This is a genomic window from Anaerolineales bacterium (assembly GCA_016928575.1).
Classification (GTDB): Bacteria; Chloroflexota; Anaerolineae; order Anaerolineales; family RBG-16-64-43; genus JAFGKK01.
Genome location: JAFGKK010000066.1, coordinates 1 through 57525 on the forward strand (window position 1 = coordinate 1; position 57525 = coordinate 57525).

Consider the following 57525-nt stretch of genomic DNA (forward strand, 5'->3'; position numbering starts at 1 on the left):
GGGGGAAGGGGCCAGGGGATAGGGGTGAGGATGGAAAAGAGCAGGATTTCATTTCAGTATTACTGAGGCTGAGCAGATACGATTTTTATTGCCATAAGGCAAGCCTCATTGTGGAGTTGGATGGTCCCGTTCATCGTGAAAATCCGGAAAAAGATAGAGAAAGAGACCTCATTCTCAAAGCAAACGGCTTTCGAATTCTACGATTTTGGAATGAGGAGGTATTTGACAATATAGACTCCATTGTGGAGAGAATTTCGATGAGTTAGTTTCCGACCTAACCCTACCACCCCCTGCCCCCTCCTCCCCTTCCCTTAAGGGAAGGGGAGGAGGGGGCAGGGGGTGGAGAGGTTAGGTCAGTGACGGAAACCATCGACAGGGGAGGAGGGGGCAGGGGGGAGAGGTTAGGTCGGGTGGATGTATAATTTTTTAAAGAGACTTTAATGGCCGAAACCCCAGCATTTTATTAACATCCTCGAAAACCTGGCTAAGGGGCGTTGCCCGGCCTGCGAACTCGTGCGCCGGAAGCCGATGCACTACATCGACCATGCCCTGTACGAACTCGTCACCGATCCGAACGCGCAGAATTTATTCGCCGAAACCGGCGGCTACTGCCTGCGGCACGCGGAGATGCTGCTGCGGATTCCCTGGGGATTGGCGCTCGGCGTGGCCATCCTTTACAACCGGCTGATCGAGGACGCGGCCGAGGCGCTGAAAGCGGGCGGGGGCGCAGGCCCCGCCAGAGGAGGCGTCCTCTTCCGCAATCCCTTCTCGCGCAAAGCGCGCTCCGGAACCCTCTCGAAAAACGAGAATCCGGACTGCCTGGCCTGCCAGGTGGAACGGGAGACAGAAGAGGCGGTGCTGCGGACTCTTGTGGATACGCTGCGCGCCGGCGACGAGCGGATGCTCGAGTTGGTGGAGGGAAATGAGGTTTTCTGCCTGTATCACTTGGAGAGGGCGCTCGCGCTGGAATGGGATGAAAACACCCGTGCGGTTCTGCGCCGCCACGGCCTGCGGCGGTCGGAAACGCTCCTGTGGGAGTTGAAGGAGTTCATCCGCAAGTGCGATTACCGCTTCTCCCGCGAGCAGATGGGCGCCGAGGGCGACAGCTGGATGCGGGCGGCGGCCTGGGTGACGGGGGTGAGTTTGGGGAAGGACGACCGCGCGGCCGCGCCGGGCGAGTTGAAACGCAAACTGCGCGGGGATTGCGGGCTGGGGGAATAAATCCACGGAGGGCACGGAAACGCACGGATGGATATCGTTTTTTTTCCGTGCCCCTCCGTGTTCTGCGTGGATGTTTTTTTTCAGGAGGGGGGCGGGGCGGAGGGCTGCGCGGCGATTCAGCCGTTCTCATCATCGACTATGCCGTAGAAATCGGTCCAAACCGGCCGTCGCTTGACGAAACGACGAAACCGCCTATAATTCGCCCGGCATGGAAAATCACCCGCGAAGATTTCCTCAGAGCGCCCGAATGGGGATCGTACCCCGCGCGGGCGTTTTCTTTTTCCGTTCCTCAGAAGAGAGCCTCGCGGCTCTCTTTTTTCATGCTCGGGGAGGACGGCGATGCTGATCAGCCTTCCGGGATTGATCGATCCGCATGTCCACATGCGCGAGCCGGGCCAGACCCATAAGGAAGATTGGCGCAGCGGCACGGCCGCCGCGCTGGCCGGCGGGTTCACCTGTGTGCTGGCGATGCCGAACACCCATCCGCCGGTGGTCGACCTGGTTTCTTTGGATGAAGCGGAAACGGCCGCGCGGAAAAAGTCGCTGTGCGACTACGGCTTGTTCCTCGGCGCCGGAAGCCGCAACGGGAAGACCGCCGCGGAGTTGGCTCCCAAAACCGCCGGGCTGAAAATGTACCTCGACCTCACCTTCGGCGCGCTGCAGCTAAAAACCCAAACCGCGGTAAACTCCCACATGGCCAACTGGCCCGCCGATAAACCGATCGTCGTCCATGCCGAAGGCCGGAAAATCGCCATGGCGATTCAGATCGCGGCCCGGCTGAATCGCGGCCTGCACATCGCGCACGTCAGCCGCAAATCGGAAATCCTCCTGATCAAGGCCGCCAAGGAAAAAGGGGTGAAGGTCACCTGCGAAGCCACTCCCCATCACCTCCTGCTGACCAAGGAAGACCTCCCGCGGATCGGGGCCGGTCGCGGGGAGGTGCGGCCCCGGCTGGCTGCCAAAGCCGATCAGCAGGCGCTTTGGGAAAACCTGGCGGTGATCGATTGCTTCGCAACCGATCACGCCCCCCATACCCTGGACGAAAAGGACGGGAAGAATCCGCCGCCGGGATTTCCCGGCTTGGAGACCGCGCTGGCGCTGCTGCTGACCGCCGTCCACGAGGGACGCTTGACGGTCGAGGATGTGCTCCAGCGCATGCACGACAATCCGCGGCGGATCTTTTCCATCCCCGAGCAATTGATGACGATGATCCAGGTCGACCTCGAAGCGCGGTGGACGATCCGCGGGGAGTACCTGAAAACCCGATGCGCTTGGACTCCCTTCGAGGGATGGAACGTCCGCGGCCGGGTGATGCGGGTTGATCTCCGCGGGGTAACCGCCTACGACGCGCCGGACGTCACCGTCGAACCCGGGTTTGGGAGGAACATATCCGGCGGGCTTGCACCCGACCCGGTGAAACCCATTCCGTTGGATTTATAGAACAGGCCCGGCGCCGACCGCACGGCGGAATCGCGCGAAAAGAAAGGAAGCAGCCATGTCCACGTATGTTCCCCCGACCCAGCGTCGCGAAAAGAGCCCGCACCTTCCCTTCGGCGACATGCGCCAGACGCCGTTCTATGGCAAAGACATCATCTCCGTGGCCCAGTTCGACCGGAGCGGGTTGGAGTACGTGTTCGGCGTGGCCGAGGAGATGCGCTCGATGGTCGAGCATGTCGGCACGTTCGACCTGCTCAAGGGCAAGATCCTGGCCAACCTGTTCTACGAACCCTCGACCCGAACCTCCTCCTCCTTCATGGCGGCGATGCAGCGGCTGGGCGGAAGCGTGATCCCGATCAATGAGGTGCGCTACTCCTCGGTGGCGAAGGGCGAATCCCTGCCGGATACGGTGCGCACGCTGGAATCCTACGCCGACGTGATCGTCATCCGCCATCCGGAGGTGGGATCCGCGGCGATCGCGGCGCAATACTCGCGCAAGCCGGTGATCAACGCCGGCGACGGCGTGGGCGAACATCCCACCCAAGCCCTGCTCGACCTGTTCACCATCCGCGAGGAGCTCGGCCGGACCGACGGGCTGACGGTGACGATGCTGGGAGACCTGAAATACGGGCGCACCGTCCATTCGCTCTCGCGCCTGCTGTCACAATTCAAGACCAAGGTGCATTGCGTGTCGCCCGGGATCCTGCGCATGCCCTCCGAGCTGGTGGCCGAGCTGAAGGCGCGGGGGGTTCCGGTCCAGGAGCATGCCGCTTTGGAAACGATCCTCCCGGAGACCGACGTGCTATACGTAACCCGCGTGCAGAAGGAGCGGTTTGAGGATCCGGCCGCCTACGAATCGGTTAAAAGCGCCTTCGTGATTTCGCCCGAGACTCTGGTAAAGGCCAAAGACCACATGATTGTCATGCACCCGCTGCCGCGCGTCGGCGAGATCGCCATGGAGCTCGACGAGGACCCGCGGGCGGCCTACTTCCGCCAGATGGAATACGGACTCTACACCCGCATGGCGCTCCTGGCGATGGTGCTGGGGAAGGCCTAAGGGCCGACGATGGACTATGAACAATGGACCTTGGCCGTGGATTCCGCCGGCGCCATTCTTGCGCTTGTGGGGGATGAAAAGCCAAAATGCATGGCCTCGGACTTTTGTTTTCGGGCATATTTAGGCAAGTGAACCATCGGCGATGGTCCAAGGTCCATGGTCTATGGTCCTTGGTCCCGCAGGAGATAAATCCACACGATGATGAATTTCTCAAGCTTGCTTGACCGACGCGCCAAAGCCGTACAATCCCTGCTCTGCGTCGGATTGGATCCGCATCCGAATCTGCTGGCGGCGCCGAACGCGGCCGCGGCCAAGGATTTCTGCCTGCGGATCGTCCGCGAGACGGCGGACCTGGCGCTGGCGTTCAAGCCCAACATCGCTTTCTTCGAGGCTTTCGGTGCGGAGGGGTACACGGCGCTGGTGGACGTGGTCGGTGCGTGCCGCGCGCAGGGCGTTCCGGTGATCCTCGATGCCAAGCGCGGCGACATCGGCGACACCTCGAAGGCCTACGCGCGGATGGCGTTCGAAACGCTCGGGGTCGACGCGGTCACGGTCAATCCGTACCTGGGCGGCGACTCAGTTGCGCCGTTTCTCGAGCGGGAGGAGCGCGGCGCGATCGTCCTGTGCCGCACCTCCAATCCGGGCGCGGCGGATCTTCAACTGCGGCGGCTGGACGGCGTGCCCCTCTTCGAGCGGGTGGTCGAACTGGCGCAAGCGTGGAACAAACGCGGGAACGTTGGCTTGGTGGCGGGAGCGACGGATCCGGTGGCGATCGCGCGCGTGCGGACTCTCGCCCCGGACCTGTGGCTGCTGGTTCCGGGCGTCGGCGCGCAAGGCGGCGATTTGGAAGCTTCGCTGGAAGCCGGATTGCGCGCCGACGGGCTGGGGATGCTGATCAACGTCTCGCGTTCGCTGGCCAAAGCCGCCAGCCCGCGGACCGAAGCCGAAGCCCTGGTGGCGGCCATGCGCGAGGCGATGCAGGCCGACCGCGCGGCGAAGGGCGGCCCCTCCCCGGCCCACCGCGAGGTCGCCGAGATCCTCAGCGCCTCGGGCTGCGTCAAATTCGGAAACTTCACGCTCAAATCCGGCAAGCAATCGCCGATCTACCTCGACCTGCGGCAGCTGGTTTCGCATCCGGATCTGCTGGCGCGCGCGGCGGCGGGCTACGTTCCGCTGCTCAAGACCCTCGCGTTCGACCGCATCGCCGGCCTGCCCTACGCCGCATTGCCGATCGCGGCCGCGATCAGCCTGCAGGCCGGCTGGCCGATGATCTACCCGCGCAAGGAAGCCAAGGACTATGGGACGAAGGCGCAGATCGAAGGCGAACACAAGCCGGGCGAGCGGATCGCGATGGTCGATGACGTGATCACCACCGGCGGAGCCAAGCTCGAGGCGCTCGAGAAGCTGCGCGGCGCGGGTCTGGTGGTCGAGGATCTGGTCGTGCTGGTCGACCGCGAATCCGGCGGCGCGGAAAGCCTGACCGCGGCCGGCTTGCGTCTACATTCCGCCGCCCGCCTGCGCGACCTGCTGCCGATCTGGCAGGCGCAGGGGAAACTCACGGCGGAGCAGGTAGGGCAGGTGCTGGAAGGTAAGTAGGGTGGGTTGACGGCAAATTGCTTTCATACGCCGAATGGTTATTGCCGGCCGTCAACCCACCCTACAAGATCCCGTTGGCCTTGCTTTTTTCTCAAAAAGAATAGGTTTTCCGTAGGGTGGGTTGACGGCGGGATTGTCTTCTTGCGCCGAATGGTTATAGTCGGCCGTCAACCCACCCTACTCTCCTGCGTCGAGCGACAGATCAATCCCGCCCCAATCAAGATCGAGAATTCCCAATGCGACGTAGCGATGGAAACTGGACCAAGGCCAATCCTTTACCTGGTTGACCAAACCGTGTTTGACGGGATTGAAATGGATGTATGCCACATGATTGGTAAAGTCGTATTGGTCACGGATGGCATGTTCCCAAAACCGACGCTGCCAGATTGCTGCCTCACCCTTCTTGATTCTGGAGGGATTTCTTTCGCCTCCGATGCCGGTAGTTAACCCGAACTCGCGGGAAAACCGACGCTTAATTTCCTTCCATCGCGTGGAGAAATCCGCATCCCCTTCCGGAAGCCTCCAGATGCAGTGCAAGTGATCCGGTAACAGTACGAATGCTTCCACATGGAATGGCCGACGTTTCTTTGTTTCCTCCCATGCAACCCACAACATTTCGCGCGCCTTTGGACCACTCCATAAAGGTTTTCGATCATAGGCGACAACCGTGAAGAAGTACACTCCGCCCGAAAGATAAAACCGTCGATATTCTGGCATGGGTATTCTCCCCCTTTGTGAAAAAAGATGGATCTTAAAGTTCGTCAACCCGCCCTACAGCATCGCATTGGCCTTGCGGTTTTTTTATCTGAAAGAATTTGATTTCCGTAGGGTGGGTTGACGGCGGGATTGTATTCTTGCGCGAATGGTTTTGCCGACCGTCAACCCACCCTACAGCACCTCGTCGGCTTGGCGGGATTGTATTCTTACGCCGAATGGTTTTGCCGACCGTCAACCCACCCTACAGCACCTCGTCGGCTTTGTGGGATGATTTTATCGGCCGTCAATCCACCCGACGGTATTATGAAACCGCCTTCCCGATGATTTCGGAAATGGATCCGATTCCCTTCCGCTTCATATACGCCAACAATCCCTTGGCCACATCCGCGAACACCCCCGGCGCGCGGAACATCGCCGTCCCAATCCCGACGCAGGTTGCCCCGGCCAGGATCAGCTCAAGCGCTTCCCCGGCGTTCGTCACGCCGCCCAGCCCGATGATGGCGACGTTGTGTTTCTTACAACAGGCGGTGTAGCACCTATAGACCGCGTACACCGCGACGGGGTGGATCCCGATCCCGCTCAAGCCGCCGATCCGGTTGGCGAGGGTGGGCTTCTGCCGTTCGACGTCGATCGCCATTCCGCGCAGGGTGTTGATGATGCACAGCGCGTTCGCTCCGCCGTCGATCGCCGCTTGGGCGGTAGCGGCGATGTCGGTGACGTTGGGCGTCAGTTTGACGATCAGGGTCTTCCCGGGAACCGCTTTTTTCACCTTGGCGACGAGTTCCTCCAGCACAGAGGCGTCGGAGCCGAATTCGATCCCGCCCTTTTCGACGTTCGGACAGGAGACGTTGAGCTCGATCGCGTGGACTTCCTCGCGCGCGTTCAGGATCTCCGCGCACTGGACGTATTCGGAGGTTTCCGATCCCGCCACGCTGGCGATCACCGGCACCTCGAGCGCGCGCAGCTTGGGGAGTTCTTCGGCGGCGAAGGCCGCAATCCCGGGATTCTGCAGTCCGATCGCGTTGAGCATTCCGGCCCGCGTTTCGGCGATCCGCGGCTCAGGGTTTCCCGCCCGCGGATGGAGGGTGACGGTTTTGGTAACCGCCGCACTCATCCACGGCGCGCAGCCGGCCAGCCGCTCGTAATCCAGCCCGTAAATTCCCGAGGCGGAAACCAGGGGGGTCCCCAGACGCAGCCCGCCGAGTGTGACGTCTAATCCTTCCATTGAATATCCCTCGCTTGGAATACCGGCCCCTCGCGGCAGACCCGCTGTTTGAGAACCTGGCCGTCCGCCTGCCGCACCGCCACAGTGCAGGAATAGCAGGCGCCGATCCCGCAGGCCATGCGCTCCTCGAGCGACACCTCGCAGGGCAGGGAATGGCGCGCGGCGATCTGCGCCACGGCCTTCAGCATGCCCGCCGGCCCGCAGGCATAGAGCCGCACGCCCGCGCGCGGCACGCACCCCTCGCGGATCCCGCGCTCGAGCATCTCGGTCACCAGCCCCCGTTCGCCGACTGAGCCGTCGTCCGTGCAGACGGTGAGCACCCGGGCGCCGATCCGGCGAAATTCTTCCTCGACCGCTTCCAGAATCCCGATGCCCGGACACTCCTGCCCGCCGCCGCGGGTGACGGCGAGGTTCAGCATCCCCTTTTCAACCGCGCCGAGGTAGACCAACACTTCCTTCCCGCAGAACCTCAACCGTTCCGCCAGCGCGGCCAGCGGCGCGATCCCGATCCCGCCGGCGGCGATCACCGCCGTGGGTTCCTCGCCGATGCGGAAGCCTTTGCCGCACGGGCCGATGGCCTTGAGGACCGTTCCCCGGCGGATCCGGCTGAGTCGTTCGGTCCCTTCGCCGACAACCCGGTAAAGGAACTCCAGCCGTGCGGGATGGGCTTCAAGGGCCAAGCGCAATTCTTCCGGGATGTCGCCCGATCCTTTCAGCGCGGCCGGATCGAAGGCGGGGTAGCGGGCGCGGTGGATGCTCAGCGGACGCCGCAGGGTGAGCGGATACGGGCGCTTCCCGCCGTCCGGATCGCATTCGATGTGGAAGAATTGTCCGGGTTGGTATTCAAGACGCGCGCCTTTCGGCAGTTCCAGGGTCAGCAAAAAATGCCGCTCGCAGATTTTCCGGTTGTAGACGACCGTCAACTGCCAATCCGCTTCGTTTGCGCCGGAGGCTTGCGCCTTCCCGGATTCATCCGCCGACGGTCGTTCCAGCGGAAACAGCTTCGCGGCAAGCGGCTTTCCCGGCTCGGGATGGCTGCGGCACCAAGATAGCAGCCCGCGCTCCAGATCGGGATACGAAACCGCGCCCCAGATCGAGGATTGGCCGTCCTCCTGAAGGGTGGCGAGTTGGATGTTTTCCGGCAAGAGGGCGAATTCCATCGACCCGCCGCGGGCGGTTTTCCAGATGACGCAAGCGGTTCCGGTGTTCCGTTTTCGGACGGCGCGGCCTAGAAGCCGGCCCCATTCTCCCAGAAGGCCGGCGGCGCGCGCTATCCGGCGGCGTTCGATCTCCGCCGGCCGCAGGCCGGCGCGGACCGCCTCCAGATCCTCCCCATCGAAGCCTTCGGCGGCGAGCAGCCGGACAGCCGATCGGCGCGCGGCGGCCGACTCCCCCGGATTTCCCGCCGCCAGCGATTCGGCATCCAGCACGGTCCGGCGCCACTTTGCGGGGATTTTTCCGCCGCCCGTCCTGAGTTTTCCCTTGCGGATGATGACCTTTCCGTGCCGCATTTCGGCGAAGCCCGAGACCGATTGCGCCAGAAGGTCGTCGATCGAATGCTTGGCGGCCGAGGAGATCTCCTCCCTTTCCAACCGGGGATAGAACGCATGTAATATTTTCCGGGCTGTGGTTTCGGGTCCGTGGACGCGGAAGCGGGCCCGTGCCGCAGCGGTTATTTTGTTTAGAAGGATTGCTTCCGGAATTGCCCCCGGCGGTTTCGGTTCGATTTTTTGCGCCTGCGCGTGGAGGATGTAGGCGGAAGATTCATGGCGCGGATCCGCCGCGTTCCGGTATTCAATCCGCTCGACCGGCAGACCGCTTTCTTCCATTTGATTCAAAAGCCCGTGCAGATCGGTTTTCCCTTTTTCCGGTACGAGGATCGACATTCTGCTGCCGGGCTTGGCCGCCCGGCGGATGCCGCGAAGCAGGGCGGCGCATTCCCCGCCGCGCTCTTCAGCCGGCAGGGCGGAGAGCGGGATCCTCAGCCAAGCGGCTTGGATCGCCGTTCGCAGGGATCCATTGCCGTCGCCCAAGGACGGCGCCGAGCTCACCACGCCGTCAACCGAGGACTCTGGTAATACTTCCGTCCAGGGTCCCGTCCCGACAAGGATCAAGATGTTGGCCCGTCCGGACGCCAACTCGGGGAAGGACCGTCCGAGGATTGCGTTTTTCAATATCCGGTTGGTTTCCTTTTTGGCATTATAAAATTCCAAAAAGCTGGCGTCGAAAGCCGGCCATGGATTTTCTTCAACTTCCGATTCCGCAGGATTTTGCCGGCCGGTTGCAGGCAGGGCCCGCGCGAACGCAGCCCGCAATCCGAACTGGGCGGAGTTGTCCGCCAGGTTCTCTATGGCCTGAAAAATCCTGGAAAGCGCCCCGGCCGAACGCCGGGTGATCATATCCTGTGGGTAGCGCAGGGTCCGGCCCGCTGCGTGTACGGGAAAGACCGGGTGCCAAAAAGGGATTTCCATGCCGGAGAATTCCGCCTCGGTCTCTCGATCGTCCGTGTCCGGTTTCTTCTCCAGCTTCTTGCCGCAATCGTTGCAGGAATACTCGATCCGCAATGCGTTCCCGTTTTTCAGATGGATTTTCCGGACGAAGCCGCGTGCGCCGCACTTAGGGCATGTGGTTGCATACAAAGCGGAAATTTCTTCCAGGCATGCTCGGCGGACATCCTCGAAGGCCCAGCGCAACAGCGGCAGGCTGGCGGGGCGGAGCAGGGCTTCCGCCAGGGAGGCGGTCACCGAATCCCGTTCGACGATGACTGCCCGGCGGCTGTTGCGAACGGCCTCGACCGCGGTTGCGCCGCAAATGCTGAAGGGATCCAGCAGAATGTCGTTTGGATTAGTCGTTTCCCGGATTAGGTCGGCGGCAAGGCTTGCGGGGAAGCGGGGGAAAAACGAGGAAAACGCCCGTTGCCGACCGGCGCAATTCGGCATCGGGAGTGCCTGCGCTGGAAGATGGGCGGGATCCGGTTTCACGATCCACTCCAAAGTGGCGGTCGGATGCGCATTAAAAAGGAATTATATCAGTATGCATTCCCGTGCATGGAACCCTTAGGGTTCCCAAGGGTGGCTAAGGGTTGCCGCCCGACCCTTAGGGTTCATAAGGGTTCCCAAGGGTTCCGATATGTTCTCTCCAATATGGAAATGTAGTTGGCGGACTTTCTTTCTTCGGGATGGAAGTGGTTTTTCCTGTAAAATTTGGCGTTATCCGGAGTGAACCATCTCTCTTTTGTAATTGTGGAGAAGTATTGTCCAAAAATATACTAATAGCGGTTTGCCCCTTGATAGCAGAAAAAAAACAGATAAAAGATACTATCACGATATATCGCGATATATAGCTAAAATTCGTGGAAAGATGATGCGTTGAGAAGTAATCGAAGGTCGTGGCGGGAAAGTCGATTTGGAAGGGGTGACTTTAAGTACGTCGTTCTGGATCTCCTGCGGGAAAAGCCCAACTACGGATATGAGATCATCCGCGCGCTGGAAGACCGATTCGGGGGACTCTATACCCCCAGCGCCGGGACGGTGTATCCGACCCTGCAGATGTTGGAGGAGATGGGGTACATCACGCCCTCTCAGGTTGAGGGGAGAAAGATTTATACGATCACACCCGGGGGAACCCGGTTTCTCGAGGAACAAAAGGAACAAGTGGACGACGTCCGCCGGCGCATGAACGGTTGGTGGGACCAGAGGGCTTCCTCGGAGGAGGTGCACGATATGGTGGGCAGAATGAAGGACATGTTGAAAACAGTAAAGCACAACCGGCGCCACGTAAATCCGGAAAAGCTGCGCAAGGTCCGGGAAGTCCTGGACCGCGCCCAGCGGGAAATCGAAGAATTGCTTCGCGAGTAAACCCTTTCCACCGCACACAACGGAATACCAGCAAAAACACCGATCCATGGGATACGGAGGATACCGTGATGTCTGCGATCGAAGTTCGGTAATTGAAAAAACGTACGGAACGGACCCGTGCCGTGGACGGGATCAGCTTTACCGTCGGGCGGGGGGAGATCTTCGGAATTCCGGAGCCCAACAGCGTCGGCAAGACGACCGCGACCGAAATCCTGGGTGACCTGCACCCGCCGGATTCGGGCGAGGTGCGGGTGCTCGGGCTGGATGTCGCGCGCGAGCCGCAAAAAATCAAGGAGCGCATCGGGGTCCAGCTGCAAACGACGGCGTTCTATCCGCGCCTGACGATGCGCGAGGTGCTCGATTTGTTCAACACGTTCTATCGCGGCGAAACCCGTGCCACCAATGATCTGATTGAGATGATGAACCTCGGTGAAAAGCGGAACACCCAGAGCAAGTACCTCTCAGGCGCCCAGCGCCAGCGGCTGTCGGTGGCTTTGGCCCTGGTCAACAAGTCTGAAATTCTGTTCCTCGACGAGCCGACGACCGGGCTGGATCCGCAGGCGCGCCGCAGCCTGTGGGAGGTGATCCGTGCGGCCAATCGCGAGGGCGCTACGGTGTTTCTCACCACGCACTATATGGACGAAGCCGAGGTCCTCTGCTTGCGGGTGGCGGTCGTCGACCGCGGGCGGATCATCGCGCTCGATACGCCCCAGAAACTGATCCGGTAATCCTTCTGCGAAACCGCGATCGAGTTCGATCAGAAGGACGCCAAGGCCCCGGAAGGCACCTTCCGTAACCTGAAAGGCGTCACCCGGTCCGCCATCCGCGAGAACGGGCACGTAACGATCTACACCGAAAACGCCGCCCTCACCCTCGGCGGACTGACCGACCTGGCGGAAGCCGGAACGATTCATTTCGACGATCCGCACCTGCGCCGTACCACTTTGGAAGACGTGTTTCTCAAACTAACGGGCAAAAGAATTCGGGAGTAAGCCATAAACACCTTCTTCACGCTCTATGTTTCCAATCTAAAGGAATTCAACCGCAACCGCTTTGCGATGTTCTGGACGATCGCTTTCCCGGTGTTCTTCATCCTGCTGTTCGGGGTCATCTTCAGCGGCGGCGGCGATTCCTCCTACAGAGTCGGTGTGGCCGATGAGGACCGAACCCGGATCGGTTCCGCGTTGGCGCAAGCCTTTGGGAAGGTCGAAATCCTGGGAGTGATCGAAGGCTCGCCGGACGACCTGCTGGAGAAACTCAAGCGCGGTGAGTTGAACGAGATCGTCGTCATCCCCGAGGGCGTCAGCGCCGCGGTGATGTTGGGCAAAACGGCCGACATCCGGGTGCACTACAATCCGTCGAACCAGGTCACCGCCCAGGTTCTGCTAACCGTCGTGGATAAAGTCCTCGGCGGCGTGGGGCAGGGGCTTGCCGGCCGGACGGCCTTGTTCGCGGTCCGGATGGAGACGATCACCGCCTCCTCGCTGCGGACGATTGATTTCCTCGTCCCCGGGATCCTGGCCACGGCGATCATGCGGCTGGGGATCTTCGCCACCACCCCGCCGCTGGCGCAGCTGCGCGAGCAGCAAGTCCTGCGCCGCCTTGGGGCGACGCCGTTCACTCGCACGATGCTTCTGGCGGCCCAGGTCGCTCCGCGGATCACTATCGGCTTGGCCCAGACCGGCCTGATCATCCTGGTCGGAATCCTGGTGTTCCAGGTCCGGATCGTCGGGAACCTGCTCTACCTCGCGGGCTTCGTGGTCCTCGGGGCGCTTTCCTTCGTCTGCCTGGGCTACTTCATGTCTACCTGGGGGAAGACCCAGGAAGGGATCAACGGCGCCAGCCAGTTCATCAATTTCCCGATGATGTTCCTCTCCGGGTTGTTCTTCCCGGTCGATTCGATGCCGCGCTGGATCCTTCCGGTGGTCGATGCGATGCCGCTCTCGTACCTTACGGACGGGTTCCGGCAAATCATGGTCGGGGGAACGCCGCTGCATCCGCTCGGGACCGACCTGCTGGTACTGATGGCCTGGCTGGTGATCTGCGCGGTCCTGGCGGTGAAATTCTTCCGCTAAGAGTAACCCTTGAGGACCCTTAGGGTTCCCAAGGGTTCCCCGGATTGGAGAACAAGATGAAGGCCTTGGTGATGTTTGACTCTGTTCATGGAAATACGGAACAAACCGCCCGCGCGGTCGCCGCTGTTCTAGGAAGGATGTTTTCCGTTCAGGCCGTGAGTGCCGAAAAGATGGCCAAGAAGGAACTGCGGGACGTGGATTTGCTCGTCGTCGGCGGGCCGACTCACCGCCATCGGAGGAGTCGGCGGCTGGCGGCGGTGTTCGCGTCCATGCCGCGCAAGGCGTTGCACGGGATCCAAGTGGCCGCGTTCGACACGCGCTACCGTATGCCGGCCTGGTTCGCCGGTTCCGCGGCGGGGGAGATCGGCCGTAAATTGCGGAAACTTGGCACACGGCTGATCCTTCCGCCGGAGAGCTTTTTCGTTGCGCGGGATATTCCTCCCAAGGGTAGCAAGCGCCGCCATAACCTGGAGCGGATGGAGCCGGGCGAACTCGAATGGGCGGGGGCGTGGGCGGCGGAAGTCGGGAAAGCGTCGGCTATCGTAAAAGCAGGCAACCCTTAGGGTTCGGAGAACCCTAAGGGTTCCGAAGGGTTGCCAAGGGTTCAGATAAACAGTTTCACATCCCCCCAGATCTCCTCCAGCGGGTGTTTAATCCCCCTGCACAGGTAGATCGGCCGGTTGTTTTCGTAGGGCATGCAGTACTCGCAGTGGGTCTGGCCGAGCCGCTCGACCGATTCAAAATTAGCCCGTAACTCCGCTTCCGTACCTGCCCCGTAGTACAGGATCACCTCTCCGGTGCATCCGCCCGGACCCCACAGGTAATAGGAATTGTGCCCGCTGATCACCGGCGGCAATCCGAGCGCCGGCCCGAAAAACTCCAGCGCCCCGGCCTCCCCGTAGTTATCGGCCAGGATGCAGGCCTTGACCTGATCCTCATCCGCCAGCCGGTTGTAGAACTCCGCAAACGTGCCCGCCAACTCGGCCCAGCCGAACTGGTCGGCGAGGTTTTGCGGTAGGACGCCGCTGTCGCCCGCCTCCGAATTGATATTGACGTACGGGCTTATCGCGGCTTGGTAGCGGATCTCCGCCTCGAGCGGCAGGAGCGGCATGGCGGCTGGGGCGAATAGCAAGCCGCCGAGTCCGATCGCGGCAAGCGCGGCCGGCCGGGCCCAGCCAAGGGACCGCCGGACAAAGAGCCGCTCCGCACGGTCCCCCCCCCGCCGCCAGCAGGACCGGGTAGAACGGCGCCAGAAAATAAATTTTTGCACCCTGGAGGGTGAAAACCGCCAGCAGGACCAAGTACATCCATCCCAGCGGGCGGAAGCGTTTCCCTTCCGGCAGGAAAAAGAGCACCAGGCCGGAGAGCCATACTGGAAGCGTGAAGGGGTGCATGATCACAATCTGTTGAAGCAGGTATTCGAACGGCCCCAGCGGCTTGAGTTTCAATCCGTAATTGCCCCAAAATTCGACGGTCGGCAGGCCGTGAACGACGTTCCAGACGACGTAAGGCGCAAAGCAGGCCAGCGCGATCCCGCCGCCGGCCCATAACTGCCAGCGCCGGAGGTGGGTCCGCGCCGTCGAAATCAGCAGGCCCACGGCGAGCGACAATCCCAGATACAGAAAGCTGATTTTGTCGTTCAGGGAGATTCCGGCCACCAGGCCTAAGCCCAGCCATAGCCGCGGATCATCCCCGCGGAGGATCCGTACGAGCAGGTACAGCGCCAGTACCCAGAAGAGCTGCTCAAAGGAATCCATGGTCAGCAGCGAATTGATGCCGAGGAAAACCGGCGCGGCGAAGGCGCACAACGCCGCGAGCGCCTGTGCGTATCTGCCCGCGCCGAACAGGCGCGCCATCCTGCCGGTAAGGAACACCACCCCCGCGCCGGCCAGCGCCGGGAGGAGCCGCAGGGCGGGCAGGAATGTGCCAAGCGAGACCCGCACCAGCGCGGCGATCAGCGCGATCAACGGCGGGAAATCCACGTAACCGAAATCCAGCCGCCGGCTGGCCGCCAGGTAGTACAGTTCGTCGCGGAAGTAGCCGTACTGGTTGCTGACCAGCATGTGCAACAAAAATTTTCCAGCGGCGATGTAAAGCAGAATGGCGGTATCGGAGGAAAACCACTCCTTGGAAGGCAGGCGAATTCGCATGGGCGTTTGTAGGGAGGACATCGAACCACCGGCCGTCACAGGTATATGCCCCTGTTCCTGTGGCGCGGGGGGTGTGCTTCCGGCGAAGAATTATTCCCACGGTGGATGTTTTTCAAGAGGACTCAGGCTTTTACCGTGTTCCGGTGCGCGCTCCCTCTCCTTTTTGGGTACATGAATTATAGGAGGATTTGGACAAAATCGGCCTGGAAAACTGGCATAAACCTTGCCTTATTGACAAATAGAACGCTTGTTCTATAATGAGAGCCATCTTTCTGGAGGTGGAGCCATGCAAACCGCACAAACCCAAAAACCATTTCGTCTCTCCGTCTCTTCGCTGATCCCCAACATCCGGCTGCCGGAGCGCGGAGTAATGTTTCTGTGCCTGATCCTCTGTGCGACCGTGCTTTTTGAAGCCTTCAATTTCAGCACCACCGAGCATGCGCTCGACGGAGTGATGGGCGGCTTGAGGTTCGTGGGAGTCTCCTGGTCGACGATCCTGGCCCTGGCCTTCTGCGGGATCGACTTCGCCGGGATCGCGCACCTGTTCTCGCCGCAGGAACGCCCGGCAAACGGGCGCCTGGAAGGGATCTACCTGCTGGCGGCTTGGCTGTTGGCGGGAATGATCAATGCCGCCACCACTTGGTGGGCGGTGACCGTCGCCTTGCTCGGCCAGCCATCCTTGGGCAACGAGATGATCGCGCGCGGGGATCTCCTCCTCTACGTGCCAATTCTCGTCGCTGGTGCGGTTTGGTTGATCCGGATCCTGTTGATCGGGACGCTGACACTCTCGAGCGGCGCGCGGACCGCGCAGATTCCCGCCGCCGCAGGGAAGCCCGCGCCCGTGCAGTTCTCGATTGCGCAGATACCCGGCGACGCGGCAACCGTGTCCGCGACGGCGGGCGGGAGGTTGTCTTCCCGGCAAGGGCAATTTTCCGGCGTGACGGGACATGTTCCGTCAAAGGTTCGTCCGTTCACCGGCGGAAGATCATAACCCTATCGAATCGCACGGCGCCCGCCCGCTTTTCCGGAAGGGAGGACGGGTGGAAAAGCGGGCTGGTCCTTTTTTTAGCAGTCCATTCCTTGCGGGAGATCGCGATAAAGATTCCGTTCTCATTGGGAGAAAACCATGCCGAGACCAAGCACCAAGAAGGATCTGCTTAAGGCCATGCAAGAGGAGCATCAAGCGCTGGAGAACGCGTTCGAGGGGTTATCTGAACGGCAATTGACTGCAGTCCACCGGACGACCAAGTGTTCAATCAAGGACATCATGGCCCACCTGACGGAGTGGGAGCAGATGGTCTTAAGATGGTACGAAACCGGGCGGTCAGGCGGAACCCCTGCCGTTCCGTCGGAAAAATTCAAATGGTCCCAATTGCCCGCGCTCAACAAGGAAATATTCGAGAGACACCATGCGCGTCCGTGGAAGGAGGTTCTAAAGAAGTTCCGCGCCTCCTACGCTGAAACCCGGAAGACGATCGAGGGTATCCGCGACGCGGACCTGTTCACCGTCGGGCGGTTCTCCTGGACCAAGTCCACCACGCTGGGGTCGTATTTTGTGTCGTGCACCAGCAGCCATTACGCCTGGGCCCGCAAAGAAATCCGGAAATGCTTGAAGTAGCGCGGGTGAGAAAATCCTGCGGAGCACGCAAGCCGCCAAAGGAGGAGATGACAAATCCATGAAGCCCGAGATCCTCGCCCGGTTTGCCCCTTTGGGAATTGCCATTCTGACGGTGATTGCTGTCGGCGGGCTGGCTGCCCGGCCGGGCGCCGCCGCCGCCATCGCGGCCGCACCTGTGAAGGAGTATTCCGCCCCCGTTTCTCCGATCGCCTCGTTTTTCATGCCCACAGTCCGCGCCTGGGAAGCCGATATCGCGCGCTGGGCGGAGGAATACGGATTAGATCCGAACTTGGCCGCAACCGTGATGCAGATCGAATCCTGCGGCGATCCCCGCGCCGTCTCCCCCTCCGGCGCGCAGGGCCTCTTCCAGGTGATGCCGTATCATTTCGAGGCGGGGGAAGATATGCGGAATCCGGAGACCAACGCCCGGCGGGGATTGGCGTACCTTACGCGAAGCCTTCTGCTCGCGCAGGGGGATGTGCGCCTAGCGCTCGCCGGGTACAACGGCGGCCACGGCGTGATCAGCTGGGACGAGGCGGATTGGCCTGAGGAAACCCGGAACTACGCCTATTGGGGAGGGGGGATTTATGCGGATGCGGCCGCTGGAGGCTCCGTCAGCCCGCGTTTGGAGGAATGGCTCGCCGCCGGGGGCACCTCGCTGTGCGATGCGGCTCTGTCGCGGCGCCGATGGGACAATTCATGATCGCCGTCGCCGCTGGGCGAGACTTAGTCGGAACGGGCGCTTGAACGCTCGTCGGTGGTCGACGATCGGATGTCGCTTTCCCCCAGCGGCAGCCAAACCGAGAACGTCGTCCCCTTTCCGGGCTCCGAGGCGACCTCGATCCGGCCGTCGTGGCCATGGGCGATCCACTGGGCGATCGACAGCCCGAGGCCGGAACCTCCATGCGGTCCGCGGCTACGGGATTTATCCACCCGGTAAAACCGGTCGAAGATGTGCGGCAATTCGTCGGCGGGGATCCCGGGGCCGTTATCGGATACGGTCATGTGCAGACAGTCCTCAAAGACGCGCAGGGACAGCACCACCCGGCCTCCGGCCTGCGTGTATTGCATTGCGTTCACCACAAGGTTGAGGAGCAGCTGCTTCAATCGGTCGCGGTCGCCCACGACCGAAGCCTGCTCCAGGTTTCCGAGGCACACCTCCACTTTCCCCTGGGCCAGACCGACCGCCTGTTCCATCACTTCCAGCAGGAGGGTGTCCATCTCCACCGGTTTCTTCACCAGCGGCAGGGTTCCCGCTTCGGCGCGGGAAAGCATCAGCAGGTCGCCGACCAGGCGGCTCATCCGGTCGACTTCGGATTGGACCGAATCCAGCGATTCGGCGTCGGGGCCCATCCGCCGGATCAGGTCAACGTTTCCGCGGATGGAGGTCAGCGGCGTCCGCAGTTCGTGGGATACATCCGCCAAGAAGCGGGATTGGGCGGAAAACAGGCCCTCCAGCCGTTCAAGCGTATCGTTGAAGGCCTGGATCAGCCGGCCGACTTCGCTCGAAGCGGGCGCCTTGAGCGGGATCCGGCGCGAAAGGTCGTCGGCATGGGTGATCTGGATTGCGGCGGCGGTCACGGTTTCCAGCGGCTGCAGCGCCCCGAGCGCGATCCAGTTACCGATCAGGATCGAAAGCAGCACGGCCGAAACCCCGCCGACCGACAGGACGACGAACAGGATCGAAAGCGTCCGGTCGACCATAGTCATCGGGGTGCCGATTTCCAACAGGCCGAGGTACTCCCCGTCGACCCAGATCGGCTGAGTGAAGACCCGCAGGTGAAGCCCGCGGATCATGGCGTCCGAGAAACGCGCCTCCTCCGGTGCGAGGGGCGTGTATTCCAGAGTCGCGGTGGCCGCCCCCAGATCGGGGCCGTACGAAAGCGGCGTGCCGATGACGGATCTGGGCAGGGCTTCGGGGTCGAGCGGCTCCATGACGCTTTGCATGTTGGGGGAATAGGACAGCAGCGCGCCCCGTGCGTTCCATACCTGGACGTAGGCGTTGGCGGAGGGGAACGGCAGGGGCGGAAGGGTCAGATACTTCAGGTCGTCGACGCTGCGGACGGCCATCGATTTGAGGATGTCGGCCGCCGATTCCTGCAACACTTGGTCGATTTGAATGGTGAGGGTGGAGCGCAGGATGACGTAGAGGCTGCCGCCGAACAGAAAGAGGATCGCCGCCAGGAGGGCGGAGTAGCCGAAGATCAGGCGGGCGCGCAGCGACATGCCGTATCCCCTTTCCCGGGGACTCAGCTTTCTTCCCGCAGCACGTAGCCCACCCCCCGGACGGTGAAGAGCAGGCGGCTTCTGGACTCGGCTTCCAACTTCTGGCGCAGGTAGCGGATGTAGACTTCGATGATGTTGCTCTCCCCTCCGAAATCGTATCCCCAAACCCGGTCGTAGATGGTCTCGCGGGTAAGCACCTGCCGCGGATGGCGCAGGAACAACTCCAGCAGATCGAATTCCTTGGAGGTTAGGTCGATCTTCGCCTCGCCCCGGAAAACCTGGCGGGTGCCGGTATCCAGCCGCAGGTCGGCGAACTGCAGGATTTCGGGTTCCCCGGGCCCCGCCCGGCGCAGAAGGGCGCGCACCCGCGCCAAAAGCTCGGCGAGCGCAAACGGCTTGACCATGTAATCGTCCGATCCCGCATCCAGGCCCTGGACCCGGTCCGAGACGGAATCGCGCGCTGTGAGGATGAGGATCGGCAACGAGGAGTGGACGGTCCGCAGGCGGCGGCAGACTTCCAGCCCGTCCATGCCGGGGAGCATCAGGTCGAGCACGACCAGGTCCGGCCGCGAATCGCGCGCCTTCGAAAGCGCGGAAGGACCGTCGGCGACCGTTTCCACTTCGTAGCCTTCGTAGGTGAGCCCGCGGCGCAGGAAGGAGGCGATCGGCTCTTCGTCTTCGACTACCAATATTTTCGGCGGCATCTTTATCCTTTGCCGTCCCTCCCCCGACGGGGAAACGCGGACGGTCCTCCGATATTATAGCGGCCTCAGCCGGCGGCCTGCGGGGCCTCGGCTTCCGGCGGCAGGATCTGCCCAACTTGGACCGGAAGCAGCACGAAAAACGTCGTGCCCAGGCCGATTTGGCTTTCCAGCCAGATCCGCCCCCCCATGGCTTCGGTGAGGGTTCGCACCACGGCCATCCCCACCCCGGTGTCGCCCAGGCCTTCGATCAACGGGCCTTCCGTCCGGTAAAGCCGGGTGAACACCCGCGGCTGATCCTCGGCGGCGATCCCCGGCCCGCTGTCTTTGACCGTGATCAGCAAGGCCAGCTGCTGGTTCTGGTCCGCCAGCGGGGTATGGGTGGTGACCACGACCTCCTTCTCCGGCGGCGTGATCAGCACGGCGTTCTGCACCAAGTGGTTGAGGATCTGCTGCATCGCGTCGCGGTCGACCTCGACCGGCGGCATCTCTTCGTCGATGTCCATCCGCAGGACGAGGTTCTTCTCGCGGACGGTCTCGCTCACCCCCGTGATCGCGCCGTCGATGATGCTGGCCACGTCCACCGGCTGCATCCGCGGGGCGGCGATTTTCTCCGGCAGCAACAGGAGTTGGAGCAGGTCCTCAAACAGCGCTTCGGTGCGGGTGATGCTGGCGCGGATGCGGTCCAGAAACTTGCGCTGCATGCCGCCGAGGATCCCGGCCGATTCGGAAAGCAGCAGGTCGGTGTAGCCCACCATTGAGGAAAACGGCTGGCGGATCTCCGAGATCAGGCCGGTGACCATGCCGGCATCGGCTCCGAACGTCAGCTTCTTCCCTTCCTCCGGCGGCGGGGGCGGCTGCAGCAGCGCCGACTGCAAATGAGCGTATTCGGTAAGCGTCTTGCGCAGTTCATTCTGCAGCCGGGTGACTTCCACCTGGAACTTCTTCTCGGATTCGGCCAGCGCGTTGCGCAAGCGGGCGGTTTCCACGCCGCCGGAGTCCTCCCCGGAGGCGGGGGCTGATCCCGTTGCGGCCTCGATCTGCTGGAGTTCATCCTGCAAGCGCCGGTTCTCGTCGCGCGCGGAATCCGCGGCCGCCGCGGATTCCTTGAACTGGGCGGCTTCGCGCTGGGCGGCGATCAGCTCGGAGCGGGTGGTTTCCAACTCCTCCTGCAGCCGCGCGATCCATCCGTCCTTTTGCTGGATCGCCAGCATCCACTGCCTTTCCGCATCGGTCCCGGCGGCGGGGAGCGGGACTGCCGCGGCCGCCGCATCCTGACTCTGCACCAACGACGCCAAACCCTCGGCGCGTTCGCGTTCCTTGCGCCATTCCTGCTCCGCCTGTTCCAAGCGGGTTTCCAGATTCATCCGTTCCGCCTGCAGGCCTTCACTTTCCCCCTGCAAGCGCGCGGCCTCCTGCCGGGCTTCATCCAGCCCCTGCTCGAGGACGTTGCGGCTGTGCATCTGTTGAAGCGATGCACTGCAGGCCTGGGCGAACGCCTGGGCGGCGGCTTCGTCCTCCTCGCGCCATTCTTCGCCGGAAAAGCACGCCAACAGCAGGATCCCCATCGCGGCTTCGTCGCCGAGCGGCAGCGGAGCATAGAGCGCGGCTCCGGTTTGCGGCAGTTGAGCCTCCCGGGCGATTCCCGGGAGCGAATTCTCCGCTTCTTCTTTTCCCAAACGCATCGTTTGGCGGCCGGAAACGGCAAAATGAAGCTGGGGGATGGCGTCGGAGGTGAGGATAAAAGCGGGAAGGGTCTGCGAATTCACGCCGTCGTACCCGGAAATGAATTCCACGCCGTCCCCGTTCTCGCTGGAAGCGACGAAATACGCGGCTTCCGCCCGCATGGCGCTGCAGAGCCAGGCCGTGATGGCTTGCGGAAGATCCTGCGGCGAGATGGTCAGGAGCAGATCCGAGAGGGCGGGGGCGGATTCCGAGCCGGCCAGGCGGATTTGGCGGGCCGGACTGCCGCCGATCGCGACGGACGCGCCGGCCGCGGCTGAATATCCGAGTCGCATCGCCGCCAGGGGGTAGGCCAGCAGATCGCACAGCCGGGCAAGCCCCGGTAAATTCGTGGAGGCGTCGCCGAGGGCCATTTGCAGGGTCACGCCGGAGAGGAACAGCAGCAGCGCGGCGAACGACAGTCCCCAGCCGCCCGGCCGGCGAACCATCAGGAGCGCGAGCGCGACGCCAAGATGAATCCAGCGGGTGACGTCCCAGATAAAGGACAGCAGGTGACCGTTGAACGCTCCGCCGATCGGGTATAGATAGAGGTACGCACCGGTCCCGCCGGCGGCGAGCAGGATCAGCGCCAGCCAAACGGCGGTCAGGATGTCTGCGGATTTGTGGCGGCGCGGGAAAAGGAAAAACCAAGCCAGCCCGCTGAAGCTCATCAGTTCAAGCGCCCGGCCGACGTCGGCCAGCGCGACTTGGAGGGACGGCGCGTTCCACAGGGGGCCAAGCAGATCCGCGGCCAACCCCGCGCCCTGCAGCAGCAGCAACCCAAACGAAAGCAAGAGGCCGCGGCCCCATTCCCGGCGCGGCTTTTTCGCCAGGAACAAAGCCGCCGAGAGCAGGGTGATCAGCAGGATGGATCCGCGGTACACAAGGATGCCCGGCGGACTGATGAAGAAGGCTTCGATATCACGAATGGGAAATGCCATGGAAAGGATCCCTTTCTTGGGGATCACGCACTCCTTCCGCACCGGCGGGAATGCGGCTGCGCCGCGGCTTGGGCTTCCAAGGGGGATGCCGTCCGGATTCCGGCGCCGCCGGTCCGGCCGCGCGTCATTCCTGTGCGGAGGCCTCGTGCCTCGTCCGCAGAGACCACAATCCTTCGAAGGCCAGGCTGCGCACGAAGCTTTCGTTGTCGCTTAGGCCCATGCAAAGGTCCGGGATGAATTCGGGGTCTCCCAGGTGGGCGAGGGTTTCCACCGCGGCCGCGCGCTGGCGCGGCTCGCCCTCGCGGAGCGCCCGCTGCAGCATTGCCAGTGCCGGAAGGCCGGGCGCCAAGCCGGTTTTGCGCTCCGCCGCAAACGCCACCAGCCACGGCAGGCTGGCGGGCTGGGGGATCACGGCCAGGGGATTGTCGGCTTCGCCATGAAGCTTCTCCACCGCCTGCGCGGCCGCCGATTTCACCGCCCACTGCCCGTCTTCGATTTGCACCCGTTCGAGGATTTCCAGGGCCCAGGGCTGTCCGGAGCGCGACAAGCCGAACACCGCCGCCCGGCGGACAAGCAATTCCGCGTCCTGGATCGCCTCGCGTAAAATCCCATGGCCTTCGATCGGATCGAGCGCGAGCGCCTCGGCGACGGCGCGGCGCAGGTCGTCCTCGCCCTGCAGCAGAACCTGGCCGAGCGTGTCGATCGCCGCGTGGGTGGCGATGTGGCCGAGGGCCAGCGCTCCCGCCCAGCGCAATTCCCGGGAATCGGATTCCAACTGTTTGGCGAGCAATTCCACCGCGCTTTGGTCCGCCATCGCGCCCAGGCCGAGCGCGGCCAGGATCTGCGCCTCGCGGTCGGAATCCTCCGTCGAGAGGATCTGCCGGAACAGCTGGGTGGCCGAGGTGTCGCGGCTGTTGAGGAAAGCGCACAGCGCCCGCGCCCGCAGCGGGAACGGCTGGCTGGCGGTGCGCACGGTTTTCATCAGCCGGCGGAACACTTCCACCCGCCATCCGGCGGTGGGCGGGGCGTCCCGCAGCCAGGAAGCGACTTTCAGCAGTTTCCACCCGTCTTCCACAATCGGGGGCATCGAACCGGAGCCGGAGGATCCATCCGCTTCTTCCTTGCGGATGATCGGGCTCAACCGGGCGGACACCAGCGTCGCCACGTCGGTGGTGGCGGCCACCGCCTGCGTCGTCAGGTCCGACAGCGGGGATTTGGCCTCGGCGAAGAATGCCGAAAGGTTGCCTTCCCCGGCCGCGGCTCGCGCCGCGAATCGCGCGGCGATGACCAGGTGGCCGAAGGTGACCCGCCCGGAGGGCCGGCGCCGCAGGATTCCGCGGGCGATCATGGCGTCGAAGAAATCCTCCACCGGGGGCAGGGACTGCTCGGAGTGGGGCCAAGCCAGCGCCAATGCGGTTTCCACTTGCTTGCGGGTCGGTGCGGAAAAATTCTCGACGATCATCGCCCGCGCCACCTGCGCCATGGCTTCCTCGGCGGCCAGCGGCAGATGCCGGGAGATGTAGGCCTGCTGGTCGGACGCTCCGGTGGTTCCCTGCAGGTCGCTGCTGAACGCCGCCCAGATCCGCAGGGTGATGTCGAGCGGGGAGAGGCCCAGGGTTTGGCGGGAGATCCAGCCGATCAGCAGCGCCGGGTCCGGCTTTTCGCCGGTTTTCCTGTCGGAAACGACCAGCTCCTGCCAGCGAACGCCCCACTGTTCCATGAATTGGCGGTGGTCGGCCGGCAGCCACGGCGAGGGCGCGGCGACGGCGAACCCCATCGGCCGCCAATGCGCCACTTCCTCGGGGCTGATGGTGACGATCATGCGGGTCTTGGGATATTGGGCGATAAAGTCGCGGACCCATTCGCGGACCGCATCCTGCGCCTGAAAGGGAAGTTCGTCCACGGCGTCCAGTAGGACGATGGACGCATCGCCGCGCAGGCTTCCTTTTATATAGGACGGGATCTGCGAGGAGGAGAGGGTGGAGGCATAATGCTGGACGGCCGCGGCCAGGGGTGGCAGGGCGTCTTTCCCGGAGCCGGGCAGGGCCAGGTCGTGCGCGTTGGCGTAGAACAGCGCCCGGGGAATGCCGGCCGCGGCGGGGCCGGTCTCCAGCGATCGTTTCAGCCACTCCAGGGTCAGTGCGGCGAGGACGGTTGTCTTGCCGCTGCCCGGCAATCCTGCCAGCAGGGTGTGCGTCTTCAGGGTCAGCAGGTGTCTGGCGGGGATGTTCGAGCCGCCGAACGCCTCCGCCAGTTGAGGCCAATCCGGGGAAAAGGGAAAGAGGGCCGGGGCGTCGTACTCCGGCGGCTGGTCCGGATCCACCGGAAGCGGGGGAACCAGCAGACGGGGGGGAAGCAGGATTTCCTCGAGTGCAAACAGGTGCGAAACGATATGCGAGGATTGCGCCCACAACAGGAGGTCGTTGCGATAACCCTGCGCGGCGGTGGTGGTGAGGGCTTCCAGGGCGGTGCGGTAGGATTCCCCCATCGCTTCCCGCAAACCGGCGATACGATGGCGGAGGCGGTACAGGAAGAACCCCGCCACGGCGGCCAGCAGGATGCCGGTCCAGAAGGAGAGGGGGTCGAATTGCCAATTGCCGAGGAAGGCCATGCTCATCCCAAGTAAAGAATCCGCCCGCAGTTTCCGCAGTAGACGATCTCCTGGCCGGATCGGGCGGAATCGATTCGCGCCGCGGAGGGGGCCACTCCGCACCCGGCGCACGAACCGCCCTCCAAGCGGACGACCGCCACTCCGCGCTTCGACGTGCGCAGTGCGGAATACTTCTTAAGGTCTTCCGGCGGGACGGCCGACAGCACGGCGTCCCGCTGGTCGGCGAGGGTGGCCAGCGCGGATTGCTCGGCCGCTTGCTCCTTCCGGAGCTGCGCCTCGCGCTCCTTCCGGCGGTTTTCCACCTCCCCGCTTTTCGCCTCCGCCGCGGCGAGCGTTTTCTCGCCGTCCTCCAATTGGATCATCGCCTGCAGCTGGCGTTCCTCGAGCACCGCCAGGTAGCGCCGGAGCGACGCGGCTTCCTCCTGCAGATCCTGCAGTTCCTTTGGATTGCGGACGCCGCCTCCATAGAGGGTTTTGTCGGTCTCGGCAATCCGCTGTTGTTGACGCCGGGTTTCCTCTTCCGCTTTTCGCAGGACTTTGCGAGCGGATTCGACTTCGGCGCGCAACGCCGCTTCCTCCGCACGGACCCGGTCCAACTCCGGATGCTCCCTTAACTCGGCCTCGATCTCCGCCTTCCGGGATTCGTGCGAATCCGTCTGGCTGTCCAGAGTCTGCAGTCGGAATAAGTTCGAGATTCGCGTCACAGGGTTGAATTATAGGGCAAAAGGCATGCAAGTCAACAAGCGCGCGCGCGGATTGACCGGACATAGTGCGGGCGGTACAATCCCGGCGGTTTGCAGATCACGGAGGTGTTGGATGCGCGAAGGCAGTGCAATTCTTCTGCAAAGAGGACTCCCTCTGGTCCTGACCGCCCTGGCAACGGCCTGCAATTTGGGTGCAGGAACCGCGGTGGAATCCTCGGCAACGCCGTTCCTCCCGGTCGAATCCTCCCCGACGAGCACCCCGACGGAAATCCCGCCCCAACCGACCGCCACTCCGACCGAAACCCCGATCCCTCTGGTGTATCCCGTCGGTCCGTCGGGGTTCCCTTCCAACGTCAATCCGCTGACCGGAAAAATCGTCGCCGATCCGGATCTCTTGAACCGCCGCCCGCTGGCGATTAAAGTCTCCAACTTCCCGCGCACCGCACGGCCTCAGGCCGGAATGTCGAAGGCGGACCTGCTTTGGGAGTTCTACACCGAGTTCGGAAACACCCGCTGGATCGCGATGTTTTACGGCCAGGACTCCGATAAGGTCGGCCCGATCCGCTCCGCCCGGGTTCTCGACACTCGGATCATGCCGCTTTACGACGCCATCCTTGTCCACGTCCAGGCGTTCGAAACCGTGTGGGTGGAGATCAGCAAGACCGGGGTGGATACCATCAACGAATTTCCGGCGTCCTGCCCCGCCATCTGCCGGGATCCGGAGGTGAAGGAGGTGGAAAACAGCGCCTTCGGCAACACCGCCGAGTTGACGAAGTACGCCCGGCGGGTGGGGATGCTCGCCTCCGGACGGCCCGTCCTGGACGGGCTGGTGTTCGATCCGGCCGTCCCCGACGGCTTGAACCCCGCGGCCGGAGCGCGGATTTATTTTTCGTCTTCGGCTACGGCCCAGTGGAAGTTTGATCCTGACTCCGGCCGCTACCTGCGTTTTTCCGAAACGGCCGCCGGAGCGCTCGAGCCGTTGACCGACCGGACCACCGGCGAACAGCTGGCGGTCGATAACCTGATCATCCTGGTGGTGGACATTTTTCCTTACGTCGGCAAAACCGGGGCGGGCGAGCAATTCGACATGAGCCTTTCCTCGTCAGGCCCGGGGTACTTTTACCGGGACGGGGTCATGCTTCAAGGCCGGTGGCAGAGCAGCGGGCCGTCCACGCCCCTGCAGTTCGTGGATTCCAACGGCCAGTTGTTCCCGCTGCATCCGGGCACGAGCTACATCGCCATCCTCGGGGACCGGTCTTCCGGCGCGGCCGCGGCCAATACTGAATGGTGGTTCACCAACCGGCTCTAATCAGATGCCCGGGTCGGAAAAACTCATTAAGCGAGGATAAAATTGCCTTTCCCGTACGTGCCGTTGCGGGCTTTTCGGCCCGCAACGGTACGTGTTTCCCTGTTCCCGGTCGGTGTTTCATAGTACAAAAGCATTGCTTGGATGGGAGAGCGCGGAGAAAAGGAATCGAACGATGACATTGCACGGACGCGGCGAATCGATTCTCGGGTGGCGCGGGGTTTCCGCGTCCGCGGCATGGGGTTGGATGGCGCGCCGGGGCTTGATCCTCGCAATGCTGTTCGCCGCCGGATGCGGGGGATTGGGGGAGGAAAGCCCGGGGGAGGCGACGGCGGATTCGGGCAATGAATCGCCGGGCGCGGCCGCGGCCGCTCACACGGCCACCCCAACCCCTGTTCCCACCGTAAATCGGACTCACACCCCCTCGCCGACCGCAACGCCTGGAATCATCAATCCGCTCACCGGGCTTGCCGTGCCGGATCTTTCGGTCCTGCAGCGCTGGCCGCTTTCGATCAAGGTCTCGAGTTATCCCCGCTCGGCGAGGCCGCAGGCCGGACTCTCGTATGCCGACCTGCTGATCGAGTTCTACCAGGAATCCGGAATGACCCGCTGGCATGCGGTATACCTCAGCCGCGACGTGGAAAAAGTCGGCCCGATCCGCTCCGGCAGGAAGATCGACGTTCCGTTTATGCGGGCCTACCAGTCGCTGCTGGTGTTCTGCGCCGAATACTCGGCGACCTGGGAGTATATGGAGCTTCAGGATATGAGCGGCCGGCTGCTGTATGTGGGGCCGGTGGATTGTCCGGCGCTGTGCCGCGATCCTTCCGAACTGCCGATCAACGGCATCTACGGAGACACGGCCGAACTGCGCAAGGCGGCCAAGGTATTGAAGATCCCGGACGCGATCCCGGACTTGGCCGGAATGCAGTTCAGCGATGCGCCTCCCCCCATGAGCGGCGGCGCGGTGTCGAACGTCTGGGTGCGGTTTGTTTCCGACAACGCGCTCGCCGAGTGGCGCTACAACCCGCAGGATAAGAAATACTACCGCTGGTCGGAAACCGATAAGGGAAACCGGGACATGGCTCCCCAGACGGACCGGCTGACCGGCGAACAGCTGTCGGTTTCGAACGTGATCGTGCTCTACGCGAATTACATCCGCAGGCAGCAACGGGAGATTTATGAATTGGAATTGTTCGGCGGCGGGAAGGCGCTCCTCTTCCGCGACGGGATGATGGAGGAAGGCATCTGGCGCCTCCCGAACATCGAACGCCCCATCCTGTTTTACGGTCAGGACGGCCCGTTTGCCCTGCGGCCGGGAGTCACCTGGATCGGGGTGGTGGAAGATACTTCGACCGCCGTCCTCGACGGGGATACCCTTAGGGTCGAGTTCGGCAAGACCGGCGTGGGGGAGTAGGAATCCACGACGGGCGCGAATAAAAACGGGGCACGAAGGCAAAAAATTCCCTCTCCGGGAGGCTTTCCAATAAGATCAGTAATGCATTTTTTCGATCGCCATGCCCGCGAGCTCTTGGCGGGCATCTAGGGACTTTGTATTCGTGCCCGCAGAAAGACCCTGGATTCCCGCTAAAACCACGCGGGAATGACGCCCCATTATCTGCCGGATCTCATTCATCCAAAGGCCGCTCCGCTTTTTCGACAACACCAAGTTCCAAAAATTCGTGTTTTTCCGATCTCCTTCGTATCCCCCGGTCCGCCGATTTGGGGCGGGCTTCGTGGATTCGTTTAGGTCGGGATTCCCAGAGACGGATCGTCCATCTCCGGGAACGGCTGCCGGATGGCGGGCAGGTAGAGGTCGCAGGCGTATTCCTTGAGCATCCGCCGGGTGTTGAAGGTCGCCGAAATTGTGCGGACCGATTCGCGGACCCGCACGAGCCATTCGGAGGGGATGTTTTCCGCCGTCCGATTTTCGTAATACAGGGGGATGATCTCGTTTTCCAAAACCGCGTACAGCGAATCGGTGTCCTCCGCGTTCTGCGCTTCGGCGTTTTGATTCTCTTTGTCGTCGCCGATCGCCCACCCGTTGCGCCCGTTGTAGCCTTCGCGCCACCAGCCGTCGAGGACCGAGAAGTTCAGCACGCCGTTGAGCGCGGCCTTCTGGCCCGAGGTGCCGGAGGCTTCCAGTGGGCGGAGGGGCGTGTTCAACCACACGTCCGCGCCCTGGACCAGGTAGCGGGCCAGATTGATGTCGTAATCCTCAAGGAACACGAATCGTCCGCCGGCCTCGTGCCGTTTGGCGAACCGGTAGACGTCCTGCAGCAGGCGTTTGGCCGGTTCGTCGGCCGGATGGGCTTTGCCGGCGAAGATGAATTGGACCGGCATGTTCGGGCGGTTGAGCAGCGCCAACAGCCGGTCCGGCCGGCGCAACAGCAAGCCAGCCCGCTTGTAGGTGGCGAAGCGCCGGGCGAAGCCGATAATCAGCATGTTCGGATCGAGCAGCACGCCGGCGTTGACGATCTGGACCGGGTGTTTTTTCCCGGACAGCCACTGCTGGCGGGAGCGGTCGCGGATGTGGGCCACCAGACGCTGCTTAAGGTGGATCCGCGTCTCCCACAGTTGCTTGTCGGGAATTTCGCACACGCCGTCCCACACGGCTTGCTGATCGATCCGTTCGCGCCAATCCTCCCCCATAAACTCGTCGAACAGGGAGGCCATCGGCGGGGCCAGCCAGGTCTGGGAGTGGATCCCGTTGGTGATGTGGCGGATCGGAACTTTCTCCTCCGGCAGGTCCGGCCAAAGGTGGTTGTACATTTTGCGCGCCACCCGGCCGTGCAGTTCCGATACGCCGTTGGCGTGGTCGGACATCCGCAGCGCGAGGACTGGCATGCTGAAGGTTTCGCCCCAGGAGTGTCGGTGGCGGGCGATGTCGAGGAACCCTTCCCGCTCGAGCCCGAGCTGGGGCCAATACTGCGGAAAAAATTTGTCCATCAGCAAGAGCGGGAATTCGTCGGCCCCGGCCGGGACCGGCGTGTGGGTGGTGAAGACCGTCGTCTTGCGGATGATCTCCCGGGCTTCGGCGAAGGTCCGCCCGGCGGCGACGTACTCGCGCGCCCGCTCCAGGAGGGCGAAGGCGGAGTGGCCCTCGTTGAGGTGCCAGGCGGCGGGGTTGTAGCCCAGCGCGCGCAGAGCGCGCACCCCGCCGATCCCCAGGATGATCTCCTGCGAGATGCGCTGTTCCGCCTCGCTGGTGTACAGGCGCGCCGTCAGTTCGCGGTCGGCTTCCGAGTTGGATTCGACGTTGCTGTCCAGAAGGTAGAGGGGGATTCGGCCGACCCGCACCTGCCACAGGCGGGCGGAGAGATCCCGTTCGGGGAGTGCGACGTTGACGGTGAGCGGTTTTCCGTCCCGGCCGATCACCGGCCAAACCGGAAGGTTGGAAAAATCCAGCGGTTCATAGAGGGCTTCCTGCCATCCGTCTTCCGTTACGCTTTGCCGGAAATAGCCGAGGGTGTACAGAAAGCCCAGCCCGACCATGGGAATTCCGAGGTCGCTGGCTTCCTTGAGCAGATCGCCGGCCAGCACGCCCAGCCCCCCGGCGTAGCCCTGAATGGATTCATGCAGGCCGTATTCGGTGGAAAAGTAGGCGATCGGGCGGTTCAGCAGGTCCGGATTTTCGCGCCGGTACCAGGTGTCGGTGGCGTCCAGGTAGCGGTCAAAGGATTCCATCACCCGACCGTAGGTTTCCATGTAGCCGACGTTCGAAAGCGCGGCGTTCAGCTGGGGGCGCTTCACCTTGCGCAGGAATTGGACCGGGTTGTGGCGGGTCTCCTCCCACACCGAGAAATCGATCCGACTGAACAGGTCCTGGGCCTGCGGCTGCCAGGTCCACCAAAGGTTGTAGGCAAGCTCCGGTAGCCGCGAAAGCCTTCTGGGCAACGTGAGTTCCGCCGCGATCGGCGGGGTCGCTTCGAGGAATCCTTCCTGCATGGAGGCCACCAAATCCTTTCCCGGCGGCGGAACCGCGGTTCTGCCCCGAAGACCGTGGACGCGGAGCGGGAGCTTCGTTTCGATGCGGGTGTTCGAAGGTTGGTTCCCTGAGTTCGCCTTTGCCGCGGCCGGGGTTGCGGATGCGGTTCCGCTGGACTGCGGATCGTGAAAGCGATTCTCATGTTATCACACGCGTCAAGGGCCGCAAAAATCCGGCAAAACGCCGCCGCTTCGAGCCGGCGGCAACCGGCCGGACCTAAGCGGCGAATAAGATCCGCGGCAATTTTCTTTCATCCGATCAGGGGCCGCCGAAGGGGTTTTCCAGTCCGTTTCGCGCTACCAGGGTGCTGAAAGAGGCTGTTGGCATCCTGCCCCTTTTTCACCAGCCTGCTGTTGGGCAATCCTCACCTTATCCAACCTCGCCCTCGTCTTTTATACCCTTCCCGCTCTCTCCGGGTGCCTGCCCTGCGCGATGGGCATCGGTTTTTTGGGGATGCGAAGGTTGTACGAGCGGGAGTATGCCGGGAGAGGGGAAAGCCTGTGTCTGAGTCGAAGGCGAAGTAAGATTGATCAGGTGAAAGGCGAGGAAACTAGGAGGACGGAGCAGCGCAAGGCGGGGCTCAGGGCTGGGCTGATTCCTTGAGGAGGTTCCAACAGGCGGTCAACGCGACAGTGGCGGCCCAGCGGCAGGCCAACGGGCGCGGGATCAAATGGGTCCGAACCTTCCGCTCCACCGCATCCCCGCAGCGGATGACGTATTCCGACCGAAAGCAGCGTTTGGCGGGGAGAACGGCCAGGCCGACGGCGTGGGTCGCGCGGAGATCCGCTTGAACCCCGCGGGTCCGTTCCGCCAGCTCCCGGCTCCCGCCGGCGGCGCCGAGGATCCGGCCGCCGAGGTAGCGCTCCGATTCCTCGGCTTCCAGCAAAGCCGCCAACGCGCCCGCGGTCCCGGATTCTACGCTGGCAAGCGCCGCCCCCGGCGGCAGCAGGCCGAGGACCGCACCGGCCAAAGTCTGTTCGTCGGCGCCGACGACGTATCCGCGGAGGGCGGAACGGATGTCGCTCTCCGCGGCGGAGATCACCGCAAGCGCTTCCGACTCGACCGCGGCCCGCGAGACGATGCGGACGTCGGTCAGGCCGGCGTGCGCATTCAGCCCCACGATCGGATTTTCCATGCTTTCCCAGCGGCCGATCCGCTCGTCGATCTGCGATTCCCCCAAACCGACTACGTGCAGGACCCGCTTGCGGATGACCGCCGGCCCGCCGCCGCGGCGGCGCAGGGCGGGCAGGACCCCCTCGCGGATCATCGCCTCCATCTCGCTCGGCACCCCGGGAACCGCGAACAGAACCGCGCGGCCGATCTCCAGGGCGAAACCGGGGGCGGTTCCGAATGGATTCGAAAGGGCCTCGGCGCCCTGCGGCAGTTGCGCCTGCTTGCGATTGTTATCGGTGGGGGCGCGGCCGAGGATCCGGAACCGGTCCCGGATTTCCTCCCAGAGTTCGGGCTGGAAAACGAGCCCCACGCCGGCGGCTTCGGCCGCGGCGTCACGGGTCGGATCGTCCACGGTCGGCCCCAGTCCGCCGGTGGCGATGACGGCATCGGACCGTTCGGCGGCTTCCCGAAAGGCGGCCGCGATCCGCTCGAGGTGGTCGCCGACGGCGGTCGCGCGCCGGACTTCGATCCCCTCTTCGCGCAGCGTGCGGGCGATCCATTGGGTGTTCGTGTCGGCGATCTCTCCCAGCAGCAGTTCGTTGCCGATGGCTATGATTTCCGCAATCATCCGGGCCCTCCCGTTTCCGCAATCGTACCCCGAAACGCGGTGATTGAAAACGGCGCGAGCGCATCCGAAATATATTTTTTTCCCCCAACAACTCAACCGTGCCGCCCTCATCCCGCCCTCCCGTCACTGTCCCTCGCTTCGCTCGGGACGGACGTTCCGGGATGCATTCTCCCAGTCCATCGCTCAAGGTCGGTGGCTTCGAACGGATACAATCCTTCATCCGTTTATATGGGGCTGGGAAGCCTGTCCCGAAGCGCAGGGACGGGAAGCCGGATGGCGGAGGGAAAAAGCGGATTGAATTTGGAGGCGTGCGGCAAAATAATCAGCCGGGCAGAGGCAGCTCTGGAATAAACCTTTTTCCGTCCATGCCACTTCCGCCTGTCCCTTGTGACGCTCTGGACGTCTCCCCTCTCCCGTTCCGCACAACACGGGGAGGGGCGCGGGGGAGGTTGAACGGGATGGTCCTTTTCCCCAATTCATCCCGCACGGGATCTGCCTGGCCCCGGACCTTATCTCTCCGACTCTAAAAATCCGGTTCTTCATTATCTCTACCCGGACCAATGGGCGGTCATCGCCGCCCGGCCGGGCGATATGCCGGTTGTCGAAATGCGGGGGTCTCCGATCCCGAAGCCGCTGCTGAATTTCTCGAGAAGAACAAGGATTGCCTTTTCCTGGAGTCCGACGCCAAATCGTATCTCGTCGGGACGCGGATGCCTCTCTCGTTCCGAAGCGAGATGCAATATCCGGCGATCGCGCTGGTGGAGGTGGGCGCATGCGTGGCCGGGCAAAACCGGACCGAGATGGACGCCGGGCTGACCGCCCTGGCGGGGGTTGAAAGAATCTGCAACTTCTCAGAGGATGGTTTGTTTAACGACAAATTATTTCTATACACTATCACGATGCGCGGGATCCCGCTCGACCTGCCGGGGGAATGGTACATCGGCGTCAGCTTTTGGATGAAAGCCGCTGCCTTCGACCGCGGCAACGGCCGAGAACCGGGTGTTGCAGAGGAGATCCTCGCCGTATCGAACGAAGATCAAGAAAGGCATTTTTCCTTTGAAAGCTACATCATCCGCTCGGCGCCGTGCAAGCCGCAGGAGCCGGGCGGATGCTGGGACCCGGAAGAGGGGGTATAACTCTGCGTAGTTTTTCCCCGAATGTCATCCCGCCCTGCGAGCGGGATGGGAAGGAAAAAACATCCACGAACTAAAAATGCGCGAGCGGCCGATGGCCGCCCGCGGGGCATGGAAAACGGATGCCAAGAATCCGCCTTACGGGTGCAGCCGGTTCTTCTTGGCCAGGAGCTCCTCTTTGGATTCCCTGCGGTCCGGATCCGGGCCGATCGCCTCGTTGGGGCAGACCGACGCGCACTGCGGCTGATCGAAAAAGCCGACGCATTCCGTGCACCGGTCCGGATTGATTTCGTAATGCGCGTCCCCCATGCTGATCGCCTGGTTGGGGCATTCCGGTTCACAAACCCCGCAGCTCAGGCAGTCGTCGGAAATTTTGTAGGCCACGGTTCGTTTCTCCTTGTTGGGGAAAATTTTCGCCGCGAAGGCGCGGGTCCGGCGGTCAGGCTTTCTCGCCGAGATATTCTAACACTTGCCGAAATTGGTCCGGCGGAAGGGTCGGGTTCTTGGGCAGGTGGCGGATGTGTTCCTTGACCTTGGAGGCGTGCAATGCGGGGACGGGCGAGGAATCGGCCTCGACCCGGGTTTTGTCGTTGACGAAGGCGATCAGCGCCTGGACGGGAGGCAAGGATTCGGTCTTGAGGATTTTCCGCAGTTTGCGGGTCAGGTTCTCGGCCTCGAATTCCGAGTCGGAAACCGGATCGCCTAGCACCTCCATGCCGAAGAATTTCATAAAGCCGGAAACGCCCGTCTGGCGCCACTTTTTGCCATCGAAGGAAATCCGCCCGCGTTCGTACTTGGCTAGGATCGCGACGATCCCGTTCGGCGTAAAGAGGGCGTGCTCGGCCCCCAGCCGGAAGTGCACGATCGTGTGGCGGTCGTCCAGCCCTTTGAGCACGTCGTCGATGGCTTGGTCGGGGGGGGGGGTGCGGCCCCAGCGGTTGGTGAAGGTATTGCCGACGCTGGCCAGGATGAATCCGCTGATCATTCCGAGGTACATCAGGTCGATCCGTTCCGGCCACAGAAAACTCACCACGACCGCGGCGCCGAGGAGCCCCATCCCGCCCAGCTGGCCGTAGGTGCCGATCTGCTTGTTGCGTTTAAGCATTGCGGGATTGCTGATCTTCCTCACTCTTCCTCCCATCTGCGCAGGACCAGGCAGGCGTTCTGGCCGCCCAGGCCGAAGGAATTGGAGAGTGCGATCCGGACATCGGCCGGGCGCTTGACGTTCGGCACGTAGTCCAAGTCGCACTCCGGATCGGGGTTGTCGTAATTGATGGTCGGATGGATCATCCCGTCCCGCAGGGTCAAGGCGCAGGCGACCGCCTCGATGGCGCCGGCGGCGCCCAGCGGGTGGCCGATCATCGACTTGGTCGAGGAGACGGGGATCCGTTTGGCGCGTTCGCCGAACACCTGCTTGATGGCGTTGGTTTCCATCAGGTCGTTGGCCGGGGTCGAGGTGCCGTGGGCGTTGATGTAATCCACCTGCTCGGGGGTGATGCCGGCGTCCGCCAAGGCCCAGCGGATGGCCCGCACCGCGCCCTTGCTGGTAGGATCCGGCGCGGCGATGTGGAAGGCATCGGAGGAGGAGGATTGCCCGAGGATTTCGGCGACGATCGGGGCGCCGCGCTCCCGCGCGCTTTCGAGCGATTCGACGACCAGGATGGCGCAACCCTCGGAAAACACGAAACCCTCGCGGTCGCGGGTGAAGGGGCGCGAGGCGCGCTCGGGGAAATCGTTGAAGTTCACCGGCAGGGCGCGCATCACGCAAAACGAGGCGATCATGAAATCCACCACCAGGGCCTCCACGCCGCCGGTGAGGACGATGTCGGCCGCCCCGCGCCGGACGAGTTCGGCGGCTTCCCCGATCGCCTGGGTCCCCGCCGCGCAGGCGGTGGGGACGGTGTTCAGCGGGCCGAGCGCCTGATATTTTTGCGAAAGGTGATGGCCCGGCATGTTCGGAATCGACGAAGGCGGGATGAACGGGTTGACCTTAAGGTATCCCTGGTTCCACATCACCTTCAGCCCTTCGGCCATCCGGTCCCATCCGCCGACCGCGGTACCGAGCAGGACGCCGACCCGCTCCGGATCCGGAAAGCCGCCCTCCAATCCGGCGGCCCGCAACGCCTCCTGTGCGGTGGACAGGACGAATTGGGAACAGCGAGCCATTCGACGCGCTTCTTTAATATTGATATAGCGGCCGGGATCGAATCCCTTCACTTCGCCGGCGATCTGGCACGGAAGAAAACCGGCGTCGAACTGGCTGATCCGGGAGATGCCCGAGCGGCCCTCCAACAGCCCTTGCCACAGTTCGGGTACGGTGAGGCCGAGCGGGGTGATCGCCCCCATTCCGGTGATCACCACCCGGGGTCGCGGATTGGTCATGCTTTTCTCCTTAGGATACCGCCGGAAGCCCCGCCCCCAGGCGGGAGATCTCCGTGCGGATAAGATCCTGCATGCCGGATTTTGCGGCGCCGATCGCGACGCGGACGGCGTTCTTCACCGCCAGGGCGTCCGAGCGGCCGTGGCCGATGAACACCAGCCCATTCACGCCGAGCAGCGGCGCCGCCCCTTCCTCGCTCGGATCCAACAGCTTGCGGATGCTGCTCAGCGCGGGTTTGACCAGCGCGCCGCCCAGCTTGACCGTCACGGACCCGGCCAGGATTTTTTCCTTGATCGTGTCGACGATCAGCTTGGCCACCGCCTCCGAGGATTTCAGGAAGACGTTTCCGGAGAAGCCGTCGGTGACCAGGACGTCCACGCTTCCGGCGTACACTTCCTTGGGCTCGGCGTTGCCGATGAAGTTCAAACCGCCGGCCTGCAGCAGCGGGGTGGCTTCGCGGACCAGAAAGTTGCCCTTGCCGGTTTCTTCGCCGTTCGAAAGCAAAGCCACGCGCGGACGCTCCACCCCGCGCACGGCTTGTGCGTAGGCCGATCCCATCACGGCGAATTCGAACAGGTTTTTCGGCTGCAGGTCCGGATTGATCCCGATGTCGAGGACCACGCAGAAACCCGTGCGGGTCGGGAAGGCGGGGGCGAGCGCCGGGCGTTCGATTCCGGGCAGCATGCCGAGCCGGAAGAAGGCCACCGCCGCCGCCGCGCCCGTGTTGCCCATCGTCACGAAGGCGTCGGCCTGGCCTTGTTTGACCAGGTCCACGCCGACCGCCATCGAAGTCTTGGGTTCTTTTTGTTTGGCCTTGAGCGCCAGCGCCAGCCCCTTCTCGTTCATGGTCATCATTTCGGGGGCGTGGACCAGGCGGATCGGCAGGCCGCCGGGGGAGAACGAATCCAGAACCGGGCGAACGGCTTGCTCATCGCCGACCAGCAGGATCTCCTCGCCGTACTCGCGCGCGGCCATCACCGCGCCTTCCACGTCCGGACGGGGGTAGTTGTCGGACCCCATTGCATCCAGGGCGATTCGCATGGCGGTCTCCTTTCGGACTGAGCCTCAGACCGGGGCGTATTATATCCCCCCCGCCGCCTTGACATCGAATGGCGAGTCCGGTAAAATCTGCACGTTCGCTATGGATGCCATTTCGCTCAAGCCTCGCGCTCGTCGTCCGCTCTTCCACCCGGAAAACGGGAAGGTGGGCTGATTGCGCTTGGCCGCATGCGGACAAGCATAGGGATTGAATAAAAAAGCCCTCCGGATCCCGGAGGGCTTTTTTTACGCGGCGGGAGGAAGGAGTTCTTGATGGAAAGAAACTTGGCCAAGAAAGTGGTCCTCGCCTACTCCGGCGGGTTGGACACCTCGATCATCGTCACCTGGCTGAAGGAAACCTACGGCTGCGAGGTGATCTGCTTCACCGCCGACATCGGCCAGGGTGTCGGCGAGACCGCCTCGCTCGAGAGGCGCGCCAGGGAATCCGGCGCCGGCAAGCTGATCTCGAAGGATCTGCGTGAGGAATTCGCGCGGGAGTACATCTTCCCGCTGGTGCGCTCGGGCGCGGTCTACGAAGGCAAGTACCTGCTGGGCACGTCCATTGCCCGGCCGTTGATCGCCAAGCATCAGGTGTTGGCGGCGGAGCAAACCGGCGCCGACGCCGTCGCCCACGGCTGCACCGGCAAGGGCAACGACCAGGTGCGCTTCGAGCTTACCTACACCGCGCTCAACCCGCGCTTGAAGGTGATCGCACCCTGGCGCGAGTGGGACATCCGCTCGCGGGAGGATGCGGTAGCCTACGCAAAAACGCGCGGGATCGCCCTCCCGGATACGACGGGAAAATCGCTCTACAGCCGAGACCGCAATCTGTGGCACCTATCCCACGAGGGCGGGCCGCTCGAAAACCTCGCCAATGCCCCGGAGGAGGACCTCTTCCAGTTGACGGTTTCCCCCGAAAAGGCGCCGGATGCTCCGGAATTCGTGGAAATCGGCTTCGAGAAAGGCAACCCGGTTTCGTTGAACAGCAAGAAGCTTTCCGGCGCCAAACTCATCGAAAGCCTGAACGAGATCGGCGGACGCAACGGTGTCGGCCGGGTCGATCTGGTGGAGAACCGGCTGGTGGGGATGAAATCCCGCGGGATCTACGAAACCCCCGGCGGGACGATCCTGGTCGCAGCCCACCGCGAATTGGAAAGCATCACCCTTGACCGGGAGACCCAGCACGAAAAGGAACGGGCCGCCCTGCGCTACGCCGAGCTGGTGTATTTCGGCCAGTGGTTCACGCCGCTGCGCGAGGATCTGCAGGCCTACCTCGACCGCACGCAGGAGCACGTGACGGGATCGATTGTGCTCAAACTCTACAAGGGCAACCTGATCGTGGAGCGGCGCTCGAGTCCGTTCAGCTTGTACCGCGAGGAATTCGCCACTTTCGGCCATTCGCTGGTCTACGATCACAGCGACGCCGCCGGATTCATCCACCTGTTCGGCCTTCCGCTCAAAGTGCGGGCTTTGCTGGAAGAAGGCGGCAAGGACATTCCGCCGGTGGCTCCGGAAGAAGTGGACCGGGATTAAGCGCCTCCTCTCATCCCCGCCCCCTTCCTCCTCTCCCGGCTTATGCCGGGTGAGGAGGAAGGGGGCGGGGGAAGTGGGTGAGGAAGGAACGACGATGACACAACTGTGGACCGGGCGATTTCAAGAAAGCCTCGACCCAAAAGCGGCGGCGCTGAACGATTCGCTGTCCTTCGACCGCCGCCTGTCGGCCCAGGACGTGCGCGGGTCGACCGCCTGGGCGCACGCGCTGCGGCGCGCCGGCGTGCTGACGGAGGAAGAAGCCGGCCGGATCGAAGAAGGGCTGAAGCAGATCGGAAGGGAATTGGCGGAAGGCGCCTTTGCCTTCGCGCCGTCGGACGAGGACATCCACACCGCCGTCGAACGCAGGCTGGGCGAGCTGATCGGGGCAGCGGCCGGAAAACTGCACACCGGCCGCAGCCGCAACGACCAGGTGGCGGCCGATTTCCGGATGTGGATCGTGGAGGCGGAAAGCCGGATCCTGGGTGGAGTCCGCGCGCTGCAGGAGGCGTTGCTTGCCCGGGCCCAGGCCGATTTCGGCGCGGTTCTCCCCGGATACACCCATACCCAGCGGGCGCAGCCGATCCTGCTTTCGCATTGGTGGCTCTCGCACTTCTGGGCGCTCGACCGCGACCGCCTGCGCCTGCGGGAGATCCGGGAGCGGGCCGCGGTCTGTCCGTTGGGAAGCGGCGCGCTGGCGGGGACGGCGTTTCCCGTCGACCGCGACGCGCTGGCCGCGGAGCTGGGGTTTAAATCGGCCTCACCCAACAGCATCGACGCCGTTGCGGACCGGGATTTCGCGGCCGAGTTCCTCTTCGCCGCGGCGATGCTCGGCGTGCATGTCAGCCGGATGGCGGACGCGCTGATCCTGTTTTCCACGGCCGAGTTCGGATTTGTCGAATTGGACGACGCCTATGCCACCGGCTCAAGCCTGATGCCGCAGAAGAAGAATCCGGACCTGCTCGAGTTGGCGCGCGGGAAGAGCGGGAAGCTGATCGGTCTGCTGACCGGGCTGTTGGCCGTGCTGAAGGGCCTGCCGTCCGCCTACGACAAGGATTTGCAGGAGGACAAGCCGGCGGCGTTCGAAGCGGCGGACACCCTGGAGGCGGTCCTTCCGGCATTGCGCGGCGTTTTGGAGACCCTGACGGTTCACCGGGAGCGGATGGCCGCCGCGCTCGACGACGGGATGTTCGCCACCGACTTGGCGGACTACCTGGTCCGCCGGGGCGTCCCGTTCCGGCAGGCGCACACCGCCGCGGGCCGGGCGGTGCGGCGGGCGATCGAACTTGGGATCCCGCTATCCCGCCTGGAGATGGCGGAACTCCGGAAGATCCACCCCGCGGTCGGGCAGGATCTCGCGCAGGTCTTTTGCACGGAGAGCGCGCTTTCCCACCGCAGCGCCAAAGGCGGCACGGCCCCCTCCGCCGTGAAGGAGCAGATCGACCGGGCGGTGCAGATCTTGCAGGAAAAATGAATCTCCCGAAAAAGGGGGCGGCCGGGGGATCGGATCCGGTTTGAAAAATCCCATGGCGCGGGGATGCGCCAAAACGAAACGCGGGCGCCGTGCATGCGCTCCAAAGGAGAATCAAAATGAAAGGTCTTTGCCCAGAATGCGAAGGAGAGGTCGCCGTCCCGGACGACGCGCAGACGGGTGAAATCCTGGTTTGCCCGGATTGCGGAGTCGAGCTGGAGCTGACGGGATTGGATCCCGTGACGCTGTCCCTGGCTCCGAAGGAAGCCGAGGATTGGGGCGAGTGATTTCTCCGCTCCTGTTTGCGAAGCAAACGGGAGCGGACCGAGGAGGGGGGCGGAGGCTGCAATCATGAAGATCGGCGTGTTGATGACCCGCTTGCGCATCGAAGAAAAGTGGCTGTTCGAAGCGCTCGAAAAGCGCGGCGTCGAATACGAAAAAATCGACGACCGGGAGGCGGTGTTCGACCTCAACCATCCCGGCGAGTGGGACCACCTCTCGGTGCTACTCGAACGGTCCCTCTCCTACGGGCGCGGGCTGTACGCCTGTAAAATCCTCAACGGCTGGGGCATTCCCACGGTGAACACTTCGGCCGTGGCCGATACCTGCGGCGACAAGCTGTGGACTTCCGCGGCATTGAAGTTCGCAGGCATCCCCCAGCCCGAGGTGAAGGTAGCTTTCACGCCGGAAAGCGCGCTGGCGGCGATCGAAAAGATGGGCTACCCGGTGGTGCTCAAGCCGGTTATCGGCTCATGGGGCCGGATGGTGGCGAAGATCAACGACCGCGACGCCGCCGAAGCGGTCCTCGAGGCGCGCGAGGTGCTGGGCAACTACCAGCAGAACATCTTCTACATCCAGGAATACATCCGAAAGCCGGGGCGCGACATCCGCGCCTTCGTCGTCGGCGAGCGGACGATCGCCGCGATCTATCGCTCGTCGGAGCACTGGATCACCAACACCGCCCGCGGCGGCCAGGGATCGCCCTGCCCGGTCACCCCGGACCTGGACCGGATCAGTGTCGCCGCGGCGCGGGCGGTCGGAGGCGGGGTCCTCGCGGTCGACATTCTCGAAGACGAAACCCGCGGCTACCTGGTCAACGAGGTCAACCACACGATGGAGTTCCATACCTCGGTGCCGGCCACCGGGATCGACATCCCCGGATACGTAATCGACTATACGATCGAAGTGGGCAAAAAGAAGGACCAATTCCAAGCGCAATACCACCCGGTGCCGCGCGCGTCGGTCATGGAGATATTGAAATGAACGGAAAACTCAAAGCCGGCATCGTCGGCGCCTCGGGCTATACCGGCGGCGAGCTGCTGCGACTCCTCCTCGGGCATCCGCAGATCGACGTCGTGCAGGCGACGTCCGAGCGGCACGTGGGCGAATACGTCCATTCGACTCACCCGCACCTGCGCAAACGGACGGCCTTGCAGTTCGTCTCACGCCAGGTGCTCAAGGAATGCGACGTCCTGTTTCTTGCCCTGCCCCATGGCGAGGCGCAGAAGGAGATCGGGCGCTACGCGGGATTGGCGGGAAAGATCGTCGACCTCTCGGCGGATTTTCGGCTGAAAGACCCGGCGGCGTATAAAAAATGGTACGGCCGCGACCACGCCGCCCCGCAGTGGATCGGCAAATTCGTGTACGGGCTGCCGGAATTCCACCGCGCGGAGATGCAAACGGCGGAGTACATCAGCGGCGTGGGGTGCAACGCCACCGCGGCCAACCTGGCCTTGGCGCCGCTGGTCCGCGGCGGATTGCTGGATTCGGCCCGCACGGTGATCGTCGACGTGAAGGTCGGATCCTCCGAGGGGGGGGGCAGTCCGAACGCCGGCTCGCACCACCCGGAACGGGCGGGCGTGATCCGCACGTACGCGCCCTCCGGCCACCGCCACACGGCCGAGGTGATCCAGGAGCTGGGCCTTCCGGATTTTCACATGACCATCACCTCGGTGGACCTCGTCCGCGGGGCGTTGGCCGCGGCGCATTGCTTCGCCAAACCCGGCGTGACCGAGAAGGATCTGTGGCGGGCGTACCGGGCCTTCGCCAAGGCGGAGCCGTTCCTCCGAATCGTCAAGGAAAAGACCGGCGTGCACCGCGTCCCGGATCCGAAAATCCTCGCCGGCAGCAACTACGTCGATCTCGGTTTTGAATTGGACCCGGATACGGGCCGGATCGTTTCCATGGCGGCGATCGACAATTTGATGAAGGGTGCCTCCGGTTCGGCCGTTCAGGCGATGAACGTGATGTGCGGCTTCGAAGAGACCCTGGGGTTGGAATTCGGCGGGTTGCACCCGATATAGCCTCACCCCCCTCTCCTCTTTCCCCTCCCCCTCTCCTGCGATGACCACAGGCGAGGGGGGAGGGGATGAAGGGGTAGGGGGTGAGGATTGGAAGGAAGCGATCTCATGCTCGTCGTAAAAATCGGCGGAGCCGCCGGCAACAACATGGACGCCGTGTGTGCGGATCTGGCCCAACTCATCCGATCCGGACAGCGGGCGGTGCTAGTCCACGGCGGATCGGAGGAGACCAACGCGGTTTCCGAGAAGCTCGGCCATCCCCCGAAATTCGTCACCAGCCCGTCGGGCTTCACCTCGCGCTACACCGACCGCGAGACGCTCGAGATTTTCGCCATGGTCACCGCGGGCAAGATCAACATCCTCCTGGTCGAGCGGCTGCAGCGGCTCGGCGTCAACGCCTTCGGCCTCTCGGGGGTGGACGGGCGTGCGATGCAGGCCAAGCGCAAGGAAGCCGTACGGTCGGTGGAGAACGGGCGGGTGCGGATGCTGCACGGCGACCACACCGGAACGATTGAGAAGGTCGACGCGGCGCTGCTGCAGACGCTGATCCAATCCGGGCTGACCTTGGTCGTCGCACCGCTGGCGATCTCGCCCGAGGGCGTGGCGCTCAACGTGGATGCCGACCGTGCGGCGGCGATGATCGCCGGTGCGCTCAAAGCCGAAAGCCTGGTGATTCTCACCAATGTCCCCGGGCTGATGCGCAAGTTCCCCGACCAAAGCACGCTCCTCCCGAAGATCGAGCGCGCGGGACTCGAAGACGCGCTTAAGTACGCCGAGGGTCGGATGAAGAAGAAGGTTCTCGGCGCGAGCGAGGCGCTCGGTGAAGGCGTTCGGCGGGTGATCTTCGCCGACAGCCGGATCCCGCGGCCGGTAACCGCCGCACTGGCGGGGAAAGGGACGGTCATTACGTGAACGCCGCGACCCTGGCGCTGGAAGACGGAACCGTCCTGCGTGGGGAGGCCTTCGGCGCGCAAGCCGACGCCGTTTTTGAACTGGTCTTCAACACCAGCCTGAGCGGCTACCAGGAAATCCTCACCGATCCCTCCTACCGCGGGCAGGGAGTGCTGTTCACCTGCCCGCACATCGGCAACGTGGGAGTCAACCGCGAGGATTGCGAAGCGGAGCGCCCGCAGGTCTCGGCGGCGGTAGTGCGGTCGATCAGCCCGGCGGTTTCCAACTGGCGCGCGGAAAAGCCGCTGGCGGAGTGGCTGGCGGAGGCCGGAATCCCCGGGATCAGCGGCGTCGATACGCGCTTTCTCACCCGCCGGCTGCGCGACGGCGGGACCCAAAAGGCGGCGCTCTCGACGCGCGGCGCGGATCCGCAGAAGCTCCTCGAGACGGCGCGCGCCTGGGAAGGGCTCGACGGGCGCGACATGGTCAGCGAAATCTCCTGCCCGCGGGAATACGCCTGGGCGGGCGATCCGGGCAGCAAGTGGGTGGCGGACGGCGCGGGGGCTCTGAAGGGGAAGCACATCCTGGCCTACGACTTCGGCATGAAGCGCAACATCCTTCGCCATCTGGCGTCGGAGGGCGCGCGGGTGACCGTGGTTCCCTCGGGCACGCCGGCCAAGAAGGCCTTGGCGCTCAAGCCGGACGGCATCTTCCTTTCCAACGGACCGGGCGATCCGCGCGGCTTGCCGAAAATCGTCGCCGCCGTGCGTTCGCTTCTGGAGAGCGGCATCCCCACCCTCGGCATCTGCCTGGGGCACCAGTTGATCGGGCTGGCGCTCGAAGGGCGGATCGCAAAATTGAAGTTTGGCCATCACGGCGGCAACCATCCGGTGCGAGACGAGGGCACGCGCGGGGTTTGGATCACCGCCCAAAACCACAATTACATCGTCGAGGCCGAAAGCCTGCCGAAGGACGAGGCCGAGGTCACGATGGTTTCGCTCAACGACGGTTCGGTGGAGGGCTTGCGGCTGAAGCGGCGCCCGGTCTTCTGCGTCCAATTCCATCCCGAGGCTTCGCCCGGGCCGCACGACGCCCGGGAGGTGTTCGGCCGGTTCTTCGCGATGGTGGTGAAAGGCGGGGATTGATGCCGAAGCGCACCGACATCCGCTCGATCCTCGTGGTCGGTTCCGGACCGATCGTCATCGGCCAGGCGGCAGAGTTCGACTATTCCGGCACCCAGGCGATCAAAGCCCTGCGCGCCGAGGGTTACCGGGTGATCCTGGTTAATTCCAACCCGGCCACGATCATGACCGATCCGGACCTGGCCGACGCAACCTACATCGAGCCGCTCACCCCCGATGCGCTCGAAGCGATCATCGCCCAGGAGCGGCCTGACGCGCTGCTCCCGACCGTCGGCGGACAGACCGGGCTGAACATGGCGCTGGCGCTTTCCCAGCGCGGCACCCTCGAGCGATACCGCGTGCAACTGATCGGCGCGCGCCTGCGCTCGATCGAGCTGGCCGAAGACCGGCAGCTCTTCAACCGGGCGATGCGCGAACACGGCATTCCCGTCCCGCGCGGCGGCCCGGCGCACAACTTGGCCGAGGCGCAGGATCTCGCCAAGGAAACCGGATTGCCGGTCCTGGTGCGCGCGTCCTTCGCCCTCGGCGGAACCGGGGCCTCGTGGGTCAACCGGCCGGAGGAGCTTCCCGAGGCGGTGCGCAAGGCGATTGCCGTCTCGCCGATCGGCCAAGCCTGGCTCGAGCAGTCGGTCCTCGGATGGAAGGAATTCGAGCTCGAGGTGATGCGCGACCGGGCGGACAATTTCGTCGTGGTCTGTTCGATCGAAAACCTGGATCCGATGGGCGTGCACACCGGCGACAGCATCACCGTCGCCCCGTCGCAGACGCTCACCGACCGCGAATACCAGATCCTGCGCGACTTGGCGCGGCGGGTGATGCGCGCGGTGGAGATCGAAACCGGCGGATCCAACGTCCAGTTCGCGGTCAATCCCAAGGACGGCGAGGCGCTGGTGATCGAGATGAATCCGCGCGTCTCGCGCTCCTCGGCGCTGGCTTCCAAGGCCACCGGTTTCCCGATCGCCAAAGTGGCGGCGCTGGTCGCCGTCGGATACACGCTCGACGAGATCCCCAACGACATCACCGGGCAGACCAAGGCCGGGTTCGAACCCTCGCTCGATTACGTGGTGGCGAAGATCCCGCGTTGGGCGTTCGAGAAGTTCCCGGGGGTGGATCCGACGCTCGGGGCGCAGATGAAATCGGTCGGCGAGGTGATGGCGCTGGGGCGCACCTTTCCCGAGGCGCTCTCCAAAGCGGTGCTCTCGCTCGAAAGCGGGATCGACGCGCTGGACGGATCCGGCCCGGACAAACCGGCTCCCGCCGATCCGAAAACCGCCGCCGAATGGGAGGCGCTCAGCGTCCCGACCTCGGATCGACTGTTCGGCGTCTACCGGGCGATCCGCGCGGGAGCCGATCTCGGGAAGCTGGCCGGGATTACCGGGATCGACCCGTGGTTCCTGGATCAGCTGAGGCGGACCGCGGATCTCGAAAAGTCGATCGGCGGGTTCGGCCTCGAAACCCTGCCGGTGGATTTGTTCCGCGAGGCGAAGCGCTTCGGCCTTTCGGATTCGCGGATCGCCCGCCTGCTGTCGAAGCCGGAAAGGAACTTCGCGGCCGCGGAGATCCGCGCGCGGCGCTTGGAACTCGGGATCCGGCCGACCTTCCTGCGGGTGGACACCTGCGCGGCGGAATTCGAAGCCCAGACGCCGTACCTGTATTCCTCGTACGAAACCGAAGACGAGGCGCGCGTTACGCCGAAGCCCAAGGCGCTGATCCTCGGAAGCGGCCCCAATCGGATCGGGCAGGGAATCGAGTTCGATTATTGCTGCTGCCAGGCGGTGTTCGCGCTGCGCGAGATGGGCTATGAGACGATCCTCCTGAATTGCAATCCGGAGACGGTTTCCACCGACTACGACACCGCCGACCGGCTTTATTTTGAACCGCTGACGCTCGAGCACGTCCTCAACGTCATCGACGGCGAGAAGCCGTCCGGGGTGATCCTGCAATTCGGCGGACAGACTCCGCTGAACCTTTCGGCGGACCTGGCGGCCGCGGGCGTTCCGGTCTGGGGGACTTCGGCCGAGGCGATCGACCTGGCCGAGGACCGGCGGCGGTTCGCCGAGGTGCTCGACGACCTCGACATTCCGCAGCCGGAGCACGGGATCGCCCGCTCGCTCGAGGAGGTGCGCGGGATCGCCGAGCGGATCGGATACCCGCTGTTGGTGCGGCCGTCGTTCGTCCTGGGAGGGCGGGCGATGGCGATTGTCGGAGATGAAGGGCAGCTGGAGGGTTTCGCGCGCGAGGCGCTGGCCGCCGCGCCGGGCCAGCCGCTGTTGGTCGACCGCTTCCTCGAGGACGCCTACGAGGCGGACGTGGACGCGATCGCCGACGGCCAGCGCACGGTGGTGGCGGCGATCATGCAGCACATCGAGGAGGCCGGCGTGCACTCCGGCGATTCCGCCTGCGTTCTGCCGCCCTACAAGATCAGCGCCTACCACCTCAACACGATGCGCGAATACGCCGAAAAGCTCGGCCGGCGGCTGGGGGTCCGCGGGTTGATGAACGTGCAACTGGCGGTCAAGGACGACGTGGTCTATGTGCTGGAGGTGAATCCGCGCGCGTCGCGGACGATTCCCTACGTGAGCAAATCGGTCGGCGTTCCGCTCGCGCGCCGCGCGGCGCAGGTCATGGCCGGCAAATCGCTCGCGGAGCTCGGAATCCTCCAGGAGCCGGAGGTGGACGGGTTTTTCGTCAAGGAAGCGGTGCTGCCGTTCCAGAAGCTGCCCGGGGCCGACAGCTTGCTCGGGCCGGAGATGCGCTCGACCGGCGAGGTGATGGGCCACGCCGGCCGCTTCGGCCACGCCTTCGCCAAGGCCGAGATGGCGGCGGGTTCCGCACTGCCGGAGGAGGGCGCGGCGCTCTTCAGCGTAAACGATTTCGACAAGGGCGCGGCCCTGAAAGTCGCGCGCGATCTGCACCGGATGGGTTTCCGCCTGCTGGCCACGCCCGGCACGGCGGCCTTCTTCATGCACGCCGGGCTGCCGGTGGAGGCGGCCTTCAAGGTCGGTCACGGATCGCCGAACGTGGTCGATTTGGTCCGCGGTGGCAAGGTCCAGCTGGTTTTAAATACGCCGCTCGGCCCGAACGCCCACAGCGATGGGAACCTGATCCGCGCCGCCGCCACCGTGATGAACGTGCCGCTGTTGACCACTCTTTCGGCGGCCGCGGCCGCGGTGGCGGGCATCCGTGCGATGCGCGAGAAGGCGCTGGAGTACCGGAGTTTGCAGGAGCATTTTAAGGTGAACGCACAACGATCTTGATTCCATCCCATCCCAACTCCCCGCCTCCGGCACCCCTCCTTCCTTTCCGTATCACCCCGCTGCGCGGGGCAGGCGGGAAGGGAGGAGGGGCTGGGGGAGGCAGGATGGGGTGGAGGCGACGGGATACGAGGACCCTATGACCGATACCATCGAACTCGAAACCAAATACACCTCCGGGCTGTACGTGAAGCGCCCGATTGAGATCGTGCGCGGGCAGGGGGCGCTGGTATGGGATGAAAAGGGCCGCCAGTACATCGATTGCGTCGCCGGGCAGGGTTCGGCCAACCTCGGCCACTGCCATCCGGCGGTGGTCCGGGCGATCACCGAGCAGGCGCAGACGCTGATCACCTGCACCGAAATGTTTTTTTTCGCCAAGCGCGGCGAGCTGGAGCGGCGGCTGGTGGAGGCGGCCGGATCGGGTTTCAACCGGGTGTTCCTGTGCAACTCCGGAACGGAGGCAATTGAAGGATCGATCAAGCTGGCCCGCTACGCCACCGGCCGGACGGATTTTGTCGCCGCCAAACGCGGGTTTCACGGGCGGACGATGGGCGCCCTTTCCGCGACGTGGAACAAGAAGTACCGCGACGCCTTTCTGCCCCTGGTCCCGGGCTTCGCGCACGTGACGTACAACCAATTGGAGGAGTTGGACGCCGCGGTGAACGAAAAAACCGCCGGCGTGATCCTGGAAGCGGTGCAGGCCGAGGGCGGCGTGTATCCCGGCACGGCCGAATACCTGCGCGGCGCGCAGGAGATCTGCCGCAGGAAGGGGGCGATGCTGATCCTCGACGAGGTTCAGACCGGATTCTGTCGGACCGGCAGGATGTTCGCCTATCAGCACTACGGCCTGCAGCCGGATTTTCTCGCCCTGGCGAAATCCATCGGCGGCGGGATTCCGATGGGCGCGATTGTGATCGGCGAGCGGATCCGGCCGCTCGAACCGGCCGTGCATGCCAATACCTTCGGGGGAAATCCGCTCACCAGCGCCGCGGGGGTGGCTGCGATCGATGCGTACGAAGAAGAGCGGCTCGCCGAGAAAGCCGCCGAACTTGGGGCCCACATGGCCCAGAGGCTGCGCGCCATCTCCTCTGCGCTGATCCGCGAAGTGCGCGGACTCGGCCTGCTGATCGGGATCGAGATTAAGCAGAAAGCCGCGCCGTACTTGGCGGCGCTCGCGGAGCGCGGGGTGCTCGCGCTCCCCGCCGGCTTGAACGTCATCCGGCTGCTGCCCCCGCTGGTTATCACCAAGGCGCAATTGGACGAGGTCGCGGACCAGCTCGCCGCCGTTCTCGCCGATCAGCCGGCCGCGAGGAAGTCATGACCTCCATGAACGCCGCGGAGAACGCCGATCGTTTCCGCCAATACCGCCCGCGCAAACTCGAGATCATCGACACGACCCTGCGCGAGGGCCAGCAGACATCCCTCCTGCATGACCACCACAAGTACTTCTACACCGAACGCGACAAACTTGAGTTGATCCGCGCGCTGATCCTCTATGGGGTGAAGTTCATCGAGATGTTCTCGCCCGTCGTCAGCCCGCAGGAGCGCGAGGACGTCAAGGCGATCCAGCAGGTTCGCGACGAGCTGGTCACCCAGAAGGGATACACCTTCCTGCTGGCGCACGTCCGCTGCCATCCGGACGACGTGGAGGCGGCGATCCGCGCCGGATTCGACGGGCTCAACCTCTACATCGGCACCTCGCCGCAATCCCGCGCGTTCAATACCGGCAAGGACCTGGAGGAGATCTCCCGCCGCGCACGGATCCTGCTGGAGGACCTGCGCACCAATCACCCGAACCTGATCCTGCGGTTCAGCGGCGAGGATACCTTCCGCACCCGCCTGGAAGACCAATTCCGGGTCTACGACCAAGTGGTCTCGCTGGTGGACCGGCTGGGCCTGCCCGACACGGTCGGGGTGGCCACGCCGCCGCTGGTGAGCCAGCGCCTCCGCGCGCTGCGCGAACGCTACCCGGTGACCGAGTTCGAGGTCCACTTCCACGACGACCGGGGATTTGCGCTTTCGAACACGCTCGCGGCCCTCCACGAAGGCGTACGCTACGTCAACACCACTTTGCTGGGGATCGGCGAGCGCTCCGGCATCACCTCGATGACCGCGCTGATGTTCAACCTGCACCTGGACCAGGATTACGACTCGCTCGAAGGCTACCACCTGCGCGGATCCTACCCGATCAACGTCCTCGCGGCCGACAAACTGCGGATGCTCGTCCCGCCCAAGGAACCGATATCCCTAACCAACCGGACCCATACCGCCGGCGTGCATCAGGGCGCGATCCTCAACGACGCCAGCGCCTACGAAGCCCATCCGCTGGACGTTTTCGGGGTAAGCGAACGCGACATTCTGCTCGGGCCGCTTTCGGGTTGGAACACGATCCACTACTTCCTTAAGGAGATCAATTACTTCCGGATCGATGAAGCCACCGCGCGCGAGATCACTGCGCGTTTCAAGGAGCGCGTGTACCAGATCGACGCCGACCAGTCGCCGGCCGAACTGCTGCTTTCGATCGCCGCCGAGGAATACGGCCTGTCCAAGCTCCTGCTGCCCGAATCAGCGCGCCGGCGGATCGTCCAGCGCCTGGATGAGAAACCGCCGCGCAAGGAACAAGTCAAGTGACCCCGTTCCATGACCCCGCAGGTTTGAGGATCAAAGGCAAACCTGCGCATTCCCCCCGGCGAAAGAACACGCCGAGGGCAGGCGCGGGACGGGCTCCGCTGCATGACAGCGCAGGTTCGAAGACCAAGGGCGAACTTGCGAATCCCTCCGCTGTGCGAGGGCAGGCGCTGGGAGAAGGGGAGCAAGGGGATGAGGGAATCCGGCCCCGCACTTTCGCCGAGAAGGCGTTGGCGCGCAAAGCGGGGAAAACCGGCGCCCGGGCGGGAGACATCCTCGAAGTGCGCCCGGATCGGATCCTTACCCACGACAACACCGCCGCCATCGCCCAGATCTTTTACAAGGAACTCGGCGCGGAGAGGGTGCAGGACCCCTCGCGCCTGTTGATCGTCCTCGATCACGCCTCCCCCCCGCCGACGCCGACGCATGCCCAGATCCACGCCGAGGCGCGGGCTTTCGTGCGCGCGCAGGGCGTGCGCGATTTCTTCGACATCGGCCGCGGCATCTGCCACCAAGTGGCCGCCGAGGAGGCGTTGTTGCTCCCCGGCCAGGTCATCCTCGGCGCGGACAGCCACACCACCCACCACGGTTGGATGGGCGCGTTCGGCGCGGGCGTGGGGCGCAGCGAGGCCGCCGCGCTGTGGGCGACGGGCGGCCTGTGGCTGCGCGTTCCGCACAGCGTCCGCTTCACGCTGCAGGGAAGCCTGGCCTCCGGAGTGACGACGAAGGATTTATGCCTGGCGATCATCGGCGAACTGGGCGCCGACGGCGGGTTGTACCTCTCGGCCGAGTTCGACGGGCCGGGCTTGCGGACTCTTTCGATCGACAGCCGGATGGTCATCCCCAACATGATGGCCGAGTTCGGCGTGAAGAACGCCTGCCTCGCCCCGGACGAGGCGGTCTTCGAGTACCTTGCTTCGCGCGGGTCGGGCCGGGCGAGCCGCGCGGATTGCGAGGCGTCGGCGCTTTGGGCGGACCCGGGCGCGGAATATCTCGCCGAGTATGAGATTGACCTTTCCGCAGTCGGCCCGCTAGCCGCCGCGCCGCATGGAGTGGACCGGCGGCAGACATTGTCCGAAGCCGCGGGCAAGCCGATCGACATGGCGTTTCTCGGCACCTGCACCAACGGGCGGCTGGAGGATCTGCGCGCGGCGGCACAGGCCGTCGCCGGCAAGAAGGTCCGCCCCGGAACCCGCTTCCTGGTTGTGCCGGCGTCGGTAGAAGTTTACCGCGCGGCGGTTGCGGAAGGGATCATCGGCGCACTGGTGGACTCGGGCGCGATGATCGGCGTGCCGGGATGCGGGCCGTGCATGGGCAACCATCTCGGCATCCCTGCCGCGGGCGAGGTCGTTTTCTCCACCGCCAACCGCAACTTCAAGGGCCGCATGGGCCAGCCGGATGCGGAGATCCATCTCGGATCGCCGGCGCTGGTCGCGCTCGGCGCGGTGTTGGGCCGTATTCCTTCGCCGCGGGAATTCGAAGACATTCCACATCCCGCTTCCCCATCTTCCAGCATCCCCGCGCTGCGCGAGGGCAAACGCCGAGCGAAGGCGAGGGAGGGGATGAGGGCGGATTCGTTCCTCCGTCTCGTCCGCGGAACCGATTTGCGCAAATTCGGCCCTCAATCCCCTTCTCCTTCTCCCAGCATCCCCCCGCTGCGCGAGGGCAGGCGCTGGGAGAAGGGGAGCGAGGGGATGAGGGCCGATGCGTTCGTCGCCGACGGATCGGCCTGGGTTTACGGCGGCGACATCAACACCGATCGGATCTTCCCGGGGAAGTACACCTATACGCTGCGCACGCCGGAGGAAATCGCCGCTCACGCGCTGGAGGACCTCGACCCGGAATTCCTGCGGGCCTCGAAGCCGGGGGACGTGATCTTCGCCGGCCGCAACATGGGCTGCGGATCGTCGCGCGAGCAGGCGGTCACCTGCCTAACCGGGCGCGGCGTACGGGCGGTGGTGGCGGAATCATTTGGACGCATTTTCTACCGCAACGCAATCAACCGGGGCTTGCCGGCGATCGTCTGCCCGGAGGCTGTCGCCGCCGCGCACAGGGGCGATCCAGTGAAGGTGGATTTGGAGCGCGGGGAAATACTTCTGCCCGCGGGGCGGTTTGCATATCCGCCGTTTCCGGAGAGCGTCCGGGCGCTTCTGGCGGCCGGGGGATTGATTCGTTACCTGAAGACGAAAGGGAAATAACCGCCGTTCGGGGAAGGCCGGATGCGATCTGCGGATGGGGGTCGAAGGAGACGCGCGCCAGCCCCCCGGCAAATCGGTTTCTTCCAACATCGCCCGGCGGCAGCTCGCAGGCGGTGTGGAGATCGGATCGGCAGTCCCGCGGATGATTGCAGACGGTTTCTCACGGCCGTTCGGTTGACGCCCCCGTCTTGCTGCCGGGTATATTCCCGGATGGCGCGGAGATCCACAATGTGCTTTCGGTCCGGCCAGAGCGGGCAAGCCCCCAGGATTTTTCAGTGGTTTCGCCCGCCCCGGCACCCGCTTCGCAATCGCACGGGTTCGAAAGAGTATCGGGTGCATATGGGCTTCGCGGGCGCGGACTCAGGTCGGGCCGGGGATACGCCCCGGAAGAGTACTGGGCTGCTCAACCGCCATTTTTCTTTTTTCAGCAACCTGCCAAGCCCTTTGTGGAATTTGCGCCGCAGGCACTGGGAATGGAAAAACCGGCCCGAAGCCCCACGGGAAACGGGATGATAACCGGGGCGGATTTCAGATATGATTAACCCGGAACGTTTTTTCCCGATGTCCATCCAAATTCCGCATCCGCCCCGGAGAACGGATAAACCCATGACCCAGCCGTCGGAAACGCTACTCGGATTGGTTGAACGCTACAGCCCGACCGGGCAGGAACGGGAGGCGGTCGAGTGGCTCGTCGGCCGCATGCGCGGGCTGGGCTTTTCGTCGGCCCGCGCCGACGAAGCCGGGAACGCGGTCGGCGTGATGGGGGACGGGCCGAACCAGATCGTCCTGCTCGGGCACATTGATACGGTCCCCGGCCGGATCGACGTCCGGATCGAAGACGGGATCCTGCACGGCCGCGGCTCGGTGGATGCGAAGGGACCGCTGGCGGCGTTCGTCGACGCGGCCGCGAAGACCGGCGCTATTCCCGGCTGGCAGGTCGTGGTCATCGGCGCCGTCGACGAGGAGGGCGATTCGGCCGGCGCGCGGCAGGCGGTCGGATGCTGGCATCCGCGCTTCGCCGTCATCGGGGAGCCGAGCGGCTGGGACCGGATCACGCTCGGATACCGCGGGATCTTGCGTTTCCGCTTCGCCGCGCGGCAGGCCGTCGGCCATACCGCCGCCGGACAGGAAAGCGCGTGCGAAGCCGCCGTGGGATTCTGGAACCGGCTGGCGGAGATCGGCGCCCGCGAGAACGCCGGAGCGGAGCGGAAATTCGACCAATTGACGGCGGTCCTCGAGCGCATGGCCTCTTCCGGCGACGGGTTCACCCAGACTGCGGAGATCGGCGGTCACTTGCGGCTTCCCCTCTCGATCGCTCCCGAACAGGCGGAGCGGTTGTTGCGCGAGGCCGCCGAAGGAGCGGGCGCGCTCGACCTGGAGGGCATCCCGCTTTCCGCCTACCGGGTGGAAAAGAACACTCCCGTGGTCGGCGCGCTGCTCGCGGCCATCCGCTCACTGGGCGGCGATCCTTCGTTCAGCCTTAAGTTGGGGACCGCCGATTTCAACATCGCCGGGCCGCAGTGGAACTGCCCGATGGCGGTCTACGGTCCGGGTGATTCGGCGCTTGACCACACCCCGGAAGAGCGCCTTTCTCTGGAAGAATTCGAACGCTCGGTGTCGGTGCTCGAGGCGGTTTTGAAGCGGCTGGCATTCGCGAATGCCCTCAAATAACCCCCGGAAGGCATTTTTTCGCCGGGTATAATCCCCGGCGGGAGCTAACAATGGCCAAAGAAGACCGCAAAGCCCGCGAGAAGCCGATGGCCGGCGAGGACCTGAAAAACCGCGTGGATTGGCTGGATGAGGAGCGCCGCAAAGACAAAGCGCTGCTGGCCAAACTCGAAGAGCGGTTGGCGACCCTGTCCGGTGCTCTGGAATCCCAGTCCCGAATCGTGCAGGAAACCAGCCACCAGCTTACAAAACTCAGCACCCGAGTTCAACCGCAGAAAATCGACGAGCTGCTCTCCAAACACCGTGAGGATACCGCCCGCACGCTGGCGGAGATGGACAAGCACCGCTTGGAGTTGGAGGAAGAAGCCGGGAAGAACCGCGCGCTGGAGAAGAGCCGAATCGAGAAAGCCATCGGCGATTTTAGAAAGCAGATCGACCTGCTGGGGGACCTCCAGGAATCCATGGAGGCCCGCAAAGTCGAGCAGGCGCGCCAAGCCGTCCTGCTGCAGGAGATGCGCAAGACGTTGGACCTGATTCAGAAGCGGGACGAGGAGCGGACCCGGATCATCGCCGCGACCGAGGAAGGGCGGCGCCAGGATATCCGCCGCATGGCGGATATCCAAGGCGAACAACAGGCGCTGCGCGACCGGTGGGGGGAGATGTCGGCCCGATTGGACGCCCTGGAATCCTCCAGCCGCAGGGCCGACGGACGCCTCGCGGAGCTGATGAGCTTGGAGTTGGAGCGCCGGAACGCGATGGCGATCTGGCAGGAACAGCAGACCGCCGCCCTCGCCGAACGCGAGCGGCTGTGGAAGGAATGGGATAAACAAAGCGCCGACGCCATCCGCCGCATGCAGGATTTCCTCCGGCAGACCGACAGCTACCAGGAACTGCACCGCTCCATGCGCCAGGCGATCGACGAATATCAGGGCTTGACCGAGCGGCTGGAGCAGAAGATCAAGGAAATGGCGGAGATCCAGCGCATCCAGGAGGACCGCATGCGCCAGGATTGGACCACCTTCCTGGCCGATGATCAAAAGCGGTGGACCGCGCAGAACCTCACCTGGGAGGACGAATGGCGCGAACGGGACCGTAAATTCACCAAAGCCGCGGAAAAAATCTCGCGGTTGGAGGAGAGCGTGGAGGGCCTGACGGATTCGCTGCGTTCGGCGCAGGATGGGGACCGGGCGCGCCTGGAGCACTTGGCGAACACCCTGCGCGAGTGGCTGGCCCGAAGCGCCCCCAAATGATCTGGCTTGCGGCTTTCCCGAAAGAATCTCATGGACTGAACCAAAAAAGCAGCCGCGCGGGGAGGGACGCCCTGCGCCCCGATGGAAAAACGAAAAGGGGTTGTCTTAAAACAGCATTAGGTTGTCTCCGGATCGTCATGCCCACGCCCGCCCTCGCGGAGCGGGGGTGTTCGTAGCGGGCATCCAGCCATGGAAACCCTGAATTCCCGCTAAACCCACCCCCGGCGAAGAACGCGCCGAGGGCCGGCGCGGGAATGACGGACTATCTCCGGCTGGGAATTTTCCGCAAATACCATTGATTTACTTTATAAACAGCCACTTTTGCTTGCCGCCGGTCCGTGGAAAAATCACCAGGAAAGATCCGCCCAGGCTTGGGCGTACCAAAGCAGGTATTCCTCCGCATGCGCGGACCAATAGGCGTCGTCGTGCCCCCCGTCGTTCCAGTGCCACTCGAAGGCGATCCCCAGCCGTTCCATCTCGGCCCGGTATTGGTTGATGGCTTCGATGTGCTCGGGCTTGTCTTCGCTTCCCATGTCGAGGTAGAACCGGGGCAGGTCGCCGACGTTCATGTTCGCCAACCAATATTTCAACGCGTACACGTCGCCGAGGAAGGGTGTGAAGGAATGCGCGCCGATCGAGCCGAAGAGGAACGGCCGGAGCATTCCGATATGCACCGCCCAGGCGGCGCCGCGCGAAAGGCCCCCGACTGCCCGGCAGCGGCGTTCGGGGCAAGTGTTGTAGTGCCCGTCGACCCAAGGCAGCACCGCCTCGGCGACGACGTCGTCAAAATTGGATTTTTCCGGATCGCGGTAGGTGGAGGATTCGTTCGGCATGACGAGGATCATCGGCTGGATCGTCCCGGCCGCGGTCAGGCGGTCGGCCGCCTCGTCCATTCCGTCGCGGTCCCATTGGTCGAAAGTATAGGTCTGGCCGTGGATGATGATCAACAGCGGGTAGCCGGATTCGCGCTTCGGATCGTAGCACGGCGGGAGGAAAATCCGCATGTCCACCGGCCACGGCTGCAGGCCGGTTTCGAGCGCGGCCATCTCCAGCGTGCCCTTGGTTTCGGCGCAGCCCCAAGGGGGGGTGGCGCTCGCCGGCGGTTCGGCGGTCGTTGTGGGGGTGAGGAGGGTTTCTGCGGCGGTTGCGGATGCGGCTTTCACCGTTGCCAAGGGGGTAAGCGGAGCGGCCGGCTCGGTTAAGGCTTGCGATGCGGAACAACCCGCTGCTGTAAATGGAATTATGGCAAGCGCAACAAGTATCCTGAGAGAGAGGATTTTTAGTTTGGACATCCGGCTCCTTGGGGGATATTTTACCTTCCATCGTTGATTTCCCCCTCCTCTTTCCTCCCCCGTTAAGCAAAAAGCGCTTAACGGGGGAGGCCTTATGCGATACCCCTCCCCCGTTAGGTGGTTTTCCTAATGGGGGAGGGCAGGGGAGGGGGCATTCCCCGCAAAGATAGGCCCCCTCCTCTTTCCTCCCCCGGTAAGCAAAAAACGCTTACCGGGGGAGGACCTTGTGCGATATTCTCCCCCGTTAGGTGCTATTCCTAACGGGGGAGGGCAGGGGAGGGGGTGCAGATTCAAGCCGTTGAAGAATAAGCAGAACAACCCCATCGATATTCTCCATCACGTCTTGGTTGGTCACCCGCAGAACACGGATATGTTTGCAAATTCCGGTCAATTCGGCCACCGATTCCGGTGTAATCCGGCCGCCCCATACCAACCCTCCATCATCAGCGACGAGATTGTA

General features: G+C 63.8%; 46 protein-coding genes. 28 read left to right on the top strand and 18 right to left on the bottom strand.

Translation table 11 applies throughout. From position 1 onward, the window contains the following. From JW929_08615 to pyrF, 5 genes are all read left to right on the top strand, one after another. The coding region (locus tag JW929_08615) for a DUF559 domain-containing protein (protein MBN1439457.1) at positions 1-266 on the top strand (266 nt) is incomplete at its 5' end. A gap of 262 nt (positions 267-528) precedes the next feature. Then, a complete protein-coding gene (locus JW929_08620) occupies positions 529-1221 on the top strand; it encodes a hypothetical protein (protein ID MBN1439458.1) in 693 nt (230 codons plus the stop codon). 339 nt (positions 1222-1560) lie between these two features. Then, positions 1561-2661 (top strand): amidohydrolase family protein, encoded by a 1101-nt coding sequence (locus JW929_08625; protein ID MBN1439459.1) that lies wholly within the window; start codon positions 1561-1563, stop codon positions 2659-2661. A 55-nt stretch (positions 2662-2716) separates the two neighbouring features. Continuing rightward, positions 2717-3715: an aspartate carbamoyltransferase gene (gene pyrB, locus JW929_08630; protein MBN1439460.1), complete on the top strand. Its 999-nt coding sequence runs from the start codon at positions 2717-2719 to the stop codon at positions 3713-3715. Positions 3716-3913: 198 nt separating this feature from the next. After that, the gene (pyrF, locus tag JW929_08635; GenBank protein ID MBN1439461.1) at positions 3914-5311 is read left to right on the top strand and encodes an orotidine-5'-phosphate decarboxylase; all 1398 of its coding nucleotides are present in this window, start codon (positions 3914-3916) and stop codon (positions 5309-5311) included. A gap of 177 nt (positions 5312-5488) precedes the next feature. Here pyrF and JW929_08640 read toward each other — a convergent pair whose 3' ends face one another. The 3 genes from JW929_08640 to JW929_08650 form a co-directional block, all read right to left on the bottom strand. Further along, complete coding sequence (locus tag JW929_08640) at positions 5489-6028, bottom strand: transposase (GenBank protein ID MBN1439462.1); 540 nt, start codon at positions 6026-6028, stop codon at positions 5489-5491. A gap of 301 nt (positions 6029-6329) precedes the next feature. Beyond that, positions 6330-7253 carry a dihydroorotate dehydrogenase gene (locus tag JW929_08645; protein MBN1439463.1) on the bottom strand — a complete coding sequence of 308 codons (924 nt, stop codon included), beginning with the start codon at positions 7251-7253 and terminating at the stop codon, positions 6330-6332. Then, entirely contained in the window at positions 7241-10234 is a 2994-nt protein-coding gene (locus JW929_08650) for a hypothetical protein (protein MBN1439464.1), read from the bottom strand. Before JW929_08650 ends, JW929_08645 begins: the two co-directional genes overlap by 13 nt. Before the next feature lie 387 nt (positions 10235-10621). Between JW929_08650 and JW929_08655 the strand changes: the two genes are divergently transcribed. The 4 genes from JW929_08655 to JW929_08670 all read left to right on the top strand — a co-directional run bounded on the left by JW929_08655 (position 10622) and on the right by JW929_08670 (position 13748). Further along, positions 10622-11110: a PadR family transcriptional regulator gene (locus JW929_08655; GenBank protein MBN1439465.1), complete on the top strand. Its 489-nt coding sequence runs from the start codon at positions 10622-10624 to the stop codon at positions 11108-11110. A 92-nt stretch (positions 11111-11202) separates the two neighbouring features. Further along, on the top strand, positions 11203-11838 hold the full coding sequence (locus tag JW929_08660; GenBank protein ID MBN1439466.1) for an ATP-binding cassette domain-containing protein: 636 nt from the start codon (positions 11203-11205) through the stop codon (positions 11836-11838). Between the two features lie 330 nt (positions 11839-12168). Further along, on the top strand, positions 12169-13185 hold the full coding sequence (locus JW929_08665; protein ID MBN1439467.1) for an ABC transporter permease: 1017 nt from the start codon (positions 12169-12171) through the stop codon (positions 13183-13185). 56 nt (positions 13186-13241) lie between these two features. Next, positions 13242-13748 carry a flavodoxin domain-containing protein gene (locus JW929_08670; GenBank protein ID MBN1439468.1) on the top strand — a complete coding sequence of 169 codons (507 nt, stop codon included), beginning with the start codon at positions 13242-13244 and terminating at the stop codon, positions 13746-13748. Between the two features lie 41 nt (positions 13749-13789). On the opposite strand, the gene JW929_08675 is transcribed toward JW929_08670, so the two are convergent. Together JW929_08675 and JW929_08680 are read right to left on the bottom strand one after the other, a co-directional pair. After that, positions 13790-14164, bottom strand: coding sequence for a hypothetical protein (locus JW929_08675; protein ID MBN1439469.1), 375 nt, complete (start codon positions 14162-14164; stop codon positions 13790-13792). Then, positions 14121-15356 (bottom strand): glycosyltransferase family 39 protein, encoded by a 1236-nt coding sequence (locus JW929_08680; GenBank protein ID MBN1439470.1) that lies wholly within the window; start codon positions 15354-15356, stop codon positions 14121-14123. Before JW929_08680 ends, JW929_08675 begins: the two co-directional genes overlap by 44 nt. Before the next feature lie 265 nt (positions 15357-15621). Here JW929_08680 and JW929_08685 point away from each other — a divergent pair, with 265 nt between their 5' ends. From JW929_08685 to JW929_08695, 3 genes are all read left to right on the top strand, one after another. Beyond that, complete coding sequence (locus tag JW929_08685) at positions 15622-16326, top strand: hypothetical protein (GenBank protein ID MBN1439471.1); 705 nt, start codon at positions 15622-15624, stop codon at positions 16324-16326. A 135-nt stretch (positions 16327-16461) separates the two neighbouring features. Further along, on the top strand, positions 16462-16953 hold the full coding sequence (locus tag JW929_08690; protein ID MBN1439472.1) for a ClbS/DfsB family four-helix bundle protein: 492 nt from the start codon (positions 16462-16464) through the stop codon (positions 16951-16953). Positions 16954-17011: 58 nt separating this feature from the next. Continuing rightward, positions 17012-17656, top strand: coding sequence for a transglycosylase SLT domain-containing protein (locus JW929_08695; protein ID MBN1439473.1), 645 nt, complete (start codon positions 17012-17014; stop codon positions 17654-17656). 23 nt (positions 17657-17679) lie between these two features. On the opposite strand, the gene JW929_08700 is transcribed toward JW929_08695, so the two are convergent. The 5 genes from JW929_08700 to JW929_08720 form a co-directional block, all read right to left on the bottom strand. Continuing rightward, positions 17680-19179 carry a HAMP domain-containing histidine kinase gene (locus JW929_08700; GenBank protein MBN1439474.1) on the bottom strand — a complete coding sequence of 500 codons (1500 nt, stop codon included), beginning with the start codon at positions 19177-19179 and terminating at the stop codon, positions 17680-17682. 23 nt (positions 19180-19202) lie between these two features. Next, positions 19203-19883 carry a response regulator transcription factor gene (locus JW929_08705; protein ID MBN1439475.1) on the bottom strand — a complete coding sequence of 227 codons (681 nt, stop codon included), beginning with the start codon at positions 19881-19883 and terminating at the stop codon, positions 19203-19205. Between the two features lie 65 nt (positions 19884-19948). Next, entirely contained in the window at positions 19949-22543 is a 2595-nt protein-coding gene (locus JW929_08710; GenBank protein ID MBN1439476.1) for a hypothetical protein, read from the bottom strand. Between the two features lie 124 nt (positions 22544-22667). After that, a complete protein-coding gene (locus tag JW929_08715) occupies positions 22668-25160 on the bottom strand; it encodes a HEAT repeat domain-containing protein (GenBank protein ID MBN1439477.1) in 2493 nt (830 codons plus the stop codon). Next, complete coding sequence (locus JW929_08720) at positions 25157-25858, bottom strand: hypothetical protein (protein ID MBN1439478.1); 702 nt, start codon at positions 25856-25858, stop codon at positions 25157-25159. The genes JW929_08715 and JW929_08720 overlap by 4 nt, the downstream gene beginning before the upstream one ends. A gap of 112 nt (positions 25859-25970) precedes the next feature. On the opposite strand from JW929_08720, the gene JW929_08725 reads away from it, so the two are divergent. Both JW929_08725 and JW929_08730 read left to right on the top strand, forming a co-directional pair. Further along, positions 25971-27167, top strand: a complete 1197-nt coding sequence (locus JW929_08725; GenBank protein MBN1439479.1) for a DUF3048 domain-containing protein — start codon at positions 25971-25973, stop codon at positions 27165-27167. Positions 27168-27339: 172 nt separating this feature from the next. Then, entirely contained in the window at positions 27340-28578 is a 1239-nt protein-coding gene (locus JW929_08730) for a DUF3048 C-terminal domain-containing protein (GenBank protein MBN1439480.1), read from the top strand. Positions 28579-28907: 329 nt separating this feature from the next. On the opposite strand, the gene glgP is transcribed toward JW929_08730, so the two are convergent. Then, the gene (gene glgP, locus JW929_08735; GenBank protein MBN1439481.1) at positions 28908-31118 is read right to left on the bottom strand and encodes an alpha-glucan family phosphorylase; all 2211 of its coding nucleotides are present in this window, start codon (positions 31116-31118) and stop codon (positions 28908-28910) included. Positions 31119-31729: 611 nt separating this feature from the next. Further along, positions 31730-32890 carry a CinA family nicotinamide mononucleotide deamidase-related protein gene (locus tag JW929_08740; GenBank protein ID MBN1439482.1) on the bottom strand — a complete coding sequence of 387 codons (1161 nt, stop codon included), beginning with the start codon at positions 32888-32890 and terminating at the stop codon, positions 31730-31732. 710 nt (positions 32891-33600) lie between these two features. Between JW929_08740 and JW929_08745 the strand changes: the two genes are divergently transcribed. Further along, on the top strand, positions 33601-34026 hold the full coding sequence (locus JW929_08745) for a hypothetical protein (protein MBN1439483.1): 426 nt from the start codon (positions 33601-33603) through the stop codon (positions 34024-34026). A 135-nt stretch (positions 34027-34161) separates the two neighbouring features. On the opposite strand, the gene JW929_08750 is transcribed toward JW929_08745, so the two are convergent. The 4 genes from JW929_08750 to plsX are packed head-to-tail and all read right to left on the bottom strand — an operon-like array spanning position 34162 to position 37444. Next, positions 34162-34407 carry a YfhL family 4Fe-4S dicluster ferredoxin gene (locus JW929_08750; protein ID MBN1439484.1) on the bottom strand — a complete coding sequence of 82 codons (246 nt, stop codon included), beginning with the start codon at positions 34405-34407 and terminating at the stop codon, positions 34162-34164. Positions 34408-34462: 55 nt separating this feature from the next. After that, positions 34463-35152: an NERD domain-containing protein gene (locus JW929_08755; GenBank protein MBN1439485.1), complete on the bottom strand. Its 690-nt coding sequence runs from the start codon at positions 35150-35152 to the stop codon at positions 34463-34465. Continuing rightward, positions 35149-36405, bottom strand: a complete 1257-nt coding sequence (gene fabF / locus JW929_08760) for a beta-ketoacyl-ACP synthase II (protein MBN1439486.1) — start codon at positions 36403-36405, stop codon at positions 35149-35151. The genes JW929_08755 and fabF overlap by 4 nt, the downstream gene beginning before the upstream one ends. A gap of 10 nt (positions 36406-36415) precedes the next feature. After that, on the bottom strand, positions 36416-37444 hold the full coding sequence (gene plsX, locus JW929_08765; GenBank protein MBN1439487.1) for a phosphate acyltransferase PlsX: 1029 nt from the start codon (positions 37442-37444) through the stop codon (positions 36416-36418). Between the two features lie 270 nt (positions 37445-37714). On the opposite strand from plsX, the gene JW929_08770 reads away from it, so the two are divergent. The 13 genes from JW929_08770 to JW929_08830 all read left to right on the top strand — a co-directional run bounded on the left by JW929_08770 (position 37715) and on the right by JW929_08830 (position 55773). After that, on the top strand, positions 37715-38974 hold the full coding sequence (locus JW929_08770; GenBank protein ID MBN1439488.1) for an argininosuccinate synthase: 1260 nt from the start codon (positions 37715-37717) through the stop codon (positions 38972-38974). Positions 38975-39068: 94 nt separating this feature from the next. Then, complete coding sequence (gene argH, locus JW929_08775) at positions 39069-40445, top strand: argininosuccinate lyase (GenBank protein ID MBN1439489.1); 1377 nt, start codon at positions 39069-39071, stop codon at positions 40443-40445. A 116-nt stretch (positions 40446-40561) separates the two neighbouring features. Beyond that, positions 40562-40729, top strand: coding sequence for a lysine biosynthesis protein LysW (gene lysW, locus JW929_08780; GenBank protein MBN1439490.1), 168 nt, complete (start codon positions 40562-40564; stop codon positions 40727-40729). A 64-nt stretch (positions 40730-40793) separates the two neighbouring features. Continuing rightward, positions 40794-41705 carry a lysine biosynthesis protein LysX gene (lysX, locus tag JW929_08785; protein MBN1439491.1) on the top strand — a complete coding sequence of 304 codons (912 nt, stop codon included), beginning with the start codon at positions 40794-40796 and terminating at the stop codon, positions 41703-41705. Then, positions 41702-42745, top strand: coding sequence for an N-acetyl-gamma-glutamyl-phosphate reductase (locus JW929_08790; protein ID MBN1439492.1), 1044 nt, complete (start codon positions 41702-41704; stop codon positions 42743-42745). The genes lysX and JW929_08790 overlap by 4 nt, the downstream gene beginning before the upstream one ends. A gap of 105 nt (positions 42746-42850) precedes the next feature. Beyond that, the gene (locus JW929_08795; GenBank protein MBN1439493.1) at positions 42851-43654 is read left to right on the top strand and encodes a [LysW]-aminoadipate kinase; all 804 of its coding nucleotides are present in this window, start codon (positions 42851-42853) and stop codon (positions 43652-43654) included. Continuing rightward, entirely contained in the window at positions 43651-44778 is a 1128-nt protein-coding gene (carA, locus tag JW929_08800; GenBank protein ID MBN1439494.1) for a glutamine-hydrolyzing carbamoyl-phosphate synthase small subunit, read from the top strand. Before JW929_08795 ends, carA begins: the two co-directional genes overlap by 4 nt. Further along, a complete protein-coding gene (carB, locus tag JW929_08805) occupies positions 44778-48032 on the top strand; it encodes a carbamoyl-phosphate synthase large subunit (protein ID MBN1439495.1) in 3255 nt (1084 codons plus the stop codon). Before carA ends, carB begins: the two co-directional genes overlap by 1 nt. A 136-nt stretch (positions 48033-48168) precedes the next feature. Next, positions 48169-49350, top strand: a complete 1182-nt coding sequence (locus tag JW929_08810) for an acetylornithine/succinylornithine family transaminase (protein MBN1439496.1) — start codon at positions 48169-48171, stop codon at positions 49348-49350. Continuing rightward, positions 49347-50660: a hypothetical protein gene (locus JW929_08815; GenBank protein ID MBN1439497.1), complete on the top strand. Its 1314-nt coding sequence runs from the start codon at positions 49347-49349 to the stop codon at positions 50658-50660. The genes JW929_08810 and JW929_08815 overlap by 4 nt, the downstream gene beginning before the upstream one ends. A gap of 227 nt (positions 50661-50887) precedes the next feature. After that, positions 50888-52855, top strand: a complete 1968-nt coding sequence (locus tag JW929_08820; GenBank protein MBN1439498.1) for a 3-isopropylmalate dehydratase large subunit — start codon at positions 50888-50890, stop codon at positions 52853-52855. A 606-nt stretch (positions 52856-53461) separates the two neighbouring features. Continuing rightward, on the top strand, positions 53462-54526 hold the full coding sequence (locus JW929_08825) for a [LysW]-lysine hydrolase (protein ID MBN1439499.1): 1065 nt from the start codon (positions 53462-53464) through the stop codon (positions 54524-54526). Positions 54527-54576: 50 nt separating this feature from the next. Then, the gene (locus JW929_08830) at positions 54577-55773 is read left to right on the top strand and encodes a hypothetical protein (protein MBN1439500.1); all 1197 of its coding nucleotides are present in this window, start codon (positions 54577-54579) and stop codon (positions 55771-55773) included. A 347-nt stretch (positions 55774-56120) separates the two neighbouring features. Here the strand turns inward: JW929_08830 and JW929_08835 are convergent, their stop codons facing one another. After that, a complete protein-coding gene (locus tag JW929_08835; GenBank protein ID MBN1439501.1) occupies positions 56121-56936 on the bottom strand; it encodes a hypothetical protein in 816 nt (271 codons plus the stop codon). Positions 56937-57309: 373 nt separating this feature from the next. Continuing rightward, positions 57310-57525 (bottom strand): hypothetical protein (locus JW929_08840; protein MBN1439502.1); only part of this gene is annotated, 216 nt, incomplete at its 5' end.

Excerpts from the sequence above, each read along its gene's own strand:
- JW929_08740 (MBN1439482.1), bottom strand. The coding sequence starts at position 32,890 with ATGATTGCGGAAATCATAGCCATCGGCAACGAACTGCTGCTGGGAGAG.
- JW929_08730 (MBN1439480.1), top strand. The coding sequence starts at position 27,340 with ATGACATTGCACGGACGCGGCGAATCGATTCTCGGGTGGCGCGGGGTT.
- JW929_08695 (MBN1439473.1), top strand. The coding sequence starts at position 17,012 with ATGAAGCCCGAGATCCTCGCCCGGTTTGCCCCTTTGGGAATTGCCATT.
- JW929_08710 (MBN1439476.1), bottom strand. The coding sequence starts at position 22,543 with ATGGCATTTCCCATTCGTGATATCGAAGCCTTCTTCATCAGTCCGCCG.
- JW929_08705 (MBN1439475.1), bottom strand. The coding sequence starts at position 19,883 with ATGCCGCCGAAAATATTGGTAGTCGAAGACGAAGAGCCGATCGCCTCC.
- JW929_08825 (MBN1439499.1), top strand. The coding sequence starts at position 53,462 with ATGACCCAGCCGTCGGAAACGCTACTCGGATTGGTTGAACGCTACAGC.
- JW929_08640 (MBN1439462.1), bottom strand. The coding sequence starts at position 6,028 with ATGCCAGAATATCGACGGTTTTATCTTTCGGGCGGAGTGTACTTCTTC.
- JW929_08620 (MBN1439458.1), top strand. The coding sequence starts at position 529 with ATGCACTACATCGACCATGCCCTGTACGAACTCGTCACCGATCCGAAC.
- JW929_08815 (MBN1439497.1), top strand. The coding sequence starts at position 49,347 with ATGACCTCCATGAACGCCGCGGAGAACGCCGATCGTTTCCGCCAATAC.
- JW929_08670 (MBN1439468.1), top strand. The coding sequence starts at position 13,242 with ATGAAGGCCTTGGTGATGTTTGACTCTGTTCATGGAAATACGGAACAA.
- JW929_08790 (MBN1439492.1), top strand. The coding sequence starts at position 41,702 with ATGAACGGAAAACTCAAAGCCGGCATCGTCGGCGCCTCGGGCTATACC.
- JW929_08715 (MBN1439477.1), bottom strand. The coding sequence starts at position 25,160 with ATGAGCATGGCCTTCCTCGGCAATTGGCAATTCGACCCCCTCTCCTTC.
- pyrB (MBN1439460.1), top strand. The coding sequence starts at position 2,717 with ATGTCCACGTATGTTCCCCCGACCCAGCGTCGCGAAAAGAGCCCGCAC.
- JW929_08645 (MBN1439463.1), bottom strand. The coding sequence starts at position 7,253 with ATGGAAGGATTAGACGTCACACTCGGCGGGCTGCGTCTGGGGACCCCC.
- JW929_08830 (MBN1439500.1), top strand. The coding sequence starts at position 54,577 with ATGGCCAAAGAAGACCGCAAAGCCCGCGAGAAGCCGATGGCCGGCGAG.
- JW929_08700 (MBN1439474.1), bottom strand. The coding sequence starts at position 19,179 with ATGTCGCTGCGCGCCCGCCTGATCTTCGGCTACTCCGCCCTCCTGGCG.
- JW929_08625 (MBN1439459.1), top strand. The coding sequence starts at position 1,561 with ATGCTGATCAGCCTTCCGGGATTGATCGATCCGCATGTCCACATGCGC.
- carB (MBN1439495.1), top strand. The coding sequence starts at position 44,778 with ATGCCGAAGCGCACCGACATCCGCTCGATCCTCGTGGTCGGTTCCGGA.
- JW929_08770 (MBN1439488.1), top strand. The coding sequence starts at position 37,715 with ATGGAAAGAAACTTGGCCAAGAAAGTGGTCCTCGCCTACTCCGGCGGG.
- argH (MBN1439489.1), top strand. The coding sequence starts at position 39,069 with ATGACACAACTGTGGACCGGGCGATTTCAAGAAAGCCTCGACCCAAAA.
- JW929_08795 (MBN1439493.1), top strand. The coding sequence starts at position 42,851 with ATGCTCGTCGTAAAAATCGGCGGAGCCGCCGGCAACAACATGGACGCC.
- pyrF (MBN1439461.1), top strand. The coding sequence starts at position 3,914 with ATGATGAATTTCTCAAGCTTGCTTGACCGACGCGCCAAAGCCGTACAA.
- JW929_08685 (MBN1439471.1), top strand. The coding sequence starts at position 15,622 with ATGCAAACCGCACAAACCCAAAAACCATTTCGTCTCTCCGTCTCTTCG.
- fabF (MBN1439486.1), bottom strand. The coding sequence starts at position 36,405 with ATGACCAATCCGCGACCCCGGGTGGTGATCACCGGAATGGGGGCGATC.
- lysW (MBN1439490.1), top strand. The coding sequence starts at position 40,562 with ATGAAAGGTCTTTGCCCAGAATGCGAAGGAGAGGTCGCCGTCCCGGAC.
- JW929_08745 (MBN1439483.1), top strand. The coding sequence starts at position 33,601 with ATGCCTCTCTCGTTCCGAAGCGAGATGCAATATCCGGCGATCGCGCTG.
- JW929_08680 (MBN1439470.1), bottom strand. The coding sequence starts at position 15,356 with ATGTCCTCCCTACAAACGCCCATGCGAATTCGCCTGCCTTCCAAGGAG.
- JW929_08665 (MBN1439467.1), top strand. The coding sequence starts at position 12,169 with ATGTTCTGGACGATCGCTTTCCCGGTGTTCTTCATCCTGCTGTTCGGG.
- JW929_08690 (MBN1439472.1), top strand. The coding sequence starts at position 16,462 with ATGCCGAGACCAAGCACCAAGAAGGATCTGCTTAAGGCCATGCAAGAG.
- plsX (MBN1439487.1), bottom strand. The coding sequence starts at position 37,444 with ATGCGAATCGCCCTGGATGCAATGGGGTCCGACAACTACCCCCGTCCG.
- JW929_08810 (MBN1439496.1), top strand. The coding sequence starts at position 48,169 with ATGACCGATACCATCGAACTCGAAACCAAATACACCTCCGGGCTGTAC.
- lysX (MBN1439491.1), top strand. The coding sequence starts at position 40,794 with ATGAAGATCGGCGTGTTGATGACCCGCTTGCGCATCGAAGAAAAGTGG.
- JW929_08725 (MBN1439479.1), top strand. The coding sequence starts at position 25,971 with ATGCGCGAAGGCAGTGCAATTCTTCTGCAAAGAGGACTCCCTCTGGTC.